Origin of the sequence: Microcystis viridis FACHB-1342 (genome assembly GCF_014698335.1) — a bacterium.
GTDB classification, from domain to species: domain Bacteria; phylum Cyanobacteriota; class Cyanobacteriia; order Cyanobacteriales; family Microcystaceae; genus Microcystis; species Microcystis ichthyoblabe_A.
This window is the reverse complement of sequence record NZ_JACJSV010000038.1, coordinates 1-45459: the sequence shown is the minus strand read 5'-3', so window position 1 is coordinate 45459 and position 45459 is coordinate 1. Positions and strand designations below refer to the sequence as shown.

General features: G+C 44.2%; 37 protein-coding genes, 2 tRNA genes and 3 pseudogenes. 19 read left to right on the top strand and 23 right to left on the bottom strand.

Going from position 1 to position 45459, the window contains the following annotated elements:
- From H6G40_RS13625 to H6G40_RS13610, 4 genes are all read right to left on the bottom strand, one after another.
- The coding region (locus H6G40_RS13625) for a helix-turn-helix domain-containing protein (RefSeq protein WP_190537819.1) at positions 1-425 on the bottom strand (425 nt) is incomplete at its 3' end.
- A 127-nt stretch (positions 426-552) separates the two neighbouring features.
- Positions 553-1017 carry a DNA phosphorothioation-associated protein 4 gene (locus tag H6G40_RS13620; RefSeq protein WP_002738176.1) on the bottom strand — a complete coding sequence of 155 codons (465 nt, stop codon included), beginning with the start codon at positions 1015-1017 and terminating at the stop codon, positions 553-555.
- A gap of 108 nt (positions 1018-1125) precedes the next feature.
- Entirely contained in the window at positions 1126-2718 is a 1593-nt protein-coding gene (locus H6G40_RS13615; RefSeq protein WP_069475097.1) for an ArnT family glycosyltransferase, read from the bottom strand.
- Between the two features lie 540 nt (positions 2719-3258).
- The gene (locus tag H6G40_RS13610; RefSeq protein ID WP_002735469.1) at positions 3259-4377 is read right to left on the bottom strand and encodes a peptidylprolyl isomerase; all 1119 of its coding nucleotides are present in this window, start codon (positions 4375-4377) and stop codon (positions 3259-3261) included.
- A gap of 279 nt (positions 4378-4656) precedes the next feature.
- On the opposite strand from H6G40_RS13610, the gene H6G40_RS13605 reads away from it, so the two are divergent.
- Entirely contained in the window at positions 4657-5817 is a 1161-nt protein-coding gene (locus tag H6G40_RS13605) for a 2,3-diketo-5-methylthiopentyl-1-phosphate enolase (RefSeq protein WP_069475098.1), read from the top strand.
- 55 nt (positions 5818-5872) lie between these two features.
- Here the strand turns inward: H6G40_RS13605 and serS are convergent, their stop codons facing one another.
- On the bottom strand, positions 5873-7156 hold the full coding sequence (serS, locus tag H6G40_RS13600) for a serine--tRNA ligase (RefSeq protein ID WP_002737740.1): 1284 nt from the start codon (positions 7154-7156) through the stop codon (positions 5873-5875).
- A 180-nt stretch (positions 7157-7336) separates the two neighbouring features.
- On the opposite strand from serS, the gene H6G40_RS13595 reads away from it, so the two are divergent.
- A complete protein-coding gene (locus H6G40_RS13595) occupies positions 7337-7939 on the top strand; it encodes a M23 family metallopeptidase (protein ID WP_002738195.1) in 603 nt (200 codons plus the stop codon).
- Positions 7940-8049: 110 nt separating this feature from the next.
- Complete coding sequence (locus H6G40_RS13590) at positions 8050-9012, top strand: glycosyltransferase family 9 protein (protein WP_002755579.1); 963 nt, start codon at positions 8050-8052, stop codon at positions 9010-9012.
- A 62-nt stretch (positions 9013-9074) separates the two neighbouring features.
- Here H6G40_RS13590 and H6G40_RS13585 read toward each other — a convergent pair whose 3' ends face one another.
- From H6G40_RS13585 to H6G40_RS13575, 3 genes are all read right to left on the bottom strand, one after another.
- A complete protein-coding gene (locus H6G40_RS13585; RefSeq protein WP_130757241.1) occupies positions 9075-9584 on the bottom strand; it encodes a YceD family protein in 510 nt (169 codons plus the stop codon).
- Between the two features lie 363 nt (positions 9585-9947).
- Positions 9948-10718: a peptidoglycan-binding protein gene (locus H6G40_RS13580; RefSeq protein WP_130757240.1), complete on the bottom strand. Its 771-nt coding sequence runs from the start codon at positions 10716-10718 to the stop codon at positions 9948-9950.
- Between the two features lie 63 nt (positions 10719-10781).
- A complete protein-coding gene (locus H6G40_RS13575; RefSeq protein ID WP_052588124.1) occupies positions 10782-11570 on the bottom strand; it encodes a peptidoglycan-binding protein in 789 nt (262 codons plus the stop codon).
- Positions 11571-12254: 684 nt separating this feature from the next.
- On the opposite strand from H6G40_RS13575, the gene H6G40_RS13570 reads away from it, so the two are divergent.
- Positions 12255-13208 (top strand): tetratricopeptide repeat protein, encoded by a 954-nt coding sequence (locus H6G40_RS13570; RefSeq protein WP_190537817.1) that lies wholly within the window; start codon positions 12255-12257, stop codon positions 13206-13208.
- A gap of 14 nt (positions 13209-13222) precedes the next feature.
- Here the strand turns inward: H6G40_RS13570 and H6G40_RS13565 are convergent, their stop codons facing one another.
- Positions 13223-16150 carry a DEAD/DEAH box helicase gene (locus tag H6G40_RS13565; RefSeq protein ID WP_190537816.1) on the bottom strand — a complete coding sequence of 976 codons (2928 nt, stop codon included), beginning with the start codon at positions 16148-16150 and terminating at the stop codon, positions 13223-13225.
- Between the two features lie 422 nt (positions 16151-16572).
- Here H6G40_RS13565 and H6G40_RS13560 point away from each other — a divergent pair, with 422 nt between their 5' ends.
- Positions 16573-17355 (top strand): transporter substrate-binding domain-containing protein, encoded by a 783-nt coding sequence (locus H6G40_RS13560; protein ID WP_002736718.1) that lies wholly within the window; start codon positions 16573-16575, stop codon positions 17353-17355.
- A 189-nt stretch (positions 17356-17544) separates the two neighbouring features.
- Positions 17545-18081, top strand: coding sequence for a tetratricopeptide repeat protein (locus tag H6G40_RS13555; RefSeq protein WP_069475102.1), 537 nt, complete (start codon positions 17545-17547; stop codon positions 18079-18081).
- Between the two features lie 55 nt (positions 18082-18136).
- Here H6G40_RS13555 and H6G40_RS13550 read toward each other — a convergent pair whose 3' ends face one another.
- On the bottom strand, positions 18137-19936 hold the full coding sequence (locus H6G40_RS13550; protein ID WP_069475103.1) for an SLC13 family permease: 1800 nt from the start codon (positions 19934-19936) through the stop codon (positions 18137-18139).
- Positions 19937-19940: 4 nt separating this feature from the next.
- A complete protein-coding gene (locus H6G40_RS13545; RefSeq protein WP_190537814.1) occupies positions 19941-22721 on the bottom strand; it encodes a cation-translocating P-type ATPase in 2781 nt (926 codons plus the stop codon).
- 274 nt (positions 22722-22995) lie between these two features.
- Here H6G40_RS13545 and pds point away from each other — a divergent pair, with 274 nt between their 5' ends.
- Together pds and crtB are read left to right on the top strand one after the other, a co-directional pair.
- A complete protein-coding gene (pds, locus tag H6G40_RS13540) occupies positions 22996-24426 on the top strand; it encodes a 15-cis-phytoene desaturase (protein ID WP_002736658.1) in 1431 nt (476 codons plus the stop codon).
- Between the two features lie 105 nt (positions 24427-24531).
- Positions 24532-25464, top strand: coding sequence for a 15-cis-phytoene synthase CrtB (crtB, locus tag H6G40_RS13535; protein ID WP_002755588.1), 933 nt, complete (start codon positions 24532-24534; stop codon positions 25462-25464).
- Positions 25465-25527: 63 nt separating this feature from the next.
- Here crtB and H6G40_RS13530 read toward each other — a convergent pair whose 3' ends face one another.
- Entirely contained in the window at positions 25528-26004 is a 477-nt protein-coding gene (locus H6G40_RS13530; RefSeq protein WP_002755589.1) for a hypothetical protein, read from the bottom strand.
- A 571-nt stretch (positions 26005-26575) separates the two neighbouring features.
- Here H6G40_RS13530 and H6G40_RS13525 point away from each other — a divergent pair.
- The 5 genes from H6G40_RS13525 to H6G40_RS13505 all read left to right on the top strand — a co-directional run bounded on the left by H6G40_RS13525 (position 26576) and on the right by H6G40_RS13505 (position 29816).
- Positions 26576-27280, top strand: coding sequence for a phage tail tip lysozyme (locus tag H6G40_RS13525; protein WP_069475105.1), 705 nt, complete (start codon positions 26576-26578; stop codon positions 27278-27280).
- 168 nt (positions 27281-27448) lie between these two features.
- Positions 27449-27871 (top strand): hypothetical protein, encoded by a 423-nt coding sequence (locus tag H6G40_RS13520; protein WP_002792669.1) that lies wholly within the window; start codon positions 27449-27451, stop codon positions 27869-27871.
- A 68-nt stretch (positions 27872-27939) separates the two neighbouring features.
- Complete coding sequence (locus H6G40_RS13515) at positions 27940-28731, top strand: peptidoglycan recognition protein family protein (RefSeq protein ID WP_069475106.1); 792 nt, start codon at positions 27940-27942, stop codon at positions 28729-28731.
- 38 nt (positions 28732-28769) lie between these two features.
- Positions 28770-29330 carry a hypothetical protein gene (locus H6G40_RS13510; protein ID WP_016516133.1) on the top strand — a complete coding sequence of 187 codons (561 nt, stop codon included), beginning with the start codon at positions 28770-28772 and terminating at the stop codon, positions 29328-29330.
- Between the two features lie 243 nt (positions 29331-29573).
- Positions 29574-29816, top strand: a complete 243-nt coding sequence (locus H6G40_RS13505; protein ID WP_002737723.1) for a hypothetical protein — start codon at positions 29574-29576, stop codon at positions 29814-29816.
- Between the two features lie 60 nt (positions 29817-29876).
- On the opposite strand, the gene H6G40_RS13500 is transcribed toward H6G40_RS13505, so the two are convergent.
- Both H6G40_RS13500 and H6G40_RS13495 read right to left on the bottom strand, forming a co-directional pair.
- Positions 29877-30569: a pirin family protein gene (locus tag H6G40_RS13500; protein WP_002737203.1), complete on the bottom strand. Its 693-nt coding sequence runs from the start codon at positions 30567-30569 to the stop codon at positions 29877-29879.
- A 505-nt stretch (positions 30570-31074) separates the two neighbouring features.
- A pseudogene (locus H6G40_RS13495) lies at positions 31075-31718 on the bottom strand (Uma2 family endonuclease).
- Between H6G40_RS13495 and H6G40_RS13490 the strand changes: the two are divergent.
- A pseudogene (locus H6G40_RS13490) lies at positions 31717-31884 on the top strand (enediyne biosynthesis protein UnbU); the annotation flags it as partial. The pseudogenes H6G40_RS13495 and H6G40_RS13490 sit on opposite strands and share 2 nt — an antisense overlap.
- A 230-nt stretch (positions 31885-32114) precedes the next feature.
- Positions 32115-32702, top strand: a pseudogene (locus H6G40_RS13485) (IS200/IS605 family accessory protein TnpB-related protein); the annotation flags it as partial.
- A gap of 206 nt (positions 32703-32908) precedes the next feature.
- On the opposite strand, the gene H6G40_RS13480 reads toward H6G40_RS13485, so the two are convergent.
- From H6G40_RS13480 to H6G40_RS13460, 4 genes are all read right to left on the bottom strand, one after another.
- A tRNA-Gly gene (locus H6G40_RS13480) sits at positions 32909-32980 on the bottom strand.
- 10 nt (positions 32981-32990) lie between these two features.
- A complete protein-coding gene (locus H6G40_RS23715) occupies positions 32991-33113 on the bottom strand; it encodes a hypothetical protein (protein WP_002736703.1) in 123 nt (40 codons plus the stop codon).
- A 462-nt stretch (positions 33114-33575) separates the two neighbouring features.
- A complete protein-coding gene (locus H6G40_RS13465) occupies positions 33576-34430 on the bottom strand; it encodes a prohibitin family protein (RefSeq protein ID WP_002736027.1) in 855 nt (284 codons plus the stop codon).
- A 3-nt stretch (positions 34431-34433) separates the two neighbouring features.
- Positions 34434-34907, bottom strand: coding sequence for an EVE domain-containing protein (locus H6G40_RS13460; protein WP_069475107.1), 474 nt, complete (start codon positions 34905-34907; stop codon positions 34434-34436).
- A 320-nt stretch (positions 34908-35227) separates the two neighbouring features.
- Here H6G40_RS13460 and H6G40_RS13455 point away from each other — a divergent pair, with 320 nt between their 5' ends.
- A complete protein-coding gene (locus H6G40_RS13455; RefSeq protein ID WP_002736017.1) occupies positions 35228-36577 on the top strand; it encodes a sensor histidine kinase in 1350 nt (449 codons plus the stop codon).
- A 19-nt stretch (positions 36578-36596) separates the two neighbouring features.
- Here H6G40_RS13455 and H6G40_RS13450 read toward each other — a convergent pair.
- Positions 36597-36669 (bottom strand) — tRNA-Glu (locus H6G40_RS13450).
- Positions 36670-36796: 127 nt separating this feature from the next.
- On the opposite strand from H6G40_RS13450, the gene H6G40_RS13445 reads away from it, so the two are divergent.
- Positions 36797-38302 (top strand): hypothetical protein, encoded by a 1506-nt coding sequence (locus H6G40_RS13445; protein ID WP_190537812.1) that lies wholly within the window; start codon positions 36797-36799, stop codon positions 38300-38302.
- Between the two features lie 452 nt (positions 38303-38754).
- Here H6G40_RS13445 and plsY read toward each other — a convergent pair whose 3' ends face one another.
- The 3 genes from plsY to H6G40_RS13430 all read right to left on the bottom strand — a co-directional run bounded on the left by plsY (position 38755) and on the right by H6G40_RS13430 (position 41310).
- Positions 38755-39438: a glycerol-3-phosphate 1-O-acyltransferase PlsY gene (plsY, locus tag H6G40_RS13440; RefSeq protein ID WP_002736324.1), complete on the bottom strand. Its 684-nt coding sequence runs from the start codon at positions 39436-39438 to the stop codon at positions 38755-38757.
- Between the two features lie 68 nt (positions 39439-39506).
- The gene (gene fabG / locus H6G40_RS13435; RefSeq protein WP_002735437.1) at positions 39507-40202 is read right to left on the bottom strand and encodes a 3-oxoacyl-ACP reductase FabG; all 696 of its coding nucleotides are present in this window, start codon (positions 40200-40202) and stop codon (positions 39507-39509) included.
- 82 nt (positions 40203-40284) lie between these two features.
- Positions 40285-41310, bottom strand: a complete 1026-nt coding sequence (locus H6G40_RS13430; protein ID WP_002736431.1) for a daunorubicin resistance protein DrrA family ABC transporter ATP-binding protein — start codon at positions 41308-41310, stop codon at positions 40285-40287.
- Between the two features lie 742 nt (positions 41311-42052).
- On the opposite strand from H6G40_RS13430, the gene lpxD reads away from it, so the two are divergent.
- Together lpxD and H6G40_RS13420 are read left to right on the top strand one after the other, a co-directional pair.
- Positions 42053-43084, top strand: coding sequence for a UDP-3-O-(3-hydroxymyristoyl)glucosamine N-acyltransferase (gene lpxD, locus H6G40_RS13425; RefSeq protein ID WP_002736576.1), 1032 nt, complete (start codon positions 42053-42055; stop codon positions 43082-43084).
- A gap of 758 nt (positions 43085-43842) precedes the next feature.
- The gene (locus H6G40_RS13420; RefSeq protein WP_202950802.1) at positions 43843-44952 is read left to right on the top strand and encodes an amidohydrolase family protein; all 1110 of its coding nucleotides are present in this window, start codon (positions 43843-43845) and stop codon (positions 44950-44952) included.
- 114 nt (positions 44953-45066) lie between these two features.
- Here H6G40_RS13420 and H6G40_RS13415 read toward each other — a convergent pair.
- Positions 45067-45459, bottom strand: a 393-nt coding sequence (locus H6G40_RS13415) for a transposase (protein ID WP_190537810.1), incomplete at its 5' end; no start/stop codon positions are given.

Genomic DNA, 45459 nt, shown 5'->3' with positions numbered 1-45459 from the left:
TTGCCGGCAGCTTGCCGCCAACTCACTCCTCTAGATAAGTATTTTGACTCACGCCCCTTCCTCTTTTGAGACGTTGTGACACTTAGGGTGCGGAATGTGGGATAGATGGTTTCATGACTGAGCGATTCTTGACCAGCTTTTTTCAGACGACCTGCTATTTGTTCGGGACTATGATAATCTTTCAATCCTTCTTTGACCAACTCTAAGGCTGACTCGCTGACATTTTTAAAGGGTTGTTTGGCATTTTTGGTGCGCGTCTCGCTTTCAGCTTCTGCTGTGTCAGGTAGATAGCAGCCTAGGGAACTTTGATTCCTTCTTAATTCTCGTGATATCGTGCTTTGATGACATCCGAGCCAGACGGCCATTTGCCGTTGAGATAAATTCCCCTCCTGACTAAGTTGGTAGAGCAAGTTTCTTTGTTCTATGTTAAGATGTTGAGGGCTTCGTTTTTGGGTCTGATTTGTTTTTGTTAATGATCAGACAGTACCTGATGAGCCTTTCTTTGACAACTCTTGAGGTTGATGCGTTTCATTTTTGAATTGGCGATTTCTACTACAAAAATCTGCCTAAATCGAATTCCGTTGTGGCAGTAATTTCTCGAAAACGTTCTTGACTGATAATTAACAATAATCTTTCAGTATAATCCACCGCACCGCGCAATTCTCGTTCTAATCTTGCTAAACCGGCGTTGGCATATTCCTCGAAAATTGTCACTCGCAAAGCTTCCGAATCTACCCCGTGGGGAGAAAGAATTTTTGTGTCTTGCAATTCATTGACTGCCAATAATTTGATTAGGGTATCGTAGCCACGAGAAATAAAAATTTCTAGGTTAATAGGTGAGGGTTCCTTCGCTACATTTTCTATGGCCACCCTCTCTTGATATCTTACCCCTAAAGCCGCCGCAAAAGCGATGACATCAGCATAGGTCTGAAAAGGACCAATTCCCTGATTAAAATTAACTAAGGACTGGACAAATTCCCCTTTATCTCTAGCAATACGCACTCGATGAATGGACATATTTACCAAGTAAAAAGTAAAAAAGTTTACAAAATTCAGGAGATAGAAATTATCAGTATTTATGAACTATTTTATCTATCCCCTATCCGCCAATAACTGATAACTGCTTTAAGGATAAGTTTTAATTAGTCCTTTAGCTTGGTAAACATGAAATTGTTCGATGGCGACACCACCGCGCTTGATCGGAATGACAGCTACTTTAGTTATATCTTGGAAATAGGGACGGTAGCGATCGATTATTTCTGGTCTTTCTAGAGAACTATTTGTAGTAATTAATAAACCATTTTTACCGATCCATTCTTGAGGATTAAACCAAATTTGATAACCCCTTTGATCGTTGTTAAAACAGGTGACGGGAATAGGAACTAGGGGATAAAGAGCCATATCTAGCCATGCTGTCACATAAAAATTATGGGTAAAAACGAAGCTAGAATCTTTTAAGAGCGCTAATAATTCGGGCGAATTAGCAAAGCCTTGGCGCAGTTGATCGATATCGACAATTTCCCGAGAAGGGTCCTGTTCTGGGGCAATAATTCCCCCAAAAATTGCGTATTGACTAGGTTTTTGGAAAGTGCCAAAAGTAACGTGAAGCATTGCTATAGATAAAACAGTAACGATAAAAATTCCCGATCCCCATAACCATCTTTTTACCCAGATTCGAGAAGATTGCTGCCAAGTATTGGCCTTTTCTCCTAATAAAATTGTGCAGGACCAGAACCCGGGTAAAATCCAACTAGGGGCGAGATAATGGGAAGCACCCACATAAAGCATTCCCAGGATTAAAGGCAGAGAAACCGAGAGAATTAACCATTTTTTGAGTGATTCTTCATCTCGCTGAAAAAATCTTTTTTTCGAGAGAAAGTTAGGAATTTGTTCAGCAAAGCTTTTAAATGTCACCCACCACATCGGCAGACCAAAAGGAGGAAACATCGTGGCGATACTAATGCCAATAACCGAGAGAATACCGAGAATATTAAAGGTTTTGGGTTCTCCAGAAAAACGGTCTTCTAAATGAAAGCGAAAGGAAATCCAATCATGGTTAATATTCCAGTAGATAATCGGCAATAAAGTTATCAAAAAAAGAATAAATCCTAATCCCAACCAAGGGGATCTAAATACAGGCCAATAGCGGGGAGTGGTCAGACAAAATAAAACTAAACCAAAGCCCAAAATAAAGCCGTGATATTTACTTAAAACCGCCAATCCTACGGCAAGTCCAATATAAGCGAGACGATAGCTAGGATGATAGTTTTTTTCCCGAATTGGCCAGAATTCTTGGGCAGCTAAATAGACTGTTAATGACCAAAAAAAGATTAAAGGACTATCTGGCTGCGAAAGAATCCCGAAGACAATCCCATAGATGGGGATGAGACTGGCGATCGCTAAAGTCATTCTGGCGACCGGCAGACTGAACAATTTTAAAGCTGTCAGATATAGCAAGCAGAGGCTGCCAGTATAGAAAAGGAGAGTCCCGAAGCGAATGGTAAATTGATTGACTAATCCCGTGATCCAAGTCCCAAAACCCGTGGAAATCGCTACTATTGGCGGATGATCGAAATAACTCCAATCCAGATTATGGCTGTAAACGTAATAATAGGCCTCATCGTACCCCGGATAAAGCCCCAGGGCGATGATGATTCTAAACAGGAGTCCACCGATGAGCAGATAAACGGCAATGCGATCGCTAAGTATTTTGGTCAAAATTCTTACCTCATTTCATCGCTAAAACTGATGTTAGAGACGGGAGATTTTTGGGGTTGCCAGATTCGAGATTTGTGCATCTATGGCAAGGTTAGATTTAAATGTGATCTTTAGTTACTATATCACCAACTCTGTCATCTCTTAGCCCTTAGCTATCGGCAAACTCTTCCTAGGCGTTGCTGATTGGGGATATGAACGAGGATTAAGGGAAAGGGGAACTTAGATAAAACTGATGTTAATTAAATAACTTTTGCCCCTATCAAAGCAATAATAATCAGGGCGATAGATTGCGGAATTAATAATCTTAAGTAGGTAGGTGTTAAAAGTTGTCAGGTACCCCCCTTATCAAGGGTTGATTCATAGTAGGTTGATTTATGAATCAACCTACAAAGCACGACGTTTTGAAAAACTTTCAGATATTTATTCCGATGAGAGAATGAAACGATCCTAGGGGTATCGGGGGAAGCGCCCAGAATCTGAGCTGCTTCCCCTATGTTGACTAATTTTTTGCCTTGACAAAACCTAGTTAAAAACGCCAACCTAGCTAGGTTGGACGAGATTATTTAAGCCATAAACCACTTTAGCGGTGATAATCTTGTCCTTATCGGTAAGTTCTTCTAACACCTCTTTTCCCTCGACTAAATAGCCAAAAACTGAATAACGACCATCCATGAGATTAAACCCCGGAGGAGTTAATTCATTATCGAATTTAAAGAAAAAGAATTGCGAGGAACCTCCGTTAGGATTGGTATCCGGACGCGCTAGGGCCAATGCACCAAAAGCGTTAAAAGGCAAGGCGAGACTGGGTAAGTAAATCCCTAATTCTTCGAGAGTATTGCCATAAACTGGCTCTTCTTCCCCTTTAATCAAAATTTCTAAGGGAATAGAGCGATATTGCTTAGTTTTCGGGTCAATAAATCCCTCTTCTGCACCGACGGGATCCCCGGTTTGGACAACGAAATTATCTTCGCTGCGAATGAAGGGTAAACCGTCATAAAAACCCCGTTGGACTAAATCCAGAAAGTTACCCCCATTAATCGGAGCGCTGTAACCATCCACAACGATAGTTAAATCTCCCTTGGTGGTCTGCATCTCTACGGTGGCACGTCCTCGCAATTGCGGCAAGTTAGCGTATTCCGGGGGAACGTTAAAGGGAAAACCCACTACCATTAATTCTTCTAAAGCGGTGATATTATTGAGCAATTCTCGTCTGGTTGACCAAACTGCCTCTTTATCCTTTGCTTCTACGGCCGTATCGAGGGCTGCCACTCCCGTTTTCAGTTTTTCGATTAATTCCTCCCCTTGGCTTTTACTTGCTTCGGGAACACTATCTAAGATAGCCTTGCTTTTGGTAGAAAGGGCATAATTGGCATCCTTGACATCTTTTTTAATCGGACTCCAACGTTTGGCCCGCAGATGTTTGGCAATATCTTCGATCGATTGTTGCACTTGACGAATTGGTTTATTATCTATGGGTAAGGCATTGCGTAAAATAGCAGTGGGATCCGTTACCGCGTCACCCTGAGCAAGCACAGCTAAAGCAGGAGTAGTCCCCTTAACCGTGAACAGACTTAAGATTAAAAGTAGTGCCAAGGCAATACTAGCACCGCTTTTTAAGAAAAATTTGCCCCATTCCCGTAATCTTGTCTTTATTTTCATATTTTGGTCGGTTCCTCAATGGCCATACCTATCCAAAATACTTGTAGGCTTTTAGGGGAACCCTTGTCAATAGCTGAGAAAACCGATCGAAGCCATTATCAGTTATCAGTTATCAGTTATCGGTTATCAGTTATCAGATGTGAGTTTTCATTTCACTGATTACTGTTCACTGTTTACTGGACGGCTACGCCGTGCCTTTGGCAACACTGAAAAAAAGCTCCCCTCTTCCCCAATTCATAATTTATAATTTATAATTCCCACTCCCTTTTTTTACCTTTTATGACTATAATTGTCGATTATCGCTTTCCCCCCGCTATTAATGCCGAAAAACAGGCAAAAACGATCGCTATCGGTCAAACCGCCGGCACTTGGAGCGAGCGCCACAGTCATCGTCAAAAGCAGCTGCAACAACACCTAGCGGAAGTGGTGGAGATCAGGGAGGAAGCAGACGGTTATAAGGTGGCTAGGGTGCGTTTTCCCCAGATAAACGTTGAAAATGACATCGCCAGTCTTTTAACCATGATTTTCGGCAAATATTCCATGGCTGGAGCAGGAAAAGTGGTGGGGGTGTATCTCCCCGAAAGCTACGGCACAAAAGCCAAGTTAGGAATCACAGGAATTAGGCAACGTTTGGGGGTTTATGATCGACCTCTAGTTATGGCAATTTTTAAACCCGCTTTAGGACTATCGGCCCAAGATCACGCCGATATCCTGCGAGAAGTGGCTTTTGCTGGCTTAGACGTGATTAAAGATGATGAAATCATGGCGGATCTTCCCGTAGCTCCCACCCACGAGCGCCTAGATTGTTGTCGCCGAGTTTTGGAGGAAGTGCGGCAGCAAACCGGTAGAAATGTTCTCTATGCGGTTAATGTCACCGGAAAAGCGGACGAATTGCAGAGAAAAGCCCGTTTATTGGTGAAACATGGGGCCAATGCCCTGTTATTAAACGTTCTTACCTACGGTTTTTCCGTTTTAGAAGCTTTAGCCAGTGATCCGGCGATCGATGTTCCCATTTTCGCCCATCCTGCCTTTGCTGGAGCGATGTGTGCCGGTAGCGATACGGGATTAGCCTATTCTGTGGTTTTGGGGACGATGATGGCCCACGCAGGAGCCGATGCGGTGCTATATCCCGCCGCTTACGGTAGTTTACCCTTCGATCCCCAGGAGGAGGGCAAAATTCGCGATATTTTGCGCGATAGAAACGTTTTTCCGGTTCCCTCGGCCGGTATTCGTCCCGGTATTGTTCCCCAGGTCCTTGGGGATTACGGACGTAATGTTATCCTCAATGCGGGAACCGGAATTATGGATCACCCATCGGGACCAGCCAGTGGTGTGAGGGCTTTTTTTGAAGCTTTAGCCAGAATAGAAGCGGTTGAGTCTTTTGATCCCACCAATTTGCCCGAAGGAGCCTTAAAACAGGCAATTCTAGAGTGGGGTTAAGAGCAACTTTTTCAAATGCACTATACAAGTATTTTGTCAAGCATTTTTAGAAAATTTAACAAATAACTTGCCGTTTTAGATAGGGTTGCAGCACTTCCGGCACTTTTACTGTCCCGTCCGCCTGTTGATAATTTTCTAGGACAGCGGCCATAGTACGACCGATCGCCAATCCCGAACCGTTGAGGGTGTGGACAAAATTAGTGCCTTTTTGCCCTTTTTCTTTAAAGCGAATATTTGCCCGTCGTGCCTGGAAGTCTCTAAAATTAGAACAACTGGAAATTTCCCGATAGGTATTAGCCGAAGGTAGCCACACTTCTAAGTCATAACATTTGGCTGCCGAAAAACCCAAGTCACCGCTACACAATTCAATCACCCGATAGGGCAACTGTAAAGCTTGCAGGATTGCCTCTGCATTAGCGACTAAACTTTCATGTTCCTGAGCAGAAGCGTCAGGATGGACGATTTTGACCATTTCCACCTTATTAAATTGATGCAAACGGATCAAGCCCCTCGTATCCTTGCCATAGCTGCCCGCTTCTCGACGAAAACAAGGGGTATAGGCACAGTGTTTTATCGGTAATTGCTCCGATGAGAGGATTTCATCGCGATAAAGGTTAGTTACGGGTACTTCTGCCGTTGGTGCTAACCAAAGCTCATCATCTCGACATTTAAAGCTTTCTTCCGCAAATTTCGGCAGTTGTCCCGTCCCGCGCAGGGAGTCACTATTAATCAGAATTGGCGGTAAAACTTCTGTATAACCGGCGACAATATGGCGATCGAGCATAAAATTAATTAAAGCTCTTTCTAGGGCTGCTCCGAGGGCGATAAGATTAACAAAACGACTCTGGGCGATTTTTACTGCCCGTTCAAAGTCTAAAATGCCCAATTTTTCCCCAATTTCCCAGTGAGGCAAAATATTCGGGTTGGTGGGTTTATATTCTTCTCCCCAGCGTCTGACTTCGACATTTTCCCGTTCATCCTTACCGATGGGAGTGGTTTCACTGGGTAAATTGGGTAAATCTAAGATTTTTTGGTCAATAGCCGCTTTAATTGCTTTTTCCTGCGGTTCTAATTGAGCTAGTTTACTTTTAATCTCGTTTCCTTCTGTTTTCAGCACCAAAATTTCGGGACTGTTGGCATCGCTGCCACTTTTCACTTTTTGTCCTACCAGTTTACCGATTTCGTTACCCCGGGCCTGTAAACTGCTGCGTTCTAACTCTAAAGCCTTCTGTTGTTGATTTAACTGGAGAATAGGGGCAATATCATAACTACCTCCCCGACTATCTAAGCGTTTCTGTACTTCCTCTGGATTTTCTCTAATTTGCTTTAGGTCTAACATGGTACGAGTCAGTAAAAAGTAAAAATTAAGTGGGGGAGTCGGAGAATCGGCAGCCCGAGGGGAAATGTTGTCAATCCCTAACCAATGCTCAATAATAACTCAAAACTTAACTAAAATATCGGTTAAAAGCCGCCGGTAAAATTAGCGGTATATTTAATTGTGGTGTCTGGAGTAAGTCTCATGCTCAAATATCTGCCTGTTAAATTCCTGCGTTTTTTAGCGATTAGCTGTCTTGTCACGTTAATTTCTCTAGGATTTGACCGTTTACACCCCGTTAAAGCTAATCCCACCCTCATAGCTCAAAATGCTTGGGCCGGGGCCTCCTTCCCCGTGGAAAACTTTCAAACCTACACCTCCGGTTTCGGTTATCGTTTCTCTCCCATGGATGGCAGTCAACAATTTCATGCCGGGTTAGATCTGGCCGCACCCTTGGGCAGTTATATTCGCAATTGGTGGACCGGCAGAATCGTCGAATTATCCGATCATACAGGCTGTGGCACCATGATTAAGATGCAATCCGGTCAATGGACGCATATTTATTGTCATCTCATGGGTTCGGTTCAATCCGATAGCCGTGGTACTTTTTTAATTGACAGGTCAGGAGGAATCGTCCTTACTCTCGGCCAGGATATACCAGCAGGGGCCCGCATGGCTAGAGTGGGAATGACAGGACGCACCACCGGACCACACCTGCACTGGGGACTGATGTACGGCAATCAATACGTTGACCCCGCTTTGGTTTTAAATGCTATGTACGGTTCTAATCCTTCGGGTAATAGTTAAGAGAATCTGCGATCGCATTCTGTTGAGAAAAAACATCGCTGCCCAGATTTAGTGAATAACGAGGGACACTGCTAAAATTAAGCTGATCGATTCAGGTATATCCAGATAAAATGCGAATATTAACCCTTGTACCGGGAGGAATTAGCAATCAACTGCTGTTTTTTCCCACTCTAGAAACTCTCCGGCAAACTTACCCCCAAGGTACTATCGATGTTTTGGTCGAACCTAGGGCAAAGGCTGCCTATCGTCTCTGTCCCCAGGTTAGGGAAGTGCTTTTATTTGACTATCGAGATCAGTACGGATTAGCGGATTATTTAAATATTTTGGGAGTAATTCGGGACCGGGAGTACGAAATCGCCATTAGTCTCACCAATCGTCCTGCTATCAATCTTTTACTCTGGTTAAATGGTGTTCCTAACCGTATAGGCTATGAAAATAATGGCAGCTGGTTCTTATCGCAACAAGTACCCCAGCCAACGGAAGGCTATCTAGCGGATAATTATCACGCACTGGTCAAAGGGTTAAAGATTGCCGCACCCTGTCCACCTTTAAAACTAACCTTGAATCGCGATGATATCGATTGGGCCGAAATGGAGCAGCAACGCCTCAATATCAAGGATAGCGGCTATATTCTCCTCTACGCCGGCGGTAGCGATCTGAGCATCAGCCAAGGACTGGAAACGCTTTATCCCCTGAAGAGTTGGCTAGAAATTATCCAAGGCATTCGCCATCAACAACCGGATTTACCAATTGTCGCGATCCAGGGAGAATTGGATGAAGCTTGGGTTTTAGCCCTCAAAGCCATGGATAATAACTTAAAAGTGTCGAGAACGGGCGATATCGGTAAAATGGCGGCTATGATCGCCGGTGCTAATTTATTATTAGCTACCGAAAGTGTCCCTTTACAGTTAGCCGTGGCCGTGGGAACCTATACCCTCTCTCTGCTGGTTCCTTCGTTGTCTAAGAGAGTTTTACCGAGTGGGGGAGAGCTACATCGATATATTGAGGCTAATACGGGAAAAGTCGCCGATATTACCCCCGAAACTGTCCTGAAAAAGATTTGGGGCCAGTAAAAAATCGGGTTTTGATCGCTTTTCTCTGGGATCGAAACCCGAAAAAAAATCAGCATCAAAGCTCAATTTTGCGATTGAGATAACTGACTTTTCAAGGATTCTAGGGAGGCCCAACGACCATCGATGGCAGTCTTTTCCGGAAGGAGAAAATCGGGGGGTTGACAATTAGCTCCGCAGAGTTGACGGGGGGGTAAAGTGAGACATAACTGCTCGTATAACCACATTTGCGGGTCAAAATCCCCGTTAGGATCGAGGGTTTCCGAGAGGTCTTCGTAGGCTATTTCTCGCTCTAGAGGATAGGAGCTATCGTAGTCTTTATTTTTGTCTAGCCAGATTAATTCGGAAGTGTTTAATTGCAGACGATGATTATATTGTTGTAAACAGCGATCGCAGGTTAAGGTGACGATGGTTTCTGCTTTCACCGATACTTCCAAAAAATTCCCCCCATGTCTAACCAGCAAGGTCCCCCGCACCGGTGTCAAGGTTTCTAGATCGGGGATAAAATTATCGATGATGATCACTCTTTGTCGATCAGGAGATTTGAGGAGGTGGGGGATAAAAATAGTTTCCATAGATAACTCCTGTATCATTTATCGGGTGTCAACTGCGTTAGCGAGTAACGCCATCATAATTGCTCGGTGACAATCTTTCTTTTATTAGTTTATCGCAGCCCAGAGTGTAGGAATTATGAATTATGAATTAACGCGATGTGCAACTAAAAACCACAGAATCAGGGTTACAGAGGATACTTTATCTCTGCTGATTTCTGAAAGCCTTGTAAATCAAGACTAAAAATATAGTTGCACAAGGGGTTACATAATAATTATGACATAAATAGATAAGGAGAGCGCTAACAAATCTTGGTGCGTTCCCAGGAATTTATTGGCGTAGTAATTAGGAGTTGTCTTGGGGAACGCACCCTACAGCTTTGTTAGTCAACTCCAACCACGTAACTGGAACCATCCGGCTCGACTGAGAGTATCCTTGCCATAATCCCGGTTAGCAGTGAAGAAATCAACATCTCCGCGGTCGCGCAAAGCTCTTAGCGCATTTCCGGGTCCAGAATTGTATGCAGCTAAAGCGGCACGGATAAGCTCTTTGCCTTGCAAATTAGTCCTGCGTTGCATAAAAGCTCGGTTGTCAGCAAGGACTTGACAGCCAAAGAGAATGTTCTCTCTGGGCTCTTTCCACTTACCAGTAGAGATAAACTGAGGAAAAGCACGGTCATCAATTTGCATCAGTCCCCGACCGTGACCAAAATCTCCCGTACCAGAGGGACCGGGTGGATTTAAGAGTAATCCCCAGTGAGATTCTCGTGAACCAATGCCCGCAATCACAGCAATCGGAAAGCCCTGTTGGTTAGCTCCTTCTTCAATAAAAGCTCTGAACTGTTGAGCGGCTTCTAATTGTCTGAGCATGGAAGCATCATTGCGAGCAATCGTCGTGGTAAATACAAGTTCAAGATTGGGAGGTTGCTCGTCTGATAATGCTGCCCAAGTCAGCGGACCGACAATTCCATCATCATCCAAACCACGAGAGCGTTGAAATTGTTTGACAGCCATTTCGGTTGCCTGTCCAAAGAAGCCATCAATAACGACAGCAATTCCTTTGGCATTGAGCAGTTCTTGCAGTTCCATCACTTCGTCTCGAAGTTGAGGAGAAGTGTGGTCAAATCCGTCAAATAAACGTAAGGTTGGACCGATCATTGTGCAAATTCTCCTTGCATTTTGTTTTCGATAGTTTCCATGGTTATTGATGTCAGTTTGCCTTTAGGAAGATGAGAGTCCCAAAGCCGCAAGCGTGGCAGGTCCAACGATGCCATCAACAGGTTGCAATTGTTTCTGTTGTTGAAACGCTTTAACTGCCTCTTCTGTCTTTGGACCAAAGAAACCATCAACTGTTGACTGGAAACCATTGCGGACTAATGCTTGCTGAACTTGGCGCACGTCATCTCCTTCCAGAAGTGGGCGCGTGAGTTGCAATAAGCGATCTCCTAGTTCAACGCTACCCCCACCATTAACCCCTGTGTCCAGAGTCGGACCATTAGCAAAGCCATTAGCAGGAGATTTACCGAGACGAGCGGCGGTATTTGGACCCCACTGCCCATCCTCTGCAATCCTGTCATTGGGATTGTTTTGATTCCACAGTTGCTGGAACGCCAGGATAGCAGTTGAGCGGATGTCACGAACCCCAGCACCTTTAAAGTCAAAATGAACCGGATCTGATGGACCTAGCCACTTCCAGCCCTGAGCTTCTAGGAAAGGTCGCCAGCCTGCATGATCTTCAATATCGAGAGCTAATCCACTTTGATGGTTGCTCTTTCCTGGCTCAGCAGCGATAGTAATGCCACATCGATTCGCCTGAGCTTGTTGAAAAAGAAGTAGTTGTTGGGCAATAGTCCGATAAGCGGAGTTGACAATCAGAGTCTGGCCTCGATTGGCAACTGCCCGATCTAGGGCGCGTTTAGCCGCTGGTTGTAAGAATGGCCAAACTGCTTGTCCAAGCCTGATCTTGGGGGAAGAAAAATCAACTAAAGCACCTGAGACAAGTCGATTCATTTGAGCAATGAGTTGCCGATCTAGTCCCCTAACCACTGTCGTGGAACAGCTTGTAGTCCCAGCTTGCGTTACTGTCACCATAAATTTCTTCCTGAGCGAGGGATTCTTAGTTCAACAAGTCCACTTAAGCTAAGGGACTTGCGCTTTGATAATGCACCATTTAGGGCTGGTCTGATTCTTCTACAGAGCGATTGTCTGGCTGGGATATCATTCCTACGCCAGTCCCTAAATACCTGGCGATGTTTAGCTTAAATGGTGGTTCTTTTATCCTATCTATCCCACTTCCATCGCTCTAACACCCCTTAATAAGACTTAATATGGCACTGTGGGGTTTAATCACCTCAATTTGAGGATAATTACCGCACAGAGAGGTCTAGCATTGTTTCCCTAACAACAATCACAATCGCCCCAACTCCCGTAAGTTTTTCAAATCTAACGCGATGTGCAACTAAAAACGACAGAATCAGGGTTACAGAGGATACTTTATCTCTGCTGATTTCTGAAAGCCTTGTAAATCAAGACTAAAAATATAGTTGCACACGGGGTGAATTATGAAGTGGGGACAATAAATAAAAATAATCTCCTGTCTCCTGTCTCCTGTCTCCTGTCTCCTGTCTCCTGACTCCTGTATTTGACAGGCTGTCTGTTGATCGAGCGAGAAAGTTTCCTCAGAATTGGGAGTATATGCACAAAGATACTCCTATGTCAACGGTTTTGAAAAATTTTCTTCCTCGCCTCGGTGGATTGGTTATGGTTGCACTGCTCTGCTCGCTTGTGCTGGGGGGATGGCCTCGGCAGGGAAAAGCGGCTCAATCAGTACATTTATCCTACTGGTTGCGATCAGGAATTGAACAACTAGAGGCAGGTAATTATCAGCAAGCTTTGCAGGATTTCAATCAGTCCCTCGAACAGGAAAATAACTTGGCCCTAGCCTACAGTAATCGCTGTTTAACTCAGATTTATTTGCAGGATTATCTCGACGCTTGGCAGGACTGCACCCGCTCTTTACAACAGCAATCCGATAATTATCTAGCCTATTTCCATCGGGGTTTAGCTTTTTATCGTTTGGGAGATTATCCACAGGCGCTGACCGATTATAACCAGACTATCCGGTTAAAACCCACCTATTATCAAGCCTACTATAATCGGGGTTTAGTTCAGTCGGCTAGGAAAAATTATCCCCTTGCCCTAGCCGATTTTAATCAATCCTTGCGTCAAATTACTAACCAGCAACCCGACACTTTAGCCACTATTTATAATGATCGAGGTTTATCTCATTTAGCCCTCCACAATTTTACCTCAGCCAAAGCGGATTTTAATCAAGCTCTCCGGTTAAATAAAAATAACGCCTCAGCCTACTATAATCTAGCTTGTACCGCTCACCAATTAGGTGAATACGAACGCTCGATCGCCGATTTAAATCGAGCGATTGCCATTGATCCTTTTTATGCCGATGCCTATATTAGAAGGGGATTACTGCGGCATCAATTGGGTTATTATCAATCGGCTTTAGCGGATTTAAATCAAGGAGCAAATCACCTCTATCACCAGGGATTGCACCAAAATTATCAGCAAATCCTCGCCCTAATTGAGCAGATTCACCAACAGTTACTTTCCCTACCATCTCCCATTGTTTAAAAGAGCGGTCAATATTATAAAGGAAAGCGCTTCATGGCTGTGACGGCGAGACGGGCATTATCTTTAAGGACTGGGGAAACCCGGGGAATTTGGGGAATTTGCCAGAGAACATCGACGGTGCGCCGTAATAATCGCACTAGATCTCCCTCATCGAGACTGGTATTTTCGCACAATTCTGGCCAGGATGTCCCTTGGGCCCAACGGGAGGCAATTCCCATCAGTTGGGTTTCTAACCAGACAGGAATAGTGATATCGTAGCGAGATTGAGCTTGATAGAGTAAACGGCGAACTTCTCGCAAACCGGGGGAATTTCCCTCTCCTTGTCGCAAAATATCGATAACTTCTGGCACAGGCGGGTAATTGCACCAAGTATCGGGGCGAGGGGGTTCCGTAATCATAGCGCTGATGGCGGCGGCTAGTTGGCTAGGCGTCAATCTGTCCAAATCTCCGGACATCATCGCTAATCCTAACCAGAGTTCATTTTCCCCGCGAATAGTGGCCGCCGCTTCTCCGAGGGGAGTGGGCAAATAACCCTCTAAAGCTTGGAATTCTCGCAAAATCTCGATTAGATTCAGAAATTCTTCCCAGTAGTAGGATTTACGCGATTGTTGTTTTTGGTATTTAATCTGGGTCTTGTGTAACTTATCGCGAGCAATCTCTCGATCGTAGTATAGTTTCATCAATCGCCCTGGATTTTTGCGTTTTTGCAGGGGATGAGCGGCAATTTGACTATTGACAATTTCAATTTTTTGTGATTGTGTTGCCAGTTCCGCCACTGGTGGGATGCCCTGCACTTGTTGGGGGATTAAATCGGCGATCGCCTGAGTATTTTCCTCACCCTTGCGCCAACCCCCTAGGGAAACAGCTTCTAGGGAAGGGGGTATCAGTTCGCCTAATGCCGCAGGAGTGATAAAACCTCGATCTATCTCGCTAATATCGGCATAGGCGGCTAAATACCAGCGATTATCACTGCCTAAACAAACAAGAGTTCGCACTTGACCGGCTCCGTGCAGGGTATTGACAAAGATAGCGGGGACGGGGACGGGGACCTTAATATGTTTGCCCTTGAGATGGAGGATAGTTCCGACGGGAATATTCGGCAATTTTAGATGTATTTCCTGTCTTTTCTGTGCCTCTGCCTGACTAGCGAGGATTTTATACAGTCTTTCTTCTTCCCGCAGTCTTTCCCGTAGCTTTTCGTAACTAAAGACCTGCTCCCGCTCGATCCCAGCTAATTCCATATCCAACTTAGCTAATTCTGTGGTTAAGGCGGTAATCTGTTGTCGTTCGGGGCTTAACTTCAAACGAGCGAGATATTCGGCGAAACTGCGCTCTAAGAGGTCTTTGGTCTCCTCTAGACTGTGTTTTTGCAGGAGATTTAAGACCATGCCGTAACTGGGCGCAAAACAGCTTTGCAGGGGTTCTGGTTGAGCGATGGCCAGAAAAGCCGCTTCTTTTGCTCCTTCAAAGGGCGTTTGTACTGTCACCACATGGCCCACCGCGTCCATTCCCCGGCGACCGGCCCGGCCAGCAATCTGGACAAATTCCGAGGGAGTCAGCATACTGTGGCCATCATCGGTGCGTTTGGAGAGGGCCGAGATAACGGTGGTACGAGCGGGCATATTAATCCCGGCCGAGAGGGTAGCGGTGGCAAAAACCACCTTAATTAAACCAGCTTCAAAGAGTTGTTCGACTAATTCTTTCCAGAGGGGTAAAATCCCGGCATGGTGAACACCACAGCCCCGGGTGAGGGGTTCCACTTGGTCAGCGCGCACCAATTGGGAAGCACTAGCCAGGAATTCAAACAGTTGGTTTTTCGTCTCGGGGTCGGCGGTTAAGAGGCTGAGGAGTTGATCTTCAGACTGGGGGTTATTAGCGAAAAAAGCCAGTAATTTCTGGTGTAAAGGCGGATTTTCGACGGCAAAGAAGGAAAGGGCGAGTTCTTGCAGATTGGGATTATCTTCCAGGAAGAAAATGAGTAAACGGTAGTAAATGGCTCTAGCTTCTTCTGGATTAACGAGATTGAGGTTTTTTAGCTCTCTAATCGCCTGATCGCAACCTTTGCGGCTGAAAATGACGTAAATGGCTGGGAGCATATCCTTGTCCCGCAGCGTGGTGACAATCGAGGCGATGGTGGGACAATCTTCTCGTTTTAAGCGTCGGGGTTTGCCGTGGCCGACTTTTGAGTGTAGTTTCGGGTTAACTTTGCTCTGTTTTGGGTCGAGCAGCGGGAATAATCCCTCTTTATTGGCGAAATAAAAGCGCAGGGGGACGGGGCGAAAATCGGAGTTAATTAGCTCGCAGCTGGAGGTCTGTTTATTGTCGCTGGGTTGACGCAGTTGCCGCACCCAGTTAATCCAGTCGGTGAGTTCCCCCGGGTTGCCGATGGTGGCGGAGAGGGCGACTAATTGGATACTAGGGGGACAGTAGATAATTGATTCTTCCCAAACGGTGCCGCGACCTCGATCGCTGATATAGTGACATTCATCGAGAACTAGGGTTTCCACGTTTTCTAGGGAAGTGCCTACCTCACCGATTGGGGTTTGATAGAGCATATTGCGAAAAATTTCTGTAGTCATGACTACAATTAACGCGGAGGGATTAATCACCACATCGCCGGTAATCAATCCCACTTCCGCAAAGAGCAGCGGGGAATCCTCATCGCCATCGGTGGGGGTACGACCGAATTTTTCTTGAAAATCCCGGAATTTTTGGTTAGAAAGAGCTTTCAGGGGAGTGGTGTAGAAAACCCGTTTGCCCCTTTCTAGGGCGCGATAGATGGCGTATTCTCCGATTAAGGTTTTGCCGGAACCGGTGGGAGCACAGACAACCACTGATTTACCGGCAGCGAGAGCAGCGATCGCCGATTGCTGGAAGTCGTCGAGTTTAAAGGGAAAAATGGTTTTGAGATCCAAAGAAGTAGGGTTGAGGGACTCTTTCACGTCAAGTCTAAGAGGAGAAATTTTTTAAATTGCGGCTATTCTGGCTGGCTTTTTTTATTCTAGTCGAAAAAAGCAGACTTCTAGAAACTAGAGGCGGATTGACCTTTACAATGGTTATAATGAATGACTTTTTTTCTATCACCACTAGCTCGCCATGGCATTAAAGCACCTGCCCAGATTGGGTAACAAATCATTGCCCCTGTTGGTTATATCAATTATTTTAGGCTATTTGGGCAATTATTTTTACCTGCATTTATTTTTGAGACTAGATTTTCTTTTTGGCAGTAGTTTTGCTTTGATCTCGGTTTCGCAACATTTAGCCCTAAAGATAATAATCTAGAGGCGGTGATCGAGCGGGCTGATCATGCCATGTTCGCCGCTAAAAATCAAAGTAGAAATCGAGTTAGTTTAGGTAAAACAGTATGAAAAATTTGTTATTTATTCTTGGTTTTTTGCTCTTAGGTGTAGCCCCAAGTTTTAGTGCCGATCTCGATACAATTATACGCCGGGGAAAATTAATTGTCGCTGTCAAAAATAATCTCCCTCCCCTCGCTTTCCTTGATTCTCAGGGGAATCTGCAAGGATTGGAAATCGACATCGCTAAACGTCTAGCGTCAGAAATTCTCGGTTCTGACAGTGCTATTATTCTCAAACCCGTTAGTAATCAAGAACGTTTACAGGTGGTTATTGATGATCGGGTGGATTTGGCGATCGCTCGGGTGGCGATTACTCCTGCACGTCAGCGCTTAGTGGATTTTAGCCCCTTTTATTACCTCGATAGCAGCGGTTTTGTGACGAAAAACCCGCAATTGCAGCGTTTAGAAGACTTAGCTAACTCTAGAATCGCCGTACTCAACGGATCGACGACAATCGCCCTTGTGCGTTCCAATTTGCCTAACGCTATCCTGCGCGGGGTTGCTTCCTATCAAGAAGCTTTAAATTTACTGGAAACCGGGGAAATAGACGCTTTTGCGGCTGATAATAGCCTTTTAACTGGTTGGGTGCAGCAATTCCCCAATTATCGTCAATTACCGATCGAGTTGGGTGCGATCGCTCTAGGAGTCGTTCTCCCTAAAGGTTTACAGTACCAAAGTCTCCGAGAACGCGTCAACCAAGCGATCGAGCGGCTAGAATCCACCGGTTGGTTAGCAGAACGGCTGAACTATTGGGGTTTACCCCTGAGAATTCGGGAAATGGGGAGATAGGGTGATGGGGTGTGGGGTGTGGGGTGTGGGGAGATGGGAGTTTTTTGCTGTGAGCAATGAACAGTAATCAGTGAACTGAAAACTCAAATCTGATCACTGATAACTGATCACTGATCACTGATAACTGACTAAATCCTGCTATAATCTGATTGAATAAGTATAAAAATATTAATTGCTCGATCGCTAATTATGGAAGATACCCTGCCGCTTATTTACGTTTCTGGATTGCTAATTTTCGTGATTGGTTTAGGAATTTTTGTCATCGTGCAAATCTTTAAAACCCGTCGAGTGGAAGGAACCTTTAACAAGCTACAAAAGAAATTGCAAAAAGAAAAAGGTACAGCTAAAGAATACTATGAATTAGGGAGTCTTTATCTGGATAAAAAACTCTATGTTCAAGCTTTGAGTTTACTACAAAAGGCTTTAAAAATCTCTGAGGAAGAAAGCATCGAACCAGAAAATCAAGCCCTAATCTATAATGCGATCGGTTTTTCCTATTTTGCCCAAGAACAATTGGAATTAGCGATTCGTAACTACAAAGAGGCAATTAAACTTTATCCTGAATACTCGATCGCTCTCAATAATCTTGGCAATGTTTACGAAAAGAAACAAATGGCCAAAAAAGCTCTCGAAACCTACGAAGAAACTCTCAAATTTGATCCTAATAATACCGTGGCGAAAAAGCGCACCGAATCCCTGCGTAAACGCTTCGCTGAATCGAAATAGTTTTGACTACTGATCAAATTCTTTTTAGAGATCGAAGAATCTTCGATCTCTTTGTTTATTTCAAGCCATAAAACAAGACAATTAAACTAGGGGTTAAAATCGTCAAAATTAAATTTAGGGGCGCACCCAAACGGGTAAAATCGAGGAATTTATAGCCCCCGGGGGCATAAACCATGGTATTAGTTTGATAGCCAATCGGTGTTAGATAACTATTAGAAGCAGCAAAGGTGACAGCATACATAAAAGCCAAAGGATTTAAACCCAAAGTTTTCGCCACTTCCACGGCGACGGGAATCATTAACACGACGGCAGCATTATTGGAAAGGATTTCAGTTAAAAATGAGGTAATTAGATAGAAGAAAACTAAGATCCAAAACCCCGAAAGATGTCCGCCGATAGCTACTAAATTATCTGCTAACCATTTAGTCGTTCCTGAGTTATCCATGGCAGTACCCAGGGGAATTAAACCCGCTAATAAAAAGATAATATCCCAACGAATGGAACCATAGACTTCCCCTGGTTTTAGACAGCCAGTAATTACCATTAAAACCACTCCAACTAAACTGGTGACGAGAATCGGTTGAATATCAAAAGCGGCAATAATAATCACCAACAAAGTAATCATTAAAGCAATAATGCCTTTATCCTTTCGCAGGGATTCGATATCTTTTTCTTCTAAGACTAATAATTCTCTTGTGGTTTGTAACCCCACAAAACTCTGTTTAGGTCCCTGAACTAAGAGCAAATCGCCAAACTTTAAAGGAATTTTTCCTAATCTTCCTTGTAGTAATTCCGAACCACGCCGAATCGCTAGAACTGTTGCATTATAACGCTGACGGAATTTCAAATCTTTTAAAGTTGTCCCAATTAAACGGGAATTAGAGAGAATCAAAACCTCAGCTAATTTTTCCTCACCTGTAGTAATTGCCGATTCAATATCTTCTTGTTGAAATTTGATATCAGCAAAGATTTCTAAACCCCGTTCATCCTTAATTTTTAATAGTTCTTCCCGACTACTGTGAACGATTAAAATATCGCCAGCATTGAGCACTTTATCGGCTAAAGGTTGGGGTAAATGTACCTTATTTCTGATTAATTCCAACACATCAAAATCAAACTTTCTTTGTAGTCCACTTTGAGATAAAGTTTGACCGATAAGATTAGAACGAGGGCTAATAATTACCTCACTCAGATATACTTTAGAACCGTAATCATCGTCTAAAAATTCCCCCGTGGAAGATTTGCGATCAGGTAATAATTTCGGGGCAAAAATTGTTAAATAAATCAACCCTGCTAAAAAAGTTACTACTCCCAAAGCAGTGAATTGAAATAAGCTAAATTCCCCATAACCCAGCTTGGCAGAAATACCACTAGCGAGAATGTTAGTAGAAGTCCCCACCACGGTAATCATCCCCGCTAAAACCGTGGCGTAGGAAAGGGGAATTAATAACTTAGAAGGGGAAATTTTTTGTTTTTTACACCAATCTTCGACGATGGGTAAAAAGATCGCCACCACTGCCGTGTTATTAATAAAAGCACTAATCGGCCCCACCAATGCCCCTAGTACAAATACCTGTTGGTGGGGATTTTTACCCCCCCAAACCAACAAGCGATCGCGAACTACTTGAATCACTCCCGTGCGGGTAATTCCGGCACTAAGCACAAACATCGCCATCACTGTCACCGTGGCAGAATTACTAAATCCGGCGATACCTTCTTCGGGAGTAACTAAACCCAACAGAATCAGGACAATCGCCACACATAAAGCGGTTAAATCTACCGGTAGCCATTCCGCCACGAAAGCGACTAAAGCAACGACTAAAACCGTTAAAGTCAGAATAATTGGTGTTGGCATTGATTTATTTTTTCGTCATGAACCAGCGAATAAATAACTTCTCTAACTCAATCCAAACAAACATTAAGGCACTAAATCCAAAACAGATTAATAATTCCGTGCCACTAATCCATTGAGTGCCGAAGAAGCTTTGTAGAGGAGGAGCATAAATTAACAACAATTGTAGGATCGTTGTCAAGCCCACGGCGGCAATAATGTAAGGATTAGAGAAGGGATTCATTTGTAGAGCTAACTGGGTATGGGAACGCACCGCTAAAGCATGACCCATTTGTGCTAAACAGAGGGTAGTAAATACCATGGTTTTCCAGCGTCCAGGATCTCCGATTTCGGGGGTTGCCTGAGTATATTGGTAAGCCCAGTACATCATAATAATGGTGAGAATGGCAAAGACGATGCCGATGCGAATCATATACCAACCCAACCCGCGAGCGAAAATGCTTTCCCGGGGGCTAAAAGGTGGACGTTTCATCACATTGGGTTCGGCGGGTTCCATTGCCAGAGCCAGAGCCGGTAAACCGTCGGTGACAAGGTTCATCCAGAGGATTTGCAAGGGAGAAAGGGGTACACCGCCTAAACCGAGCAGAGGAGCCGCTGCAATGGTTAAAACCTCGCCAATATTACTGCCGAGAATGTATTTAATAAAGCGCCGAATGTTACTGTAAACCACGCGCCCTTCTTCAGTGGCAGCGACGATGGTGGCAAAATTATCATCCAGCAAAATCATATCACTGGCTTCTTTGCTGACATCGGTTCCCGTAATCCCCATGGCGATGCCGATATCCGCTTGTTTTAGTGCCGGAGCATCATTGACTCCATCCCCCGTCATGGCGACGAATTTGCCCCGTTTTTGCAAGGCTTGGACGATTCTCAGCTTATGTTCGGGAGAAACGCGAGCATAGACGCTCACACCATCTACCTCTCCCTCTAGGTCATTCTGAGACATTTTTTCTAATTCTTTCCCCGTGATTACTCGCTCCCCGGCAGCTGCAATGCCTAATTCACTAGCGATCGCCTTGGCCGTTAATTGGTGATCTCCGGTAATCATAATCGGACGAATTCCCGCTTGACGACAGAGGGCAACCGCTTCTTTAACTTCTTTGCGGGGTGCATCGAGCATTCCCACCAATCCCAACCAAACCAAGGATTGTTCCTCACTATCTTCTCTTTCCGCTTCCGGCACTTCTGTCATCGGTTTATAGGAAAAACCTAAGACTCGTAGGCCATTACTCGCCATTTCGTCATTTTGTGCCAAAATACGGCTTCTTTGTTCATCTGTTAAGGGTTGACTTTCCGCCCCAACTTGGATTAGAGAACAACGTTCGAGAATTAATTCCGGCGAGCCTTTGGTAAACATTAAATAGGCAGAATCCCCCAAACCTAACTGAGCATTCTCACAGATTACTGACATTCTCTTTCTTTCGGAAGAAAAGGGAAATTCGCCTAAACGAGGGCTTTTGGGTGCTAATGCTTCCCGATATAGTCCGCCTTTCCCCGCTAACGTCAGTAAAGCTCCTTCGGTGGGGTCGCCTAAAATTGACCATTCTTGAGCTTTATTTTGCAAAAGTGCATCATTACACAGCACACAAGCCGTTAAAATTGCCTGTAGTTCGGGATCACTTTCACTAACACCACTAAACTCACCGATGGGCGCGTAACCTTCCCCTGTGACAGTAATGACATGGTGGGAAGTATTAACTTTCTGCACCACCATTTTATTTTGAGTTAAAGTTCCGGTTTTATCGGAGCAAATCGTCGTTACCGAGCCTAAGGTTTCCACTGCCGGCAATTTACGGATTAAAGCTTGTCTTCTCACCATTCTTTGGGTTCCAATTGCCAAAGTCACCGTCACCACTGCTGGTAAACCTTCGGGGACAACGGCCACAGCCATACTGAGGGAAGTTTCGAGGAATGTTTCAAAAAACTGCCAACCAAAGCGAATTACACCGCCAAGGACGATTATAGCTACTAAAGCTAGGGAACCACTCACTAAAACGTTACCTAACTGCGACATTCGCTGCTGTAGGGGAGTTGGTTCACTTTCTACTCCTTGCAACAAAGCGGCGATTTTACCGATTTCCGTATCCATTCCCGTCCTGGTAATCGCCACTTTCCCGCGCCCTTGTACTACTTCCGTACCCTGATAGACGAGGTTAATGCGATCGCCCAAAGAGGCATCTTCCGGTAAAACCTTCTGTGCTTGTTTATTCACCGATTCCGCTTCCCCCGTGAGGGCAGCTTCCCGGATTTGCAGGTTTTGTGCTTCTAATAATCTGCCATCGGCGGCAATTTGTACCCCCGCTTCCAGTAACATGATATCCCCGGGTACAAGTTCCTTGGCCGTCACTTCAAAGGTGCTACCATTACGAATAACCCGGACTTTCGGCGAGGATAACTGCTTAAGGGCGGCTAAAGCCTTTTCTGCCCGACTTTCCTGTAAATATCCTAAAATACCGTTTAAAATAACAATCGTAAAAATAGCGATCGCATCTTTGGGAAATTCCGCTTTTTTCAGATCCAAAACCGCCGAAACCACCGCCACGGCGATCAGCATCACTAACATAATGTTAGTAAACTGTTCCCAGAGAATCATTAACGGGCTACGTCCCCCCGTTTCTTTTAGTTCATTTAACCCGAAAATATCTTTTCTTTTAACAATTTCCGCCTCGTTTAAGCCAGTTTCCCCATTGGTTCTCAGGATTTCGAGGGTTTGTTCGCCAGTTAAATTGTGCCAAGCACGATTATTCTCTATCTCCGAGACTTGGGGGGATGTAGTGGGAAAAGTCATAGCGATCGATTGAAGAGGGTGTACGCGTAAACTAAAAAGGTAAGCGAATTAAGCTAATTACATATCACAATATCAGTTATCAGTTATCAGTGACCAGTTATCAGTTATCAGTGACCACTAAGCAGTCAGCAGTTATCAAGGAAGTGGGGTGTGGGGAGAACAAAGTCGCCTCCTGCCCCCTGCCTTCTCGATAATCTGAAAAAAAATGTAACGAAATGTGAAGTATAATGGCGAATGTGATAAAGACAAGACATTAGAGAGTAGATAGGAAACGATGCGAGTTGCGATCGCTGGTGCGGGACTAGCCGGATTATCTTGTGCGAAATACCTTGTCGATGCGGGACATACGCCCATCGTACTGGAACGTCGCGATGTATTAGGGGGAAAAATTGCCGCTTGGAAAGATGCCGATGGTGACTGGTACGAAACCGGTTTACATATCTTCTTTGGCGCTTATCCAAATATGCTGCAATTATTCCAAGAATTAGGCATAGAAGATCGTTTACAGTGGAAAGAACACTCGATGATCTTCAATCAGCCGGAAAAACCAGGGACCTATTCGCGGTTTGACTTCCCTGATATTCCCGCCCCAATTAACGGTATTGTTGCCATTCTTCGCAATAATGATATGTTAACTTGGGAGGAAAAAATTAAATTTGGACTCGGTTTACTCCCTGCCATTGTTAAAGGACAAAGTTACGTTGAGGAGATGGATAAATATTCTTGGTCAGAATGGCTAGAGAAACAAAACATCCCTCCTAGGGTAGAAAAAGAAGTGTTTATCGCTATGTCGAAAGCCCTAAACTTTATCGATCCTAACGAAATTTCCGCCACGATTCTACTAACGGCATTAAACCGATTTTTACAGGAGAAAAACGGCTCAAAAATGGCCTTTCTCGATGGTTCACCCACAGAAAGACTCTGCCAACCTTTAGTCGATTACATCACCGCTAGAGGTGGCGAAGTGTGCTTAAATGCCCCTTTAAAAGAGATTCTCTTAAATGAAGATGGCACAGTTAAAGCCTTCTTAATGCGCGGTTTAGATGGCGGGGAAGATTATCTTTTTGAAGCCGATCTTTATGTGTCTGCGATGCCTGTAGATCCCTTAAAAGTTTTACTGCCTAAACCTTGGCAAGAAGATAAATTCTTTCAAAAATTAGAAGGATTAGAAGGGGTTCCCGTCATTAATTTACACCTCTGGTTTGATCGCAAACTAACCGACATCGATCATTTATTATTCTCCCGTTCACCTTTACTCAGTGTTTATGCTGACATGAGCAACACCTGTAAAGAATACGCCAACCCCGATCGCTCGATGTTAGAATTAGTTCTCGCTCCCGCTCAGGATTGGATTAGCAAATCCGATGAAGAAATTATCGCCGCCACGATGAAAGAATTAGAAAAACTCTTTCCTCAACATTTTACTGGCGATAATCCCAGTCAATTGTTAAAATATCATCTGGTGAAAACTCCCCGATCGGTTTATAAAGCCACCCCTGGCCGACAAGCTTATCGACCTTCTCAGAAAACTCCGATCGAGAATTTTTATCTCGCCGGTGACTATACCATGCAAAAATATTTAGGAAGCATGGAAGGAGCGGTTTTATCGGGGAAATTAGCGGCAGCAGTGATCAGCAAAGATCACCCCGCAGCACCGCTAAACCCGAATAAAACCCAATCCACACCAGTGTCCAGCGCTCGTTAATTCTCTGGCTAGGGACTAATGACGAAAATGGCCTTGAGTGAGACAATGCTATATCATTAGCCACAGTTCGCCGTTAATCTAAGTCAATCATTCCGCCCCAGCAGAATGCTCCAATTGCCAAAACCGACCCACCCCACCAAACCCCTCGTCTCCCTTGCGGAGTCCTACGAACTCTGTCGCCGGATTACAGAGAAGTATTCCAAAACGTTTTATCTCGGTACTCTCCTGATGCCGAAAGCAAAACGTCAAGCGATCTGGGCAATTTATGTCTGGTGTCGTCGTACCGATGAACTGGTCGATGGTCCCCAAGCCCGGTTAACTACCCCTGAAACCCTCGATTTATGGGAAAAACAGCTAGAAACTGTCTTTTCTGGGGTTGCCCTTGAGGATGCCGATGTCGCTCTCGTGGATACTCTAGAAAAGTTCCCCATGGATATCCAACCCTTTCGGGATATGATCGCCGGGCAACAGATGGATCTCTATCGCAGTCGTTATCAAACCTTTGATGAACTAAAACTGTACTGCTATCGGGTGGCGGGAACGGTGGGGTTAATGTCCAGCGCGGTCTTAGGATTGGAAGATGGCGATCGCTCGGCCCCTTGGCGACGCAATCAAAGCGTTTATATTCCCCAAGAAGAAGCGATCGATCTCGGTATTGCCAATCAATTAACCAATATTTTGCGGGATGTGGGGGAAGATGTCCATCGTGGGCGGATTTATCTACCTTTAGAGGATTTAGAGCGTTTTAACTACAGCGAAGATGATTTACTCAAAGGGGTTAATGATGACCGTTGGAAGGGGTTAATGCGCTTCCAAATTGAGCGGGCCCGTTATTACTACGATTCCGCCGAAAGGGGGATTCGCGCCCTTAATCCCGATTCCCGTTGGCCGGTTTGGGCGGCTTTACTGCTTTATCAAGGCATTTTAGACGTAATTGAAGCAAATAATTACGATGTCTTCGCCCGTCGTGCCTTCGTGCCTTTAGCCAAGAAAATGCTCTATTTACCCGTGGCTTGGTTGCGATCGCAAGCCTTATAAAGATGCGACGGGTTTTGTCGCTTGGCGACTCCACCCATCGAGTCTTAACTAGGGTTGGCTTTTTCAGAGCGATTTAGGAGTCACCAACCAGAAAGGTCCGGTTTCCGTGCAGGGAACATCTCGATCGGTTTCGTAAACCACAAGGCCATCTTGCCGATCCAAAACCAGGGCTTCTCCTAGACGGACGTAGGATATAAATGGGCCGAGATAGCGGACAATAGGCTCATCGCTACAGGCTGGCAATACCCGATCGTTAAAATACTCGCACCCCACATCCTCGACGCTTTCATAGTAGCGGATGCTGAGATCATCGATCGCTTTCCCCGGAAAGCGGTCTTGGATAGCTGACCGGAGAAATTCTGGCAGCGGTCGATCGGGCGATAATAATGTGGCAGATTTCATGGCTTTTCCCCCTAAAACTAAAGGAAGCGGGAAACTCTGACAAATGCCTATCCTCTCGGAACTATTCGCTTCCGCTCCCCACCTGGTCAATTTTTTACTAGGGATGGGATCTGGCGCAGGGAGTCCCCTTGTATTCATTGTAACAAATTTCTCCGCAAAGGTTCAGGGCGATACGGTGAGAACAGTTTTTCTTGATTTTTCGTTACAAAGATTGACAAATTTATCCTTTTATTTTGGCGATAATAATAATGGCGTTGCTTAACCGAGGTATAAATACTATCGCTCTTGGAGGGAGTCTGGCAAAAGTCTTACAGTCTCTAAACTCTAGCTCTCTTATGGGGTAAGCCTTCAAGCTATCGCTAACTAACAGAAACCCGAAATTTGAGTTTTTATTAGAAAAAAAGTTAGCGATCACTTGTCAAGCAAGAGTTTCAGAATCTAGATTCGGTCAGGGATTTCCGAAAGTTCCAGAAGAGTGCTATAGCGGTTCTCACACCTGTGTGGCACAGCTAAACCTTTGCTGGGTAAGCTTTTCAACATCGATAATGTACCTCTTGCAAACAGGAAACGCTATAATTTGGCACATATCCACAAGTTAGCTTAGTCCGAGGTTTTAAAAATTGCCTAGAGGACAATTCATAGTTAAAATCGGCAACGCCTCCTCCCAATACTAATTTTCAATAATCTTTTCTTAAGGAGTTTATTTCTCATGACACATCAACATATCATTCTCAAACTCAATGATGGAATTTTCGATACTAAACCGGAAGTCGTTAACGAAGTCAAACGCCTGCAACAAACCCTAAAAGATTGGGGAACTTTAGCGGCAAACGAATCAATAGATGGAAAGTTTGGACCGAAAACTGACGAAGCCGTTAAGCGTTTTCAAGGGAAACACTCTCTCACACAGGATGGTATAGTGGGTCGAAATACCTGGGCGGCACTCTTGAAAGTGCCACTATCAGAAATAGATATTATCCCTCGCCCCAGTGGTGGCACAGGTCAGGGGAATTCACCATTTTCAGGAAATAAAGGGATAATTCACAATGAACTGATAAGTCATGGATTTTCTCCTGTACAATGTGCAGCAATTTTAGGGTGCTGGCAGCAAGAATCTTCGTTTAATCCACGCGCAGAGGAAGGCCTGCCACCAAAGGGATTAGGATTAGCTCAATGGAGTTTTGACCGACGGAAACTTGTACCTGCATTCACGAATAGTGTGGCTACTGACATTCACAATCAAGTCAATCTTTTCGTTCAGGAATTAAATACTACAGAAAAAAAAGCTGGACAGATTTTACGTTCTGCCACAACTCTAGCACAAGCAATGCAAGGAATGAAAGAGTATGAGCGATTCGGAATTGCGGGAAATCGCGAAAAGTTCGCAAAACAAATCTTAAAGGAACTCACATAGTCATCAGTAAGCGATGCTCGGTTTTTGAAGTTCTCTAGATTTGCTCTGCTGACAAAACTATAGGAGAGGGAAATAATAGTGTGTAGTTTACTAAGAAATTAACTCTAGTTCTAACAAAGTTATTATAATCATCTCCTGATAAGCGAAAAGTCAGACTATTACCATAATATGAAATTAACGTTCCCTGATGTGAAATCAACATTCCCTTTAACGGCAATTCTCATTTTTTTGAGTGTTCCGACCTTTTCCCTCAAATCACAAGCTGCACCTCCACCTACTAAAGTAGGACAGTGTAGCAACACTTTTGTTTCTAAGGTAATGACTAGATTACAAGATGCAGTTACCAAGAAACCGATCTTGGGTTCGGGAACATCAATTGAATTTACTAACGGAATCTATCTGGTTTCTTATGACACGGTTCCTGAAGCCGAATCTTCCAAGCCCAGAGATCCAGTAAAATTGTGTTTAATTTCAATTCCGAAAAACTGCCCTCCTGGTGACAATCGAGGAAAAGTTTATACCGTAACTAACCTCAGAACCAAAAAAACATTCACGCTCCCAGATTCTCAGCATAGTTGTGGAGGAGCATAAACAGGTTTATTTTTCAATCCTCTAAACTATTCTAATTTTAACTTACTCTAACTAAGGAGAACAAAAAAATGCCTTTTACTGCCAAAGTGATTACAACTAATGAATGGGGATCAAGACCAGCCGGTCCCTTTGATAAAACAGTGCCTAAATTTATCGTGATTCACCATACCGATAATCAGAATCCCCCTAACGATTCCTCAAAGGGAACAATAGATGGAGCTAAACAATTAGCTCGTGATATTCAAAAATTTCACATGGATAGTAGAGGCTGGAGTGATTCTGGACATAATTTTCTGAATACAACTGGAGGAATTCTTCTAGAAGGAAGACATGGAACTCTTGATGCAGTCAAACAAGGAATGTGCGTTCAATCTGCCCATGCTCGCCAAGACGGAAACCGACTTGCTGGCGGTAATAAGTGTCCTGGAATTGAAAATGAAGGCAACTTCATGACTTTTCACATGGGACAAAAACAGTGGGATAGTTTAGTAGAATTATGCGTTTCTTTATCTAGCTCTTGCAACATTAGCCCCAAGAATATTCGAGGACATCGAGAGTTTAGTAATACTGATTGTCCGGGGGATTGGTTATTTAGTCAATTACCTCGTTTACGACAGGAAGTTGCTAATAAATTAGGTAGCACAGTTGAAGAAGATGAACCCTTACTTAAACTAGGTTCAATTGGTCAAGATGTTATTGAACTTCAACAAAAACTAACAGATAAAGGCTTTTCTCCGGGGGCAATAGATGGAGATTTTGGAGAAAATACCAAGCAAGCTGTTATTGCCTTTCAACTTTCTGTTGGACTAACTGCTGATGGTATTGTTGGACCTCGTACTCGCAAAGCTTTAGGTTTATAGGCTTAATTTGATGTGTAATTAATTCTATCGAGGTACTTATGACTAGAAAATTTATCGCCTGTAAACAACAAGTCTTCAATCGTGGAGTACCCCCTGATTCGTTTCTGAATGAATTGATCGATTGGGCCAAGCAAGCTCCAGATGATATCTTCACGCCGAATGATAAACACGACATTTACTCCAACGTCAAACCAGAACTCGGACCTTGGCAAGGTGTCCTACACCGCAAGGCAGTCATGCTGGAGGTACTGAGGGTGCTTGGCGGCTTCGAGAGTTCATGGAACTGGAACGAAGGAAGGGACACGACGAATCCTGACTCCAACACCCCTTGCTCGGAAGAAGCTGGAATTTTTCAATGCTCAGGCGATTCGATGGATTTTGACCCTAGCTTGAAAAAGTTGCTCAAAGATACTTCTGGCAAGACGGATTGCGAGACGTTTATCAAAGTCTCGAAAAGCAACCACAAATTCGCTATCGAGTATTGCGCCAGACTTCTGCGGTTTACCGTCAACCATCACGGACCTGTAAAACGAAAGGAAATTAATCCTTGGTTGAAACGCAATGCGGTGGTGGAGTTTCAGGGTTTTCTATCTGATTGAATTTCTGTAAGGGGGTACTAACCCCCCTCAATTTCAAGCTGACGACAAGGAGACTACTCCATGAAAAATCGGCGTTGCTGAATCAAGGTATGAATGCCAACTGTGCAGGTTCCCGTGCAAAAGTTAGTTTGGCTCTAGGTTTTAAAAATACTAGAAAAGAAGATTCATATCTCAAATCAGCAACTCCAGAAGTGGTTTAGTAGTGCCGAATTCTCGTTCCCAATCATTTAGGAGGTAGGAAAGATGACAATTTATGTCACCCGCGAGGGAGATAAACTGGTGGCCGATTCCCCACTGGAATTGGTGGAAAAATTACAACAATGTCAGGGGAGAATGACGGAAACAAGACAGGAATTCATGACTCGGATGGCTGCACAGATGGTGGCCAGCCAAGGCGTTACTGTTCCTATCACCGATCCAGAGAATTTTATCGCCGAGCTAATCCATAACGATTTTCTCAGCGTGGTGGACAGTATTGATGGCTGAAAGTCGGCCGGGGAATTGACGGCAAAACTTCGCCCCTAGGGTTTCTAACACTCAACCCCACTACCCTAGGTCAAAAAGCAAAATTTCCGAGTCTTCTAGAGATTGAATAGCCAAAGAAGTTTCCTCGCTAATTGCCGCTCCATCCCCCGCTCGTAAATGCACGCCATTTAGAGTTATTTGCCCTCTAGCCACTTGTAACCAGCCATAACGACCGGAAGCTAAGGAATGAGTCAGGGACTGGCCTAGGGGCAGAATTCCTGCGTAGAGATTAACGTCTTGATCGACTTTAACCGCGTTACCGGCACCGGTGGGAGAGGCGATTAATTGTAGGGTATGGGGAGAAAATTCGATCGCTTTTTGTTCATAACTGGGTTCTAGATTTTTTTGGTCGGGAATAATCCAAATTTGCAGAAGATGGAGGGGATTAGTGGCAGAATGATTAAATTCACTGTGTTTTATCCCCGTTCCTGCGCTCATCCGTTGAATTTCACCGTGTCGAATCACGGAACCAGTGCCGAGACTGTCTTGGTGTTCTAGTTCTCCCGCCAAAACATAGGTTAAAATCTCCATATTCTGGTGTCCGTGGGTGTGAAATCCTTTTCCCCCAATCACTTTATCCTCATTAATAACTCTGAGACTCCTAAAATTAATCTGTTGGGGATCATAATATTGGGCAAAAGAAAAAGTATGATAGGTATCCAACCAACCATAGTTAGCGTGGCCTCTTTCCTCCGCTTGGCGTATAGTAATCATCAGTTTTCCTCTTTTTTATCTCTATATTCCTAGTATATGAAATCTTGCCAAAAATGAGCAGTAGGCACTTAAAATTCAGATAGTTACTTTAGCTGCTTTTTTAGCACCAAAAGCCTCCTATTGGGAGCTTAGGAAGAATGTAGTTACTTCTTAGAGCAGAGCAAATCATACTAAATCTGGTTATTAAAGACTGATTATTTATTACCCCTTTTGCCTGTTCTCATAAGTAGGCTATACACAACGGATTTAGTATCATCTCGAGAATTGGCAAATATAGCTCGATTTTTGTTTAAGCTGTACTGCATTAAATTGCGTATTGAATAATTTAGTACAAATGCTCAAATTTCTTCTCCCTGCTTCCTTTCCCCCTCTCCCTGGCAGTCTTAAAGAGTTATTTAGATAGTCAACAGCTTATGATTGCGGTAAAAAACCCTAACTATAGCATTTGGGCAGGTTACTTCATAAGTTGCAGTTCAGCTTGCTTGATCAAGATTTCAGGTCAAACTTAAACCAAATCTCGCCAATCTATCCCTAAATCTTGTAATTTTTGAGCCATCTTTTCCGCTACTTCTTCAGGGGTGGGAACGAGTTTACCTTCAGGGGTAAAAAGCGTAATTGGCTGTCATGAACCCCTAAAAATAATTCTAACTGTTGACTCCATAACCAACCCTGTTCATTCGCTGCAATTTCTTCGTATTTTCCTGCCATCAACTGAAACCCCTTAAATTCTAAACTGGTGGGATCAAACCAGAAATAGTTAGGAGTCCAGAAAGTTTCCTGATAAATTTCTTTCTTGAGACCTCGATCGGTTTCTGCCGTTGAATCAGACAAAATATCGATGATGACATGGGGATATTTGCCATCTTCTTCCCACACTACCCAACTTTTACGCGGTTTTCTTGCTACTCCCAAAACCACAAAAAAATCAGGACCCCTAAAATATTCTGATTTACGTTGATTGGGACTGTAATAAATAGTCAGATTACCAAAAGCATAGAAATCTTGGCGGTCTTTCCATAATAACTCTAGTGATTGGATCAAAAGCATCAATTGACGCAGATGTAACTCTGTTTCCATAGGGGATTCATCACTCAGTAAATCACTTTTGGGAAAGATAATTTTCTTTAACTCATCTTCAACAATAACCATGACAACCACTCAATTATTTAACCTTCCCTATTTTAGCTCTTCAGTAGAACGTTCTACTGTTTCCTATCAACCTAATCGTTTAGCAGGATTACGACGCTTTGCCATAGCGATTACCTTTCTCAATATTTTAGGTCATACCGGCCTTGGATTTGAACAATCTTCGGCCTGACAGGGGGACAAGAAGGCTGAAATCCATATATCGTAAGCTTTTCATGGTTTTAGCTCGAAAAAGTTTGCCGCACCATCTCTCACTTATTAATAATAATTCCTAGTAAGCTCGCTCCTATCCCTAGTTCTTTCGTTAGCTTTTTGCCTAGAATCGCTAGATCTATTTCTAGTGAGAGAAGCCAGAAGCCTTTGTTAGCAAGTTTTCTAGCTCGCTTGTCCCCCTGTCAGTTAAAAAGCCTGAATCAATTTTATAACCAACGTCGGGCTAAGTTACAATCTCTGTTAAAAGGCAATCTTCAAAGTTCCCAGAGGATTCGCCGTTTAACTCGCTGTCGTAATCAGAAAGTAGATGATTATCTTCATCAGGCTAGTCGTTATTTAGTCAATCTCTTAGTTGACCAAGAGATAACAACTTTAGTAATTGGGAAAAATGACGGTTGGAAACAAGAATTGAACTTAGGAAAAGTCAACAATCAAAAATTTGTGACCATTCCTCATGCTCGATTAATTGAGATGATTAGTTATAAATGTCAATTAGTAGGAATCTCTGTGATTATTCAAGAAGAATCCTATACCTCCGTTGCTAATTTTTTGAATTTAGAGCTGCTACCAGTGTATGGACAAACAACTGAAAAGCCAGTGTTTTCAGGAAACTGAATTTCGCGAGGGTTATATCGTACAGATAAGGGGATTCTGGTTCAATCTGATGTCATGGGTTCCTACAACATTTTGCGAAAAGCATTCCCAAATGCGTTTAACCGCTATGGGATAGAGAGGTGCGTAGTTCACCCAAGGAGAATTAATCTCTCGAAGTAAAAGTGAAGGGAATTTCTGAAATGGAATTCAGTCTGTCTATATTTGACTATACTTTTACTAACTATAGTTACTTTAACAAAATAGTCCTAAAAGTCTTTCCCAGTAAACATTTCACGATTCCATAGGCAAAAATTATCACAAAAAGTCGAGAAGATCCAAACTTTTTCAGCAAACCCTAATTAGTTGTCGTAACAATTGTCGTCAGAAGCGGGTAACGCGACTCGAACGCGCGACATTCACCTTGGGAAGGTGACGTTCTACCACTGAACTATACCCGCAAAACTATTCCTAATCATAGCATTGACACCCCGACGAGAGCAACTGCTCTAGGCTGTTTTTCATCATCGCGCCGGTTTGTCCAGAAACGCTAAACTGTAAAGCTTCCCGATAGACTCGCCGCCGGATGATCAAGAATATTCACCGTCCCACCAGAAGACTCGACTTCCCCTTTGACAAAAGACCATAACCTCTGCTGTAGGAGGGGTTAAGACAATTTCTGATGCTCCGTTACTGGGTACCAATCAACGCCTTCTGTTGCGGAGAAGTCGGTCGAGTTATCTTAGAAAAACGATAACTTCCCTCTCTAATCGCACATTCTACCATATTCAGGTAAATCGTCTCTAAGTCCCCCAATAAAGTCCGAAAACTATTTCTAGGGATCTTCCCTTGATTCTGTTCTTTTCTCTGTTTAGATTGCACCGATTCACTGCGCCTCGGTTTAATCACATTCAGGGAACTATCATCAATTTATTCATCCTCAAATAGTCAAGGAGCTAGAGATTGTTTTCAATGCCATTTGTCGATAATATCACCGGGTAATTTTGAGAAGTTGGCAAGGTTTCTTTTAAAATGCCTCTGAGCTTGGACAGGAATTTAGGGGGTATTTTCTGACAAAGAATCACTATAATTAAATAAAAATGGTACGCTATTTTTTCCCGATCCATCCATGACTAAAACCCGGGGCATTTGCGCTCCACCTTCGCGCCAAGCTTCGATCGCTTCTTTCTGTAAAACTAATCCTCCTCCCTGTTCTTTTAAAGTTTCTGCTAATAGTCTTTGTGCCTCAGCTTTCCCTTTAGCGCGATTAACTTCTGCTTGGGCCTGTTGTTCCGCTTCTTGGGTGATATAAACGGCTCTTTGGGCGCGTTGTTCTGCGATTTGTTTATCTTCGACAGCCCGGGCAAATTCCGGAGAAAAATTCAAATCTACCACACTGGTATCTAAAACTAGAATACCATACTTTTCTAACCGAGTCGATAGGGCATTATCAAAGTCTTCTTTTAACTCACTGCGTCGAGTAATTGCTTCCTCTACGGTTCTTTTAGCGGCGGCAATTTTAAAGGATTCTTGGGTTTGAGGGGCGATAATTTTAGCGACAATATTTTGCAGCGTGCCTTGGGTTCTTCTAATCGCCACTACCTGCGTCGGATCGAGACGAAAATTAATCGCAAAACTAGCAGATAAATCCTGTAAATCTTTAGTGGAACTTTGGGCGGGAACTTCAAATTTTTGCACCGTAAGATCGTAGATATCGACACTAGAGACAAAGGGAGGTTTAAAGTGCAATCCCTCCAATAAAACCCCGTCCTTAGCCTTTCCTAAAACACTTAAAACCCCCGCTTGTCCGGGAGTGATAATCACATAGGCATTAAAGGCCGCTAAAATTACAATAGCAGCTAATAATCCCCCGATCAGGGAAAGTAAATTAATAGCATCTTTTTGGTTCATAGTTTATACTCCTTGACGAGGGACTAAAGCGAGAATTTTTGTGGCGATCACTTGATTGACAGGCATCACTGACAGACGATTTCCTGTCCTTACTAATAATAATTCATCGGCGGTAAAATTTTGTTTTAAAATTCCTAGGGGCAGCATTTGGGGAAAAAGGCGATCAAACTCAACTTTAACCGTCCACCAGCGTGGGGAATCTGGAGAGGATTTGGGATCATAGTAGGGACTATCGCGATCGAATTGTGTGGGATCGATCATATCGGTTTCCACTACGCGCATCAAGCCGACAATCGCCGGCGGGGTGGTATTAGAATGGTAAAAAAAGGCTAAATCTCCCCGCTTCATCTGACGGAGAAAATTGCGGGCCTGATAATTTCGCACTCCTTCCCAAATAGTTTGACCGTCTTTTTTTAAATCCCCGATACTATAGACATTGGGTTCCGATTTCATTAACCAGTAATTTAAATTCATCATTTATAGTTGTTATTAATTCAAATAAGCTCAAAAATATTTTTAGCCGTTCCTGTCAGCCTTGTTGCCATAGGGTTAAATATAATTCACTTTGGCTACTTTTGTAGTTCTACTCAAACAATTATTGAGAAGAATGTATCTAAAAATACTTTTGTTAGCGGCAATTTTTAAGGACTATGAGCCTTCAAGTCTAGCTATTCTTGGCAACCGTCAGTTTTTCCCTATAGCTAAAAATAACTTATTCTCCACTATTAAATCGCTCAAATAAGCTGTAAAATAGGATACATTGCCCTAAAAATCTCTAGCCAATAAATAGATTATCGGTGTTCCAAGCCACTCGCCGCCGTTTAGCCTTATGGTACACTGTTGTCACTGCCATACTACTGCTTTTTCTCGCTACGGGAATGTATTTTTATGTGCGGCATACCCTAGTGGATCGCATTGATGATACCCTCAAACACATCATTGAGGTGGTAAATCGTTCCCTCGTGATCGAATCGATTCCCCCGAACCAAGGACGTTATCGCGTCGATCCCCTCGCAAGTTTTCCCAGTCAGGGTAAATCCGTGGAGGACGATCATATAGATTTGGAATGGTTCGATCCCCAAGGTAATCTAGTTTGGTCAACTCTGCCCGAATCCTTAGATATTCCCCTCCATCCCCACCGTCAGGGGGAAACTATTCGCTTATCCGATGATCGTCTGCTGCGACAAATAACCGAAAGGGTGGAAATCGATCATTATGTTTTGGGATATCTGCGGGTAAGTCATCCTTGGTTTGAGGTGACAAAACCAATTAGACAGCTATTATTGGATTTAATCGTCGGAATTTGCCTGATGATTGCCAGTGTCGCCGGGATTGGTTGGTTTTTGTCCGGTTTAGCCATTCAACCGGTAAAAGAGTCCTATCAGAGTTTAAAACAATTTACCGCCGATGCTTCCCATGAATTACGCAATCCGATCGCCACTATCCAAACTAACGTGCAAATGGCGATCGCTTATCCCCAAACTGGCGATCAACGCTTGCAGGTGATCGAGCGTTTAACGGAAAGATTGGGCAATTTAGTCAATGATCTGCTTTTTTTAGCCCGTTCTGATAGTGGCATCGTCCAACCGATCGAGCAAGCTGTACCTTTGGATGCTTTATTGATGGAAGTGGTGGAAGAACAGCGTTTAATCGCCGATAAGCAGGGAATTTGCCTCTCTTTGTCGATTGTGGAACCGAACCAAGAGGATTTTTCCTACAGCGATGAAATGTTTACTATGGAGGGAGATTGGGATCAATTGGCTCGTTTATTCACAAATTTAATTTCTAATGCCCTAAAACACGCTTTTTTGCCCGAATCTGAGCCTAAAAATGTGGCAGTGGAATTGGAAAAAAGTAAACGCGATCGACAATCGGTGTTACTGGTGCGCGTCAAAGATAACGGAATCGGGATTCCCGAGGCTGCTTTGTCCCATATTTTCAATCGCTTTTATCGTCTCGATCCCGCACGGCAAAATTCCGCCACTTCCGGGGGAACAGGATTAGGATTAGCGATCGCTTTAGCGATTACCCTCAGTCATCATGGACAAATTAGCGTCGAAAGTCAGATCGATCGAGGAACAATTTTCACCGTCACCCTACCGAAAAGCCATCAACGGGAGAAAAAAACCGAAAAGTCAGAAGCTTGACACTTCTGACTTTTTTGCATACCCCCAAGGGAATTCGAATCCCTGTCGCCTCCGTGAAAGGGAGGTGTCCTAGGCCACTAGACGATGGGGGCTTGGATTTCAGACCTTTTTAAATATAACAATAATCTTTCCTAGAGTCAAGGGTTTTAGCAAAAAATTTTTTTATCCCGCCCTTGCACAATAGGATAGTCTAAATGAAGATGTTATCGCCCAAAATCCATGGCTGCCGATCCCTATAAAAGCCGACTGTTCAACCTGATCAACCGTCGCTTGATCCGTCTGAAAGATAACCTCGGCCGCGTTTCCCGTCGCGGTCAAAATGCGATCGCTCTTGCCCTGCAAATAGCCATCTATCCCGTCTATTTACTGATACAATCGCTGCGGGTGACGGCTAATCAATTGGGGAACAGTCTCCAGAAACAATTATCACCCCCCGGCAAAGAGGGGACGGATGCGATCGCGGAATTTCTACAGAGCTTATCTGACCAAGAAACGGCATTTATTGGCATAGCAGCCGATTTAGAGGATCAAGCTTTAGTTTTCGTCACTAACGATCACCAGACTGTTAAAATCACCGATAATCAAACCCAAAGACAAATAGAAAAACAAATTAGGACGGCACTGGCTAACTACGCCCTCGAAAAACGGAGAATTAAGCGATTAAATCCTCAATATCCGCCTTTATTACCAAATTTTACCGATAAAAATTCTGTCTTGCCTCCGATACGTTGGTTTTGGAACCTACTACGCTGGGAACAACAGGGACAAATCGCGATCGCGATAAATCTATTCCAAGAATCCCATCTCGTCAAAACCCCGACACCACCCTCCTTACCACTGCCTAATTTAAATTCCCAAGCGATTTTAGAAGTTATTGACGAAAAATTAGCAATTTTCGAGGCTAAATTTCTCGCTATCTCCCCCGCAATCCCCAGCAGTGTTAGCCACACCTCTAACCTACCTTCCGATCTCGTTAACCAGTCCCCGAATCTGGAGAAAAATTCCTCCTATCTCTGGCGACTTTATTGGTTAATTTATGCGGCGATCGAGCATTTCTGGGCAAAAGAGAAGAATAATTTAGAATATAGTGCTGATTCCCCCGCTTTATCGGCAAAATATCCCCTAAGTCTTCCTAATTCTCTGCTGATCACCTTCAAGCAACGTCTCCAGGATTGGCTAGAAAAACAAACCCAAGCGGATCCCTTCACGATCGGCAAACTCATCCAAGCGGCGATCGATCACTTCTTTTCCTCTCGCCAATCCCTGACATTTTCCGCCGTCAGCGAGCAAAATTGGCTAGAATCCGCCGATATATTGGCTATTTCCCCCCAAGACTCCGAAAAACCCCGCCTTAACCCCGCTAATTCCCTTCGCCAGTCCCCAGACACACCAGCCGAGCCTGATACCACAAAAAAAGCTTTTAGTCAAGAAAAACAAAATAAATCTTTACAAAAAATCCCCCCGGCCGCCGCTGAAATTACTGCCAGAGAATCTCCCCCCGCCACCCAATTAGATCCCCGCTATGCTAAGGAGATAATTCAACCAATTAACGAGGAATGGTTAGAAACCGAATCAACCCCCGTCGGCTACGTTAAACACCCCTTAGAACGGATTTTAGAGGGATTAGATGCGATCATTTTATGGGTAGAGGAATTGGTTATTAAAATTTGGCGTTGGTTGCGGTATGATCGACGCATTTCTAAATTACTCAAACGCAAACGCTAAATCGATCGAGCGATTTTGGGTATAGTTGATCGGGTAGTCTTTGTGTTGTGAGAAACTTGAGACTATCTTTAGGGACTTACACCAATTTTCTAAACTAGCGGCAGAGATGGCTAGTTAAAAAAGGCACTCAACTGACCGATATTATCCTATGGGAATGCACCACCGTTTTATTGCTTTTGATAGTCCCTTCGATTAGTCCCAAACCCTATCAAACACCGAAACCAACTTTAAAGTAACCAGAAAACTAGGCTTAGGAAAACAATAATTAAGGGTGATGCTAAATCCGGTTATTTAAAGAATTATTTATTGCTTCTATTGCCTATTGCCTGTCCTGATATGTAGCCTATACTCAACAGATTTAGTACCAGTTATCTTAAGGGTGAGTTAGGAAGTCTCTGGTTTTAGGGAACGGGAAACATGAGCCAGTCGTCTAGAGACGATAGGAAATTAGGTTACACTTCATCTGTAGAAGAAACGCTGTAACCTAATTCCGATGATGGCTGTACTTTCTGACCTATTTTCGGTTCTGTGCCTGCCAACAATCTTTTAATATTACCCTGATGACGAACAATCACATAGATTCCCCCCATCAAACTAAATAAAATATAGGGGAGAGGTTGACCCAAAACAATCATTAAAATATTGACCACCAGCGCCCCAATAATTGAACCTAAAGAAACAATCCGGAAAAGTGCCAGAATAACTAAAAAACTCGCCAAAGTTCCGCAAGCCACTAGGGGATTCATCACTAATAAAACCCCTAAACTGGTGGCGACGGATTTACCACCACTAAAATTCAAGAAAATCGATTTACTATGACCGATGATTGCTCCCAATGCTGCCCCGATAATTAACCAATAATACCAACTTTCTGGGAGAAGATTGACATCAATAAAATATAGTCCTCGTGCCAGGGCTACCGCCGCCATTCCTTTTAACATATCAATTAATAACACCGTCGCCCCGGCAGTTTTTCCCAGAGTTCTCAACACATTGGTGGCCCCGGTGGAACCGGAACCATAGTCACGAATATCGATACCTTTGCTGTATTTACCGATTAAATAACCCGTGGGAATTGAACCGAGCAGATAGGATAAAAGTAAGATAGTAACACTGATAAGAATCGGAATAAGCATAAATTAAACCCAATTTTTAGCAAGAGCGAGCGCCGTCATCAGTGTATCAGCCCGAAGACAAAAAACACTCACAGGGAACCATAGACGGGAATTGCCGCCCCGCGCAAGTCTTTCGCCCCTTCCCCCGCTAGAAAACAGATCACCTCGGCTAGAGATTGGGGACTTACCCAGTCCTTGGCCTTTGCCTCTCCCATCGCTTCCCGGTTGCTCGGAGTATCGATAACACTTGGTAAAACCACGTTAGCGGTAATATTAGTCTGTTTGGTTTCTTCTGCGATCGCTTGGGTTAAAGCCACTACCGCCGCTTTCGAGGCACAATAGGCGGCCAAATTTGCCCCCGGTTGTACGGCACCACGAGAACCGATAGTGACGATACGACCATAATTATGAAGTTTCATCGAGCGCAAACAGTGTTTACACAGTAAAAAAGTGCTATGGAGGTTTAAATCAAACATTTTTAGCCAATCTTCATAGCTAAACTCCTCCGTCGCCCCCATGGTAAAACCCCCGACTAGATGAATTAAAACATCGACCCGACCGAGATCATCAATTAATCTAGCCACGGCAGTTTCTTGGGTTAAATCCACCCTGACAAAGCGAATACGCTCAAATTCCGCCGCACTCAGCCGAGATTTCAGACGAGCTACCTCCCTTTCCTCCCGATAGGTCATGGTTAGATGACCGCCATGGTGTAAAACCGCCGGAGTGACTCCTAAACCCAGTCCTCCCGTACCGCCGGTCAGCAATACCCGTTTATCTTTCATATTGATGGATAGATAGTCGATCTGTCCAATTATAGATGATTTAACGGGACAATTGGGCAATATTACTGCCTTTCTCGCCGGTCTAGGATTCCTTCATCGCTTGTTTTTTCTCCGCCTTCAGGTCGCGACTGCTGGCGGCGGCAATTTCCGCATCCATCAGGGTGCGTCCGGTAGCTGCTAGATAGACATCATCGAGACTAGGACGGGATTGGGCCATGCTAAACACGGGTAATCCCGATTCGGCTAGGGTTTGTTCAATTTTGCTTAAAGGATTGCTATTGGCCGTGACGATGAGATTCAGGGAGTTACCCTGGGCGGTATTAACGATTACTTCTTCGACAAAAGGCAGACGGGATAATAATTCTTTCGCTTGGAAAGCTTCTTCCTCTGGGGAAAATTCCCGCACTTTCAGGGTAATGCGATCGCCACCCAGTTGCTCCTTCAGTTGTGAGGGGGTACCGCGAGCGATGACGATACCATTGTCGATAATTGCCAAGTTATCGGCCAAAGCGTCGATTTCTTCGAGATAATGGCTGGTAATTAATACACTGGTTCCGGCCGCCCGCAATTGTCGCAGAAAATCCCAGACAATCAAACGACTTTCGATATCGAGTCCCACAGTCGGTTCATCCAGCACCAAAACCTCCGGCTGATGCAGTAATCCCGCAGCTAAATCCAGCCGTTTTTTGATGCCGCCGGAATAGGTTCCTGTTTTTTTGTCGGCGTATTCCTCTAATCCTAAAAGATTTATTAATTCTTTGATGCGCTCTCTTGACTTTTGAGCGGGAATGTGATAGAGAGCCGCTTGTAGTTGCAACAGTTCCCGGCCGGTGAGCATTTTATCGAGGGCGACTTCTTGGGCAACGTAACCCAGGCGTTTACGGGCGGATTTGGGGTTATTCAGGGCATCGACACCCCCCACCTCGATTTTGCCGCCATCGGGTTTAGCAAGGGTGCAAAGACAGCGAATCGTGGTGGTTTTCCCCGCACCATTGGGACCGAGTAAACCGAAGATTTCTGCCGCTGCCACGGTAAAGGAGATATCTTTAACCGCTGCTGTCTGACCGTAGGATTTTTTTAAGTTTTTGATCGCCACCGCAAGGGTCATAAGCTGATTTTCGCCCACTTGAGCGAGACAATTTTTTTGTTAACTTTCTCGGTCTATTTTAACCCAGATTCCCCACTTGAAAATCTGGTATTGTAGATTTGATCTGCTCACTGCGCTCTCTGCGGCGGTAATGACTGGCAGCTCAAAGGTTGAGAAGGTGGCACTCGTTGGCAATCCCCACTGATTGCCGATTGTTGGGCCAGGGTTTCCAGTTTAGTCTCAACGACAAAGCCTAAAAGATAGCGATTCGCTGCGTCTTTAATTGCCGTGACCGATCAAGGTTCCGAAGAAATCAACAAAAGCCGTCGTGAAACTACGGGGTTTTTAAGCTGATTTTTCTCTAGCTTCTCCTTTTTAGCGAAGTTTATTGTCTCTCGAGTGGGAAAATATTCAGCCAGTTTTAAGCTGGTATATCTTAGCCTTTCTTGGGGAGAGTCAGTAATTTTTCCCCTAAATTTTCCAACAGTTGCCTAACCATCAACTCCGATCACCTTAATACTGTTCGGGTCAATTTTATTAACTCGATCAAGTATTAAAAAGTCAACTCAATCAGTTTTGGAGAGAGCAAACTTATCTGAAAAACTGCTCTAGATCGATGTCGGCTTTGTTGAAATGGAAAACAGGAATTATTCCCTAAAAAACTGGCAACTTTTTTGACTATAATAACGACAAGATTATCGGTATAGTTTTAGACTCTTAGACCATCCTATCATCAGCCCTATCTAGATCGCAATATATATTTATGAAATTTAGTGAAATTGCCCAAAAATTAAGCCCTTTAGTCTCTGCTCACAGTTTAACTGCCTATCCCGACAGAAATCCCCAAATTAAAGCCATAACTCCCATCGAAACCGCCCTAGTCGATACGATTAGCTATATCGAAGGGGGAAAATTTGCTTCCTTTGTCGCCAAAACTGAGGCTACTGCCCTAATTCTGCCCCTGGATGCCAATTTACAACAACAGGCCGACGAACGCGGTATCGTTTGGTTAGCTAGTGCCAATCCCCGACTTTTATTCGCCCACGCCATCAAATTATTCTATCAACCCTTTCAGCCCCAACCCTACATTCACGCCACCGCCGTGGTGCATCCATCGGCTAAAATCGGCCATAAAGTTGCCATTGGGGCCCATGCTGTGGTAGAAGCGAATGTCATCCTCGGTGATGGGGTGTGCATTCATCCTAACGCCGTTGTTTACCCCGGGGTACATATTGGCGATCGCACAACTCTCCACGCTAACTGTACCATTCACGAACGGGTACAAATCGGCAATGATTGCGTTATCCACAGTGGCGCTGTTATCGGTGCGGAGGGCTTCGGTTTTGTGCCGGTTCCCGAAGGCTGGTTTAAGATGGAACAATCGGGTATCGTGGTCTTAGAAGATGGCGTAGAAATTGGCTGTAATAGCGCCGTGGATCGTCCGGCAGTGGGAGAAACCCGCATCGGTAGCCAGACTAAGATCGATAATCTCGTCCATATTGCCCATAATTGCCAAATTGGCCAAGCTTGCGCCCTAGCAGGACAGGTAGGCATGGCAGGAGGCGTAAAATTGGGCAATCGGGTTATTTTAGCAGGACAGGTGGGCATTGCCAATCAAGCAGCGATCGGGGACGGTGCGATCGCAACTGCCCAAACTGGCATTCACAACGATATTGGGGCAGGAGAAGTGGTTTCTGGCTCTCCTGCTATGCCTCATAAACTATTCCTCAAGGCAGCAGCCGCTTACAAGCGTTTACCCGAAATCTATCAAGCGGTTAAGCAGTTGAAAAAATAGTCCTATTCGGGAGTCAGGAGACAGGAGATTATTTTTATTTATTCTCCCTTCTCCCCACTTCCCCACTTCCCCACACCCCACACCCTACACCCCCATCCTGACAGGTGTAGGTTTATTACAAAGAGGTGAGCAGTCACACACTCAAGGAGAGAAAATCAAGCGTTGTCAGATAAAGGGCGTTGTCAAATTGAAAGATGATCCGAATCAGCTTGGAACTCAAATTACTTTGATAGCAAGGATTGCATTGCATCTTTCATATTCTGATCTGACAACGCCGAACTTTTTGACCAATTTTAAAAAACTTGCGTTTTTTGGATTATCCCAGCACATAGGAACAGTTACTATGAGTTAGTGCAAATAAATTAACCCCGTGTGCAACTATATTTTTAGTCTTGATTTACAAGGCTTTCAGAAATCAGCAGAGATAAAGTATCCTCTGGAACCCTGATTCTGTCGTTTTTAGCTGCACATCGCGTTACCTAAGAAAGTTGACAAAGATCGTACTTTGTGCTAACCGTCGAAATCTGGAGAGAAAAGTCGATTTTTCGTTCCGATCGACCGGTTTACCGGGGGGAGCGCCGAACTACGCGCATCTCTGGTATCGTGTCAATTCCTTGATCGGAATCGTTACAACCGTAGTTTAGAGAAACTTTTGGAGCGAATATATGCGAAGAGTTAAACGGAGAGTGAGTTTCCAGGTAATAGACGCGGACAGTCATATCGTTTTGCCGAACGATGATAGTTGGTGGCGAGAAACGATGCCGAAAAAGTACGCGGACTGGATGCCCGGTTATGAAAATTCACAACTCCATGCGGAAGGTAGGATCATCGAACAACCTTCCGCGACCTTTCACGGCCAGCCAACCGCCGCCGCGTGGTTCGGGAAAACCCAAGGCGCTACCTATACACCTGGAAGCTGGCAAAAAGATGACCCAGCCGCGATCACCGTGTTGGAAGCGCTCAAAAAAGGGGGACTGAATCCGGCCGATCGATTGACGGCGATGGACTCCGAAGGCATCGATATCACCTATATTTTTCCCTCCAAAGTGCTCGGTTTATTACCGGCGCTCCGAAGTTCCGCTTTCGCGCTGGAAGTGACCCGTTCTTATAACAATTGGATAGCGGATTATTGTGCCGATAGCGAGGGTCGTCTCAATCCGATCGCCATCCTTCCCCAACAGGATTTGATTCTGGCGGTTGAAGAGGCCGAACGAGTTCGGAACAAAGGTTTCTCGGCGGTGATGTTGCGACCGAATACGGTGGGCGGTCTTAATGTAGATCATCCCAATTATGAAAGATTGTGGTCTGTCTGTCAGGAGGCTGGAATCGCCGTCATGTTTCATGAAGGCTACGGCGTGGCCAACATTCCCCGAATCGGCGTGGAACGAATTCACAACACCATGCAGGGACACATGATCAGTCATCCTTTCGAGCAGATGATGGCGGTCCTGTTATTAATAACCGGCGGTGTGATGGAGCGTTTTCCGCGTCTTCGTTTCGGGTTTATGGAAAGTGGGGCTAGTTGGGCGCCCTTTTGGTTTAATCGCATGGACGGTCACGCGGAATTTTTCGCGAAAGATCACGCTCTATTACCGGAAAAACCCAGCACCTATTTCAAGCGGCAATGTTTCCTCGGTGTTGACGCGGACGATCCGCTTCTGCCGACCCTGATCGACGCGGGTTTCGAGGACACGCTCTTATTCGCCAGCGATTTTCCCCATTTCGACGCGCCCTTTCCAGGTGCCGTTGATTTAATGATTGATCGGATCGATATTACCGACAGCGTGAAGAGAAAGATCCTCTACGAAAATGGCGCGCGGCTCTACGGAATTCCCGCGAACGCCCCGCGAATTCCGGTCGCGTACTAGGCATTTCGTTTGTCCGATGGAGGGGCGCGAGGTGGGCCGTGAATCGGTCGAACCGTTGGCGCTCATCCTAGGAATAAAAAATAATCGAGGCTCTTCGTTACCCTTTATGCTAAATCAACAGACAAGATGCCAAGACAACATACTTCTAACCCAAAAATTCCGAAAGTTTCTAAAGCCATAGCCTCTCCGTTTTATTAGTTTAAGTTTATTGTTGATTCCCTCGACCACCCCATTAGTTGTCCTTCGCTCGAAATAACTAATGATTTCTCCAAACCAGTTTCGGATTGTTTGACAACTCTTGGTAAAAACACTGGAGGATTTTGCCAACCAGTCCGAGATGGATAGCAGTCCTTCTGTCGGATTCTCTGAGGTTTCATAAATCTTTCTAAATTCTTCCTTTAACTCGTGCATCTTTTTCAAATTTGGGAAATTTTCTTTGATAGCTTCTAGTTTGATTTTTTGGGTTTCCGTTAAATCTTTTTCATTTTTTAACAAGCTATATTTACT

What these genes read in the sequence shown, in the direction of transcription:
- H6G40_RS13420 (WP_202950802.1), top strand. Translation starts at nt 43,843, where the DNA reads ATGCCGAAAAAGTACGCGGACTGGATGCCCGGTTATGAAAATTCACAA.
- H6G40_RS13575 (WP_052588124.1), bottom strand. Translation starts at nt 11,570, where the DNA reads ATGAATCGACTTGTCTCAGGTGCTTTAGTTGATTTTTCTTCCCCCAAG.
- H6G40_RS13430 (WP_002736431.1), bottom strand. Translation starts at nt 41,310, where the DNA reads ATGACCCTTGCGGTGGCGATCAAAAACTTAAAAAAATCCTACGGTCAG.
- H6G40_RS13530 (WP_002755589.1), bottom strand. Translation starts at nt 26,004, where the DNA reads ATGAATACAAGGGGACTCCCTGCGCCAGATCCCATCCCTAGTAAAAAA.
- H6G40_RS13555 (WP_069475102.1), top strand. Translation starts at nt 17,545, where the DNA reads ATGGAAGATACCCTGCCGCTTATTTACGTTTCTGGATTGCTAATTTTC.
- H6G40_RS13500 (WP_002737203.1), bottom strand. Translation starts at nt 30,569, where the DNA reads ATGATTACTATACGCCAAGCGGAGGAAAGAGGCCACGCTAACTATGGT.
- H6G40_RS13580 (WP_130757240.1), bottom strand. Translation starts at nt 10,718, where the DNA reads ATGATCGGTCCAACCTTACGTTTATTTGACGGATTTGACCACACTTCT.
- fabG (WP_002735437.1), bottom strand. Translation starts at nt 40,202, where the DNA reads ATGAAAGATAAACGGGTATTGCTGACCGGCGGTACGGGAGGACTGGGT.
- H6G40_RS13525 (WP_069475105.1), top strand. Translation starts at nt 26,576, where the DNA reads ATGACACATCAACATATCATTCTCAAACTCAATGATGGAATTTTCGAT.
- H6G40_RS13520 (WP_002792669.1), top strand. Translation starts at nt 27,449, where the DNA reads ATGAAATTAACGTTCCCTGATGTGAAATCAACATTCCCTTTAACGGCA.
- H6G40_RS13445 (WP_190537812.1), top strand. Translation starts at nt 36,797, where the DNA reads ATGGCTGCCGATCCCTATAAAAGCCGACTGTTCAACCTGATCAACCGT.
- plsY (WP_002736324.1), bottom strand. Translation starts at nt 39,438, where the DNA reads ATGCTTATTCCGATTCTTATCAGTGTTACTATCTTACTTTTATCCTAT.
- serS (WP_002737740.1), bottom strand. Translation starts at nt 7,156, where the DNA reads ATGTTAGACCTAAAGCAAATTAGAGAAAATCCAGAGGAAGTACAGAAA.
- H6G40_RS13505 (WP_002737723.1), top strand. Translation starts at nt 29,574, where the DNA reads ATGACAATTTATGTCACCCGCGAGGGAGATAAACTGGTGGCCGATTCC.
- lpxD (WP_002736576.1), top strand. Translation starts at nt 42,053, where the DNA reads ATGAAATTTAGTGAAATTGCCCAAAAATTAAGCCCTTTAGTCTCTGCT.
- H6G40_RS13545 (WP_190537814.1), bottom strand. Translation starts at nt 22,721, where the DNA reads ATGACTTTTCCCACTACATCCCCCCAAGTCTCGGAGATAGAGAATAAT.
- H6G40_RS13515 (WP_069475106.1), top strand. Translation starts at nt 27,940, where the DNA reads ATGCCTTTTACTGCCAAAGTGATTACAACTAATGAATGGGGATCAAGA.
- H6G40_RS13605 (WP_069475098.1), top strand. Translation starts at nt 4,657, where the DNA reads ATGACTATAATTGTCGATTATCGCTTTCCCCCCGCTATTAATGCCGAA.
- H6G40_RS13465 (WP_002736027.1), bottom strand. Translation starts at nt 34,430, where the DNA reads ATGAACCAAAAAGATGCTATTAATTTACTTTCCCTGATCGGGGGATTA.
- pds (WP_002736658.1), top strand. Translation starts at nt 22,996, where the DNA reads ATGCGAGTTGCGATCGCTGGTGCGGGACTAGCCGGATTATCTTGTGCG.
- H6G40_RS13610 (WP_002735469.1), bottom strand. Translation starts at nt 4,377, where the DNA reads ATGAAAATAAAGACAAGATTACGGGAATGGGGCAAATTTTTCTTAAAA.
- H6G40_RS13570 (WP_190537817.1), top strand. Translation starts at nt 12,255, where the DNA reads ATGCACAAAGATACTCCTATGTCAACGGTTTTGAAAAATTTTCTTCCT.
- H6G40_RS13460 (WP_069475107.1), bottom strand. Translation starts at nt 34,907, where the DNA reads ATGATGAATTTAAATTACTGGTTAATGAAATCGGAACCCAATGTCTAT.
- H6G40_RS13590 (WP_002755579.1), top strand. Translation starts at nt 8,050, where the DNA reads ATGCGAATATTAACCCTTGTACCGGGAGGAATTAGCAATCAACTGCTG.
- H6G40_RS13560 (WP_002736718.1), top strand. Translation starts at nt 16,573, where the DNA reads ATGAAAAATTTGTTATTTATTCTTGGTTTTTTGCTCTTAGGTGTAGCC.
- H6G40_RS13550 (WP_069475103.1), bottom strand. Translation starts at nt 19,936, where the DNA reads ATGCCAACACCAATTATTCTGACTTTAACGGTTTTAGTCGTTGCTTTA.
- H6G40_RS13595 (WP_002738195.1), top strand. Translation starts at nt 7,337, where the DNA reads ATGCTCAAATATCTGCCTGTTAAATTCCTGCGTTTTTTAGCGATTAGC.
- H6G40_RS13510 (WP_016516133.1), top strand. Translation starts at nt 28,770, where the DNA reads ATGACTAGAAAATTTATCGCCTGTAAACAACAAGTCTTCAATCGTGGA.
- crtB (WP_002755588.1), top strand. Translation starts at nt 24,532, where the DNA reads ATGCTCCAATTGCCAAAACCGACCCACCCCACCAAACCCCTCGTCTCC.
- H6G40_RS13620 (WP_002738176.1), bottom strand. Translation starts at nt 1,017, where the DNA reads ATGTCCATTCATCGAGTGCGTATTGCTAGAGATAAAGGGGAATTTGTC.
- H6G40_RS13585 (WP_130757241.1), bottom strand. Translation starts at nt 9,584, where the DNA reads ATGGAAACTATTTTTATCCCCCACCTCCTCAAATCTCCTGATCGACAA.